The organism is Microbacterium sp. ZW T2_14, assembly GCF_044987405.1.
Lineage (GTDB): Bacteria > Actinomycetota > Actinomycetes > Actinomycetales > Microbacteriaceae > Microbacterium.
The window spans coordinates 1-57671 of sequence record NZ_JBJDRK010000020.1 but is presented as its reverse complement, the minus strand read 5'-3'; the positions used below and the strand labels follow the sequence as shown (position 1 = coordinate 57671).

At 69.6% G+C, this 57671-nt stretch carries 47 protein-coding genes (1 of these 47 running past the window's edge); 24 read left to right on the top strand and 23 right to left on the bottom strand.

Going from position 1 to position 57671, the window contains the following annotated elements; all coding sequences use genetic code 11:
• On the bottom strand, positions 1–626 hold the 5' portion of the coding sequence (locus tag ACI3KY_RS08930; RefSeq protein ID WP_404929822.1) for a MarR family winged helix-turn-helix transcriptional regulator. 289 nt of this gene lie to the left of the window's left edge; the window shows 626 of its 915 coding nt (coding positions 1–626); the start codon lies at positions 624–626; its stop codon lies off the left edge, out of view.
• A gap of 123 nt (positions 627–749) precedes the next feature.
• Between ACI3KY_RS08930 and ACI3KY_RS08925 the strand changes: the two genes are divergently transcribed.
• A complete protein-coding gene (locus ACI3KY_RS08925; protein ID WP_404929821.1) occupies positions 750–1421 on the top strand; it encodes a MarR family winged helix-turn-helix transcriptional regulator in 672 nt (223 codons plus the stop codon).
• 303 nt (positions 1422–1724) lie between these two features.
• Here ACI3KY_RS08925 and ACI3KY_RS08920 read toward each other — a convergent pair whose 3' ends face one another.
• From ACI3KY_RS08920 to ACI3KY_RS08880, 9 genes are all read right to left on the bottom strand, one after another.
• A complete protein-coding gene (locus tag ACI3KY_RS08920; RefSeq protein ID WP_404929820.1) occupies positions 1725–3746 on the bottom strand; it encodes a substrate-binding domain-containing protein in 2022 nt (673 codons plus the stop codon).
• A 120-nt stretch (positions 3747–3866) separates the two neighbouring features.
• Positions 3867–4436: a hypothetical protein gene (locus ACI3KY_RS08915; protein WP_404929819.1), complete on the bottom strand. Its 570-nt coding sequence runs from the start codon at positions 4434–4436 to the stop codon at positions 3867–3869.
• A 132-nt stretch (positions 4437–4568) separates the two neighbouring features.
• On the bottom strand, positions 4569–6044 hold the full coding sequence (locus ACI3KY_RS08910) for an MFS transporter (RefSeq protein ID WP_404929818.1): 1476 nt from the start codon (positions 6042–6044) through the stop codon (positions 4569–4571).
• A 220-nt stretch (positions 6045–6264) separates the two neighbouring features.
• Positions 6265–8730, bottom strand: coding sequence for a glycoside hydrolase family 28 protein (locus ACI3KY_RS08905; protein ID WP_404929817.1), 2466 nt, complete (start codon positions 8728–8730; stop codon positions 6265–6267).
• 38 nt (positions 8731–8768) lie between these two features.
• A complete protein-coding gene (locus ACI3KY_RS08900; RefSeq protein ID WP_404929816.1) occupies positions 8769–10349 on the bottom strand; it encodes a family 43 glycosylhydrolase in 1581 nt (526 codons plus the stop codon).
• A 74-nt stretch (positions 10350–10423) separates the two neighbouring features.
• The gene (locus ACI3KY_RS08895; RefSeq protein ID WP_404929815.1) at positions 10424–11749 is read right to left on the bottom strand and encodes an ABC transporter substrate-binding protein; all 1326 of its coding nucleotides are present in this window, start codon (positions 11747–11749) and stop codon (positions 10424–10426) included.
• Positions 11750–11831: 82 nt separating this feature from the next.
• On the bottom strand, positions 11832–12449 hold the full coding sequence (locus tag ACI3KY_RS08890; protein WP_404929814.1) for a hypothetical protein: 618 nt from the start codon (positions 12447–12449) through the stop codon (positions 11832–11834).
• A 3-nt stretch (positions 12450–12452) separates the two neighbouring features.
• Positions 12453–13355: a carbohydrate ABC transporter permease gene (locus ACI3KY_RS08885; RefSeq protein ID WP_404929813.1), complete on the bottom strand. Its 903-nt coding sequence runs from the start codon at positions 13353–13355 to the stop codon at positions 12453–12455.
• Positions 13355–14203 (bottom strand): carbohydrate ABC transporter permease, encoded by an 849-nt coding sequence (locus ACI3KY_RS08880; RefSeq protein WP_404929828.1) that lies wholly within the window; start codon positions 14201–14203, stop codon positions 13355–13357. The genes ACI3KY_RS08885 and ACI3KY_RS08880 overlap by 1 nt, the downstream gene beginning before the upstream one ends.
• Positions 14204–14540: 337 nt before the next feature.
• Between ACI3KY_RS08880 and ACI3KY_RS08875 the strand changes: the two genes are divergently transcribed.
• The 12 genes from ACI3KY_RS08875 (at position 14541) to ACI3KY_RS08820 (ending at position 29021) form a co-directional block, all read left to right on the top strand.
• Entirely contained in the window at positions 14541–15557 is a 1017-nt protein-coding gene (locus ACI3KY_RS08875) for a LacI family DNA-binding transcriptional regulator (RefSeq protein WP_404929812.1), read from the top strand.
• Positions 15554–16546, top strand: coding sequence for a LacI family DNA-binding transcriptional regulator (locus ACI3KY_RS08870; RefSeq protein WP_404929811.1), 993 nt, complete (start codon positions 15554–15556; stop codon positions 16544–16546). The genes ACI3KY_RS08875 and ACI3KY_RS08870 overlap by 4 nt, the downstream gene beginning before the upstream one ends.
• 109 nt (positions 16547–16655) lie before the next feature.
• Positions 16656–18239, top strand: a complete 1584-nt coding sequence (locus ACI3KY_RS08865; protein WP_404929810.1) for an MFS transporter — start codon at positions 16656–16658, stop codon at positions 18237–18239.
• A 201-nt stretch (positions 18240–18440) separates the two neighbouring features.
• Positions 18441–20309: a molecular chaperone DnaK gene (dnaK, locus tag ACI3KY_RS08860; RefSeq protein ID WP_404929809.1), complete on the top strand. Its 1869-nt coding sequence runs from the start codon at positions 18441–18443 to the stop codon at positions 20307–20309.
• Between the two features lie 2 nt (positions 20310–20311).
• Complete coding sequence (locus tag ACI3KY_RS08855; protein WP_404929808.1) at positions 20312–20935, top strand: nucleotide exchange factor GrpE; 624 nt, start codon at positions 20312–20314, stop codon at positions 20933–20935.
• Positions 20936–20949: 14 nt separating this feature from the next.
• Positions 20950–21945, top strand: coding sequence for a DnaJ C-terminal domain-containing protein (locus ACI3KY_RS08850; protein WP_404929807.1), 996 nt, complete (start codon positions 20950–20952; stop codon positions 21943–21945).
• A gap of 126 nt (positions 21946–22071) precedes the next feature.
• Positions 22072–22545 (top strand): heat shock protein transcriptional repressor HspR, encoded by a 474-nt coding sequence (locus ACI3KY_RS08845; RefSeq protein WP_404929806.1) that lies wholly within the window; start codon positions 22072–22074, stop codon positions 22543–22545.
• Between the two features lie 390 nt (positions 22546–22935).
• Positions 22936–24279, top strand: coding sequence for an extracellular solute-binding protein (locus ACI3KY_RS08840; protein WP_404929805.1), 1344 nt, complete (start codon positions 22936–22938; stop codon positions 24277–24279).
• 72 nt (positions 24280–24351) lie between these two features.
• A complete protein-coding gene (locus tag ACI3KY_RS08835; protein WP_404929804.1) occupies positions 24352–25308 on the top strand; it encodes a carbohydrate ABC transporter permease in 957 nt (318 codons plus the stop codon).
• Position 25309: 1 nt separating this feature from the next.
• Complete coding sequence (locus tag ACI3KY_RS08830) at positions 25310–26191, top strand: carbohydrate ABC transporter permease (RefSeq protein WP_404929803.1); 882 nt, start codon at positions 25310–25312, stop codon at positions 26189–26191.
• Between the two features lie 32 nt (positions 26192–26223).
• A complete protein-coding gene (locus tag ACI3KY_RS08825) occupies positions 26224–28278 on the top strand; it encodes a DUF4185 domain-containing protein (RefSeq protein WP_404929802.1) in 2055 nt (684 codons plus the stop codon).
• A 95-nt stretch (positions 28279–28373) separates the two neighbouring features.
• Entirely contained in the window at positions 28374–29021 is a 648-nt protein-coding gene (locus ACI3KY_RS08820; RefSeq protein ID WP_404929801.1) for a hypothetical protein, read from the top strand.
• Here ACI3KY_RS08820 and ACI3KY_RS08815 read toward each other — a convergent pair.
• The gene (locus ACI3KY_RS08815; RefSeq protein ID WP_404929800.1) at positions 29018–29839 is read right to left on the bottom strand and encodes an inositol monophosphatase family protein; all 822 of its coding nucleotides are present in this window, start codon (positions 29837–29839) and stop codon (positions 29018–29020) included. The genes ACI3KY_RS08820 and ACI3KY_RS08815 overlap by 4 nt on opposite strands.
• A 100-nt stretch (positions 29840–29939) precedes the next feature.
• Between ACI3KY_RS08815 and arr the strand changes: the two genes are divergently transcribed.
• Positions 29940–30350 (top strand): NAD(+)--rifampin ADP-ribosyltransferase, encoded by a 411-nt coding sequence (gene arr, locus ACI3KY_RS08810; RefSeq protein WP_404929799.1) that lies wholly within the window; start codon positions 29940–29942, stop codon positions 30348–30350.
• 17 nt (positions 30351–30367) lie between these two features.
• Here arr and ACI3KY_RS08805 read toward each other — a convergent pair whose 3' ends face one another.
• A complete protein-coding gene (locus ACI3KY_RS08805) occupies positions 30368–31510 on the bottom strand; it encodes a glycoside hydrolase family 172 protein (RefSeq protein ID WP_404929798.1) in 1143 nt (380 codons plus the stop codon).
• A 142-nt stretch (positions 31511–31652) separates the two neighbouring features.
• Here ACI3KY_RS08805 and ACI3KY_RS08800 point away from each other — a divergent pair, with 142 nt between their 5' ends.
• The 4 genes from ACI3KY_RS08800 (at position 31653) to ACI3KY_RS08785 (ending at position 38055) form a co-directional block, all read left to right on the top strand.
• Positions 31653–32642, top strand: a complete 990-nt coding sequence (locus tag ACI3KY_RS08800) for a LacI family DNA-binding transcriptional regulator (protein WP_404929797.1) — start codon at positions 31653–31655, stop codon at positions 32640–32642.
• Positions 32643–32771: 129 nt separating this feature from the next.
• The gene (locus ACI3KY_RS08795) at positions 32772–35399 is read left to right on the top strand and encodes a GH116 family glycosyl-hydrolase (protein WP_404929796.1); all 2628 of its coding nucleotides are present in this window, start codon (positions 32772–32774) and stop codon (positions 35397–35399) included.
• The gene (locus tag ACI3KY_RS08790) at positions 35396–37033 is read left to right on the top strand and encodes a fucose isomerase (protein WP_404929795.1); all 1638 of its coding nucleotides are present in this window, start codon (positions 35396–35398) and stop codon (positions 37031–37033) included. Before ACI3KY_RS08795 ends, ACI3KY_RS08790 begins: the two co-directional genes overlap by 4 nt.
• Positions 37034–37059: 26 nt before the next feature.
• Positions 37060–38055 (top strand): hypothetical protein, encoded by a 996-nt coding sequence (locus ACI3KY_RS08785; protein WP_404929794.1) that lies wholly within the window; start codon positions 37060–37062, stop codon positions 38053–38055.
• A 78-nt stretch (positions 38056–38133) separates the two neighbouring features.
• On the opposite strand, the gene ACI3KY_RS08780 is transcribed toward ACI3KY_RS08785, so the two are convergent.
• A complete protein-coding gene (locus ACI3KY_RS08780) occupies positions 38134–41460 on the bottom strand; it encodes a DUF5979 domain-containing protein (RefSeq protein ID WP_404929793.1) in 3327 nt (1108 codons plus the stop codon).
• Between the two features lie 128 nt (positions 41461–41588).
• Here ACI3KY_RS08780 and ACI3KY_RS08775 point away from each other — a divergent pair, with 128 nt between their 5' ends.
• Positions 41589–42005 carry an MmcQ/YjbR family DNA-binding protein gene (locus ACI3KY_RS08775; RefSeq protein WP_404929792.1) on the top strand — a complete coding sequence of 139 codons (417 nt, stop codon included), beginning with the start codon at positions 41589–41591 and terminating at the stop codon, positions 42003–42005.
• A gap of 3 nt (positions 42006–42008) precedes the next feature.
• Here the strand turns inward: ACI3KY_RS08775 and ACI3KY_RS08770 are convergent, their stop codons facing one another.
• On the bottom strand, positions 42009–43409 hold the full coding sequence (locus ACI3KY_RS08770; RefSeq protein ID WP_404929791.1) for a DUF2252 domain-containing protein: 1401 nt from the start codon (positions 43407–43409) through the stop codon (positions 42009–42011).
• A 150-nt stretch (positions 43410–43559) separates the two neighbouring features.
• Between ACI3KY_RS08770 and ACI3KY_RS08765 the strand changes: the two genes are divergently transcribed.
• The gene (locus ACI3KY_RS08765) at positions 43560–44654 is read left to right on the top strand and encodes an AI-2E family transporter (protein WP_404929790.1); all 1095 of its coding nucleotides are present in this window, start codon (positions 43560–43562) and stop codon (positions 44652–44654) included.
• 41 nt (positions 44655–44695) lie between these two features.
• Positions 44696–45862 (top strand): DUF998 domain-containing protein, encoded by a 1167-nt coding sequence (locus ACI3KY_RS08760; protein ID WP_404929789.1) that lies wholly within the window; start codon positions 44696–44698, stop codon positions 45860–45862.
• Here ACI3KY_RS08760 and ACI3KY_RS08755 read toward each other — a convergent pair.
• Positions 45851–47194, bottom strand: a complete 1344-nt coding sequence (locus ACI3KY_RS08755; protein WP_404929788.1) for an ion channel protein — start codon at positions 47192–47194, stop codon at positions 45851–45853. The two genes, ACI3KY_RS08760 and ACI3KY_RS08755, sit on opposite strands and share 12 nt — an antisense overlap.
• Positions 47195–47342: 148 nt before the next feature.
• Here ACI3KY_RS08755 and ACI3KY_RS08750 point away from each other — a divergent pair, with 148 nt between their 5' ends.
• Positions 47343–48278: a potassium channel family protein gene (locus ACI3KY_RS08750; protein ID WP_404929787.1), complete on the top strand. Its 936-nt coding sequence runs from the start codon at positions 47343–47345 to the stop codon at positions 48276–48278.
• A gap of 104 nt (positions 48279–48382) precedes the next feature.
• Here ACI3KY_RS08750 and ACI3KY_RS08745 read toward each other — a convergent pair whose 3' ends face one another.
• Genes ACI3KY_RS08745 through ACI3KY_RS08735 form a run of 3 tightly spaced genes read right to left on the bottom strand, consistent with a single transcriptional unit; the run spans position 48383 to position 49574 of the window.
• Positions 48383–48736, bottom strand: a complete 354-nt coding sequence (locus tag ACI3KY_RS08745) for an SHOCT domain-containing protein (RefSeq protein WP_404929786.1) — start codon at positions 48734–48736, stop codon at positions 48383–48385.
• 11 nt (positions 48737–48747) lie between these two features.
• Positions 48748–49164 carry a DUF6325 family protein gene (locus tag ACI3KY_RS08740; protein ID WP_194412377.1) on the bottom strand — a complete coding sequence of 139 codons (417 nt, stop codon included), beginning with the start codon at positions 49162–49164 and terminating at the stop codon, positions 48748–48750.
• Positions 49165–49187: 23 nt separating this feature from the next.
• A complete protein-coding gene (locus tag ACI3KY_RS08735; protein ID WP_404929785.1) occupies positions 49188–49574 on the bottom strand; it encodes an SHOCT domain-containing protein in 387 nt (128 codons plus the stop codon).
• A gap of 154 nt (positions 49575–49728) precedes the next feature.
• Between ACI3KY_RS08735 and ACI3KY_RS08730 the strand changes: the two genes are divergently transcribed.
• Entirely contained in the window at positions 49729–50856 is a 1128-nt protein-coding gene (locus ACI3KY_RS08730) for an AI-2E family transporter (protein WP_404929784.1), read from the top strand.
• 451 nt (positions 50857–51307) lie between these two features.
• Here the strand turns inward: ACI3KY_RS08730 and ACI3KY_RS08725 are convergent, their stop codons facing one another.
• Together ACI3KY_RS08725 and ACI3KY_RS08720 are read right to left on the bottom strand one after the other, a co-directional pair.
• Positions 51308–52273, bottom strand: a complete 966-nt coding sequence (locus ACI3KY_RS08725; protein ID WP_404929783.1) for a hypothetical protein — start codon at positions 52271–52273, stop codon at positions 51308–51310.
• A 243-nt stretch (positions 52274–52516) separates the two neighbouring features.
• Complete coding sequence (locus tag ACI3KY_RS08720) at positions 52517–54148, bottom strand: phospholipase D-like domain-containing protein (RefSeq protein WP_404929782.1); 1632 nt, start codon at positions 54146–54148, stop codon at positions 52517–52519.
• A gap of 177 nt (positions 54149–54325) precedes the next feature.
• On the opposite strand from ACI3KY_RS08720, the gene ACI3KY_RS08715 reads away from it, so the two are divergent.
• On the top strand, positions 54326–55258 hold the full coding sequence (locus tag ACI3KY_RS08715) for an HAD family hydrolase (RefSeq protein ID WP_404929781.1): 933 nt from the start codon (positions 54326–54328) through the stop codon (positions 55256–55258).
• 120 nt (positions 55259–55378) lie between these two features.
• Here the strand turns inward: ACI3KY_RS08715 and ACI3KY_RS08710 are convergent, their stop codons facing one another.
• The 3 genes from ACI3KY_RS08710 to ACI3KY_RS08700 form a co-directional block, all read right to left on the bottom strand.
• On the bottom strand, positions 55379–56050 hold the full coding sequence (locus tag ACI3KY_RS08710) for a GAP family protein (RefSeq protein ID WP_404929780.1): 672 nt from the start codon (positions 56048–56050) through the stop codon (positions 55379–55381).
• 75 nt (positions 56051–56125) lie between these two features.
• Positions 56126–56962 (bottom strand): LLM class F420-dependent oxidoreductase, encoded by an 837-nt coding sequence (locus ACI3KY_RS08705; protein ID WP_404929779.1) that lies wholly within the window; start codon positions 56960–56962, stop codon positions 56126–56128.
• Positions 56963–56975: 13 nt separating this feature from the next.
• Entirely contained in the window at positions 56976–57605 is a 630-nt protein-coding gene (locus ACI3KY_RS08700; protein WP_404929778.1) for a hypothetical protein, read from the bottom strand.
• Positions 57606–57671 lie beyond the last annotated feature (66 nt).

Below are 57671 nucleotides of genomic sequence, written 5' to 3'. Positions count from 1 at the left end.
TCATGCCCGTAGCCGTGGTTCTCGGGCTCGAACGGACGCGGACGCCCGCCGAATCCCGGCCCCCAGTTCGGCCGGAAGCCCGGACCGAAGCCGTGGCCACCGAACTCCGGGCCGAAGCCGCCCCGGCCGAAACCGGGCCGCCCGAACCCGCCGAAGCCGCGCTCGCGACCGGCGGTGCTCTCGTCCCAGCCCAGCTCGCGGGCGATCGCCTCGAGCGAGCTCGTCAGGGCCGCGTACGCCTCGGCGTCGCCGACGGCGTCGACCACGCGGGAGCGGAGGCCGTCGACGATCCCGCCGATGCGCTCCTTCTCGGCGCGCCCGAGGTCCGTCAGGGCCCACGTGCCGTCGCCGTGCTCGACGACCCAGCCGCGTTCCTCGAGCCCGCGCAGGCGCTTGCCCTTGCGTGCGAGGCGCTCCCGGAGCCCAGGGGCGTCGATGTCGCCCGAGAGCACGTTCAGCAGCATCCAGTCGCGGCGGCTGATGCCTTCGGCCTCGAGCGCCGTCGCGAACTCGCGTGTCAGCAGCCCGTCCACGGCACGCAGCCAGTAGCCGAGCGGCCGGGGGTCGGCGGGGCGGGGAGCCTCATTCTCGTTCTCGTTCTCTTCGTTGTCAGTGATGTCGTTCATGTGTGAAGTCCTTTGAGGGGAGGGGCGGCATGAGAAGCCGCCGCGTTTTACATGTCGAAGTGCATGTACATGCAGTGTGACATGTAGTTGGGATGCATGTCAAGTCACATGTAAGTTGGAGGCATGTCGTCCACCCCCGCCGACCCTTCCGACGCCATCGCCGCTGCTCTCGCCCGATTGCGCGGACGAAGGATGCCGCGTCCGCCGTGGGCCGACGGCTCCGGCCCGCACGGCGAAGGGCCGCACGCACACGGGCACGGCGGTCACGGTCACGGCGGCCCGCACTCCCACGACGCCGACGACGCCGAGGATCACGCGCACGGCGACGATCCGACCCACGGCTTCCCGGGGCGGCGCGGCGGTGGCGGCCCGTGGGGTCGAGGAGCAGTGCCCGGGTTCGGCGGGCCGGGGTTCGGCGGACCCGGGTTCGGGGGACCGCCCTGGGGTGGGGCCGCTCGCATCGGCGGACCGGCGCGCATGAGGCTGCTCGAGGCGCTGGCCGCGGCATCCCATCCGCTCTCGGTGGGCGAGATCGCAGAGGCTGTCGGCGTCGATCAGCCCCGGGCGTCGCGGCTCGTGCAGCAGGCGGTGCAGCTCGACCTGGTGCGGCGCGAGGCCGACCCCGACGACGCGCGCCGCACGCGCGTCGCACTGACGGATGCCGGAACCCGGCTCGTTCGCGGCTTCCGGGGCGAGCGGCGGGAGGCGATGGACGCCGCGCTCGCCGCCTTCACCGACGACGAGCGCGCCGAGCTCGCGCGCCTGCTGACGAAGCTCGCCGACTCCTGGCCGTAGAGGTCACGGGCGTCACCCGACCGGTCGTTGAGCGAGGGAGCCAGCGACCGAGACGAAACGCGCAGTGTGCGAGACGGTCCGGGCCGTTTCGTCTCGCTCGTTCCTCGCTCGCTCAACGACCGGGGCCGGGCGCGTGTCGTCCGTCCCGGTCCGGGCCCGTTTCGTCTCGCTCGTTCCTCGCTCGCTCAACGACCGGGGCCGGGCGCGTGTCGTCCGTCCCGGTCCGGGCCGTTTCGTCTCGCTCGTTCCTCGCTCGCTCAACCACCGGGACCGGGCCCGTTCGTCGCGTCCTCGCCCGCCGGGTCAGAAGCTGGTGACGAGGTCTCCGAGCACCGCCTGCAGCTTGGAGGGGTCGGTGGCGTCGTAGTAATGCGCGCCGGTCGCGCTCGAGATCGACTGCAGCGTCGCCACGTCGGCATCGGCACCGTAGGCCAGCGTGAAGATGAGCACCGGTGTCGCGTGGTGCATGTCCTTCAGGTTCGCCAGCATCTGGTCGGCGCCGATGGTCGGGGCGTTGGGGGTGTCGTTCTCACCGTCGCTGAGCAGCACGATGGCGTTGATGTGGTCGCTCGTCCACGACGCCGCCTGCTGTGAGGCGAACGTGTCGACCGCCTGATACAGCGGTGTGTCGCCCATCGAGGTGAGACCGCCGAGGGCGCCGAGGAACGCGTCGCGCGACGTGCCGATGTCGGAGACCGGCGACACGAGACCCGGCAGCATCGCGCCATCGGGACCCTGTGCGAAGGCGGCGAGGCCGACGTCGTCGCCCGTCGTGAAGTGCCCGAGCGCGGCCTCGATCGCCTTGCGCGCCTGCACCAGCTTGGTGTCGCCCGCCGGGATCGGCTCGTCCATCGAGCCCGAGACGTCGAGCAGGAACAGCACGTTCGCGCGCTTGCGCACCTCGGGGAACGAGGCCTGCACGGCGGTCACGACGTCTGCGGCGGGGAACGCCAGGGTGCCGCGCTGGGCGCCCTCGAGCTGGCCGACCTTCTCGACGCTCTCGTCGAGCGCGCCGTTGAGGTCGCGGTAGCCGGCGGCGCGCACGGCCGACTGGCCCTGCGCGGTGTGCGTGAAGCGGATGAAGTCGGCCGCGGCCTCCGACTCGACCGGATCGATCCACTCGCCCGTGAGGCGCATGACCGGGTTGTCGGCGGAGTAATAGCCGTCGGCGGGATAGATCGGCACCAGCTGCTCCGACGGCGGCTCGCCCTGCGTGCGCGTGATGCCGTCACGGCTCGTGATGCCGCGGTTGTAGTCCCACACCGACTTCTCGTCGACGATGACCGCCGAGAGGAAGTCTGCGGTGGAGCCGGATGCCTCGGCCTGGCGCGCGTGCCAGAGGAAGTGCTCGGGCGTGGCCATGTAGTGGCTGGTCGCCGTCTCGTTCCCGTGCACCTCCGCCTGCACCGAGGGATCCTGCACCTGGGCGGCGGTGAGGTCGGTCAGCGATCCTGCCGCCGTGCCGTACGACGCATACATGGCAGCCTCGCCCGAGGTCGCCATCAGCGGACTGGTCTTGCCGAGCTTGAACGCGCCCCATTCGGGGTGGCCGAGGCCGCTCCACAGGTCGGGGTCGCCGGCCGCCTCGAAGATCTCGCTCCACGTCGGCGCCTCGGCATCCCAGCCGATCGTCTCGGCGAGGTTCTCGGGCATCGCGATCACGACGTCGGAGGTCGCGACGCTCGTGCCCTCGGCGCGGAGGTTGGTGGCGCCCTGAGACTGCGCGACGTCGACCCACGTGGAGGAGTCCGGCAGCCACACGGTCGGCTTCTGGTCGGCGGGAAGGCTGGGGAACGCGGTCGCCACGACTCCGGCCGCGAGACCGGACTTCTCTTTCGCGGTCGTCACCGTCACGCACGATCCCGCGACGTTGCGGGGCTGGCTGTTGTAGGCGGCGGCCAGGCTCTCGACCATCTCGGAGTTCTCGAACGACGACAGGACGCTCACCGTCGCGCACGGCTGGGCGCCGGCAGTGGCGGCGGGCTCGTCCTGCGGGAACACGATCGGCTCGACGGTGGCAGGCGCTGCGGGCGCCGGCTCTTCTGCGGCCGGCGCCGGTTCGGCGAGGTTCGACACGATGGCGTACGACACGGTGCTGATCGAACCGACGAGCACGACGATGCCGACGACCGTCGTCCAGATGAGCATGGTGCGGCGCCGCTTTCGGCGGCGCTCACGCCGTTCGTCGATCGCCGACGGCTTCGTCGACGTGGCCGGAGAAGCGGCGGAGGCGGACGCGGTGGGCAAGGCGGCGGTCGGCTGTGGAGAGGACTGGCCGCGGCGGGGTCCGGGCGCGTCCTCGTCGCCGCGCGTCTGATCGCGCATGGGCATCCTCGAGGTCGATGCGGCCGTGAGGCCGGGCGGGGGGTCACCGGCCGGGTAGTCCGGTAAGGCTAGAGCCTAACCCGCGGGAGGTTGCGAGGCGAGGGTGAGGATGCCGGGAGATCACCGTGAAGCGCTGTTCAGCATCCCGATCAGCACCGCGGTCCACCACGCCGACTGGGAGACGACCGCGCTCCACACGCACCAGGCCTGCAGCCGGCCGGGCAGGGCGGTGAAGCGGACGCCGGCGGGGAGACGCGACAATTCGTCGGTCAGCCGTGTCATTCCGACGCCGTTCATGGCTGCGACGAGCACGGCGATCATCTTGATCGCCGTCAGCGGCTGGCCGAGGTCGGGCTGCAGGAAGGCGCCGGTGGCGACCAGTCCCGCGATGCCGAGCCACGCGAGCCCGCTCACGGTGCGCTCGACGCGCCGCAGATCGTCCAGACCGGCGCGGCGCAGCATCCAGAGCAGGCCGCTCACCTCGAGGAGCACCGCGGCGCCGAGTCCCACGATCACGGACGCCAGGTGGCCGAACAGCGCCGGCGCGTGCAGCCACTCCGGTGGGACGACGGTGGTGCCGATCCACAGCGAGATGAGCATCGCGAGCAGGACGCCCCAGTAGCCCAGCGCCCGGCGATGGCGCGCGATGCGCCGGCTCTCGGCGAGTCGTCGCGGGGTCGACGGGATCACGGTGCCTCTCGGGATTCGGCTGCAGCGCGGGAAAGCGCGACGGCCCCCCAGTCGCACCGGTGAAATCTCACCGAATGCGAGGGTATCGGATGCCGCGCCCCTTCGATCGCTCGCGCGGCCGTCGACGCCCGCTCAGCCCGAGGCGTCGGCGCGGTCGCGGGCGATGTCGGAGGGCTTCAGCTTCACCGGCAGCAGGAGGAGCAGTCCGACCAGCAGCACGATGACGATGCCCAGGATGCCGTAGTGGGTGGCGCCGAAGACGCCGATGAGCACCGACCAGAGCAGGGGAGACAGGAAGCTCATCACGCGGCCGGTGGTCGCATAGAGGCCGAACACCTCGCCCTGCATGCCGAGCGGCGTGACCCGCGCGAGCAGCGACCGACTCGATGCCTGCGCGGGACCGACGGCGGCGGAGAGGATGATCCCGCCGACCCAGAACACGGGCTTGCCGCCCTCACGGAAGAAGAAGACGAACAGCGCGCTCACGATGAGGACGGTGAGCGCCGTGATGATGACCGCACGCGCGCCGAACCGGTCGTCGAGGCGGCCGGCGATGATCGTCGATACGCCGGCCACGAGGTTGAGCGCGATGCCGAACGCGATGACCTCGGTCGCGCTGAACCCGAACGACACTGCGGCGAGCACGCCGCCGAAGGCGAATACGCCGGCCAGACCGTCGCGATAGACGGCGCTCGCGATGAGGAACCAGAAGGTCGGCCGGTGTTCACGGAAGAGCGCCACGATGTCGTGCACGAGCACGACGTAGCTCTCGAAGAATCCGACGCGCTTCCGGTCGGGGCTCGCCGGCGACTCGGGCACCAGAAAGACGAAGGGGAGCGCGAACAGCACCGTCCACACCGCCGCGCCCACGGCGATGAGGCGATATGCCAGGCCGTCCGACACATCGAGGCCGAACCAGTCGAAGGTGTTCAGCACGACCACGAGGGCGAGTGCGAGGATGCCGCCGATGTAGCCGAGGCCCCATCCCAGGCCGCTCACGCGGCCGATGGTCTTCGGGGTCGAAACCTGGACGAGCATCGCGTTGTAGTTGACACCTGCGATCTCGGAGGAGACCGAGCCGAGGGCCACAAGGATGGCGCCCAGCCAGAAGAACTGCGGCTCGGCGTAGACGAAGAAGAGCGCGAACTGCAACAGGGCCAGCACCGCGGTCGCACCGACCACCCAGCGCTTCTTGGTGCCCGCCGCGTCGGCGCGCTGACCCAGCACCGGGGCCAACAGGAGGATGAGGATGCCGGCCGCGAACGTCACCCAGCCGTACCACTCCGACAGGTCCGAGAGCGCGCCGCAGTATTCCGTCGCCGCGTCGGCGGCGCGCGAGCAGACCATCTCGCCGTCGGCGTTCTGCGCCGCGACGCCGGCCGGAAGGAACGAGTCCGAGACCAGGTACAGCGACACGAAGACGAAGGTGAGGATGACCGAGTTGAAGGGCTGGGTCGCCCAGTCCCACAGCGCCCAGGCGAACACCCGCCGACGCGGCACCGGGGTGTCGTCGAGGCCCGCGGTGTTGAGGGCGGCGGTCGACAGCACCGGATCGGCGGGCGCGGTGGGCTCGTCCGATCCGGGGGCGGGGGAGCTCATGTCGGTCATCGTGACGTCCTTCAGTGAACGGCGGGTGTCGCCGCCGCGGGCGTCACTTCGGCGTGGCGCGTGGCCACACTACTGGAGCCGACGGATGCCGGGGGCCGGACGCGCGAGGCAGGAGTGCGGGTTCTCGGCGACACACCGGCCGGCGGTTGTCGCCGGCCGGTGTGCACGCGAGTCGCCGGCGCCGAGCCCGCCGCCGGCGGGGCGACCGACCCGTCGGAGATCAGCCGTTCGGCACGGTCTCCGTCGTCGCAGCGACGACCTGGGGAACCTGCACCGACGTGCGGGCGACACCGTTCTGGAAGCGCAGCTCGATGTCGTGGCATCCCGGGGCCAGCGACGCCAGGAACGGCGCGCGCAGCGTGATCGCCGTGCCGATATTGGTGTGCTGCACGGGAGCGATCGAGATCGCGGCATCCGTCCCCGCCACCAGCGGCAGATTACTCGACTTCGGCCCGAACGCCGGGTACAGCGACGCGTCGACGGCCACGCCGTCGACCGCGATCTCGCCGACACGGGCGAGCACGTCCTCGGGCAGCGTGTTCACGTAGAACCGGCGGAACGAGGCATCCGTCACCAGTCGCAGCTCCTGCTGGTCCGTGGTGAGCACCGTGTCGCCGCCCGCGGTGACCGCGAAGTCGCGGTCGCCCTCGGGCGCGGCGGCGCCGTCGACGGTCACGTTCTTCAGACCCTTGCTGTCGGCCCACACGGCGTCACCCGACACCCCGTCGAAGGTCACGTTCTCGAACGAGCTGTCGGTCAGCTCGTCGATCAGGGGGATGCCGGTGTTCGTGAAGTGCACGTCGCGGAAGTGCAGGCGGTTCGACGCGATGAACGGGATGCCGGCGGCGGCGAGCTTCGCGTCGTCGTGGATGCCGTCGACCACGATGCCGCCGGTGCGGCTGCCGTCGACGGTGACCCTTGAGATGTCCCAGTCGTGGAACGAGGGCCAGCGCGTCTTCGTGTAGTCGCCCGGGTAGTGCGTCGTGAAGATGAACGGCGCACCGTCCATCTGGTAGCCGATGGTGAGCGGGTCGACCTGACCGTCGACGAGGTTGGTGAGGTCCTTCATCGCCATGTCGCGGACCGTCACGAACCGCACGCCGCCGCCCGAGCCGGGCTTGGACTTGGCGCGGATGCCGTCGCTCGTGCCGACGGCGATGTTGTCTTCGACGAGGACGTTGTCGATCCATGACGTGGTGCCGCTGCCGAACGCGATCGCACCGTGGCCTCGGGCGAGGTAGTTGTCGAAGATCCACGCTGATCCGGCGACGGCGCCGATCGGATCCTTCTGGTACTCGCTGATGTTGCCGGCGTTCAGCACGATGTTGTCATCGCCCGAGTTGATGACGTTGTTGAGCGCCGTGAACCCCTTGAAGCGGGCGACGTTGATCGAGTCGCCGTTGTTGCCGTTGAACGACTGCACGGTGATGCCGTTGACGATGTAGTTCGACAGGTACTTGAAGCCCGTCACCGAGTTCGCCGGGTTCTGCAGGCGCAGACCGCCCCCGATGTACATGTTGTCGATGTGCTCGCCTTCGATGAGGTTCGAGCGCTTCTTGTAGCAGTTCGAGTCGCCGGTCGGTCCGCCCGCCGCCACGCACTGCCGATACATCTCTCCGGCGAGCAGGCCGTTCTCGGCGATCGTGCGGAACGTGCTGGGCAGGGATTCCGCCAGCCCCAGCTGGTCGCCGTAGGCCACGTTGGGCGCGCCGTCGGTGCGGTGCTTCCAGCCCTGGCCGTCGATGGTGCCGGTGCCGATGATGCGGACGTTCTGCAGCCGCGCCTGGGACGTGCCCTCGACGTTGATGAGGTTGAGGAACTTCTCGGCGTTGACCATCGTGAACTGGGTGCCCTCCGGGACATACCCGGCGAGGTCGAGGGACGCCGTCAGCGTGCCGTCGACGCGGAGCGTGACCCCCGTCTTGAGGAACACGGCGGCAGAGATCACCCTCGCGTTGCGGGGGATCACGACCTCGGCCTGGCGCCCCGGGTTCGCCACGGCGAACGCCGACGCGTCGTCGATGGCCTGCTGCAGCGCGGTCGTCGAGACGAACGCGCCGCCGTCGGCGGCTGAGGCGACGGGAAGGATGCCGGCGTACCCGTCGTTCGCGACCTGGAACTTCTCCGGCCGCTCGTTCGGCATGGCGACGGTGCCCGTCGTATAGGCGTCTGGCAGCGCGACCTCGGTGCCGTCGGCGAGGACTCCCGCCACGCGGAACCGGTAGTCCCGCCCACGCTCCAGCCCCGAGATCAGCAGGTTGTGGGTGGTCGTCGGCTGGGCCGCGGCGTTGGACGGATCGGCGCGGAACACGTCGAACGCGTGCTGCGCCGGAGTGGCGGTCGAGCTTGCGAGCCCGACCCGCGAGAAGGCGCCGTATGCGGCATCCTGTCGCTTCTTGCCGGCGCGATAGACGGCGTAGTCGACGAACTGCTCGTACCCCGCGGGCTTGCCCCACACCAGGGTGAGGCCCAGGCCGTCGGAGGTGGAATCCTGGATGATCGACTGGTCGAGCACGACGGCGCCGGTCGGGGCGCGGTCGACGTTGACGGGGCTGGTCGCCTGCGGCTCGTCCTTCTGGGCGAGCGTCGCGGCGGACGCGACGCCGGCGGCGCCGAGTGTGCCGAGCGCGAGCGCGGCAACTGTGCACAGCGCGAGGGCGCCCGTGCGTATCGTGCGGAACTTCATCATTCCTCCGTACTTCGTGGGGATGGGGCAACACCGGGTCAGGCGGCGGGAGCCTCCTGAGCCGCGTCCTCGATGTCTCTCTCGACATCCAGAACGGTGCGCAGCGGCCGGAAGGCCGCGACGCCGCCGGCCGATCCGTCGCCCAGCGGGGCGGCGGCGAACAGGCCGATGTGGGTGCCGATCCAGCGGCCGGGCGTGAGCGCCACCGCTTCGGCGAGTTCGGTCCAGGTGCGCCCGTCGGTCGACCACGCGAGCCAGGCTCGCTCGGCGCCGTCGGTCCGCACGCGGAGGAGGAGCGTGCCGTCGATCGGGACGCCGGCCGTGAGCGCGCGCTCGGCGCCACCCGGCTCGGCGGAGGCGCGCATGACGGCACGGACGACCCCGCCCGCCCGTTCGACGCCGACCCACACATACTCGCGTCCGAGCAGCACGAGACCGGCGCGGCTTGCGTCGCCGGTGAGCGCTGTGGCGTCGACGGCCGTGCTGATGACGGCCGCCTGCCCCGGCATCCGCTGACTCAGCACGTGACCGAGCGTGCGCAGGTCGCCGGTGTCGTCGGCGACCGCGGTCAGCTGCAGCGCGCCGTCCCGAGGGCCAGAGGTCCAGTCCGCGCGCGGGTTCGCCTGCCACGTCCACGACGGTGACAGCGGTCCGGTGAAGTCGTCGTCGGCGTACGGCAGGCGCCGTTCCGGGCCGTCCTCGACCGCCCCTTCCGGCGAGGGATGCCGCACCACGGGCTGTCCGACGCCGTCCGGCCCCGGCACACCGATCTCGGGCCAGCCGTCGTCGCCCCACCGCATCGGCTGCAGGTGCACGACACGGCCGATCGGGCCGCGGTCCTGGAAGTGGAGGAACCAGTGCTCCCCGCCGGGGGTGTCGACCCACGCGCCCTGGTGCGGACCGTTGATCTCGGTGTCGCCCTGCGCGAGCACGATGCGGTGCTCGTACGGCCCGTACGGGTCGCGCGACCGGAACACCGTCTGCCACCCGGTCTCGACGCCGCCCGCAGGCGCGAAGATCCAGTACCAGCCGTCGCGCTGGTACAGCTTGGGGCCTTCGAGGGTCGAGAACCCGTCGAGGTCCTCGCCATCGATGACGACCCGCGGTCGCCCGACCACACGCGTCAGGTCGGCGGAGACCTCGACCACCGTCAGCCGGTTCTTGAAACCGGCGCGGCTCTTGGCCCAGCCATGCACGAGGTAGGCGCGTCCGTCGTCCGCCCACAGCGGGCAGGGGTCGATGAGGCCGCGACCCTCGATGAGCGCCCGCGGTGTGCTCCACGGCCCGCGCGGGTCAGTCGCGGTCATCACGAAGATGCCGTGGTCGGGGTCGGGATACACGATCACGAACCGGCCGTCGTGCTGCCGCAGGCTCGGCGCCCACACTCCTCCGCCGTGGCGCGGGAGCGCGAAGTGCGCGGTGGGCGGCACCGCGGGCAGGGCGTTCGCCACATGCTCCCAGTGCACGAGGTCGCTCGACCGCAGCACCGGCAGTCCCGGAGCGAGGTTGAAGCTCGACGCGATCATCCAGTACTCGTCGCCGACGCGGATCGCGTCAGGGTCGGAGTAGTCCGCGTCGATGACCGGGTTGCGGTACGTCGGAGCACGCCGAACGTCCATGGTGGCCTCCTGGGGCACGAGAAGAGGGGAGGGATGCCGCGGGCCGGGCCGCAGAGAGCGACCCGGCCGGCGTCTCACGAGATGTTGCTCTGGAAGGCCGCGAACATCTGCGCCGCGGCATCCTTCACCGTCACCTGACCGAAGATGACCTTGTCGTACATGCTCTTGAACTCGGTGAGGCTCTCGGAACCGCCCTCGGGTGCGACCGGCGGCGCGGGGACCACGGCGTCGGCCATGTCGGTCTCGAATTCGTACGTGGCCAGGTCGCCGCCCGTGAAGCCCGACGACAGGTCATCGAGGATCGCGGAGTTGGCGGGCATGCCGCGGGTGATGCCGAGGATCTCGCCGGCCTCCGGGTCGTTCAGGAAGAAGTCGATGAACTTGGCCGCCTCCTCCTGGTGCGTGCTCGTCTTGGCGACCGTGAGCAGCTGGGTCACGCCCTCGAACATGCCTGCGGCCTCGGCATCTTCGTCCGCGGGGAACGGTGCGAGCGCCACCTCTCCGAACGCCTGGAAGTACGCCGACGCGAGCGACACGTCGTTGAACTCGCCGAGGGCGACGCCCTTGACCAGCGGCGAGTTCGCCGTGGTGCGGTCGTTCGCCGTGGTGATCTCAGCCGGGGTGAGCACGCCGTCGGCCACCAGCCCGGTGGTGAAGTTCCAGAACTCCTCGAGGTCCTTCTGCGTGAAGTTCACCTCGCCGTCGTCGGTGTACAGGCTCTTGCCCCGCTGCAGCAGCCAGGCCTGGAACCAGGGCGCCTGGTCGCCGAAGTCGGCCGACAGGTACTTCGCGCCGCCCGAGGAGTCCTTGATCTCCTCACCGGCGTCGGCGAAGTCGTCCCACGTCCAGCCGAGCTCGGGGGCGTCCAGGCCGGCCGCCTCCCAGGCGGCCGGGTCGTAGAAGAAGGACTGCGTCGACCGGCCGGTCGGCATGCCGTAGATCTTGTCGCCCAGGGTGCCGGCCGCGAGCGCCGCCTCGGCGGTGTCGTCGGTGTGCAGCACCGCGTCGTCGCCCTTCGTGAATGGCGTCAGGTCGGCGATCACGCCACGCTGCTGGTACTCCTTGAAGTACTCCAGCTTCATCTGGAACACGTCCGGGGTGTTGCCGCCGGCGACCTGCGTCGCCATCTTCTCCCAGTAGTTCGCGTCGGGGGCGAAGCTCGTCTCGATCGTGACGTTCGGGTGCTTCTCCTCGTAGAGGTCGACGACCTTCTGGGTGGCGGCGGCGCGGTCGTCGTTGCCCCACCACTGGAAGGTGAGGGTGACGGGTGCGTCGGGGTCGGTAGACGGTCCGGCCGACGGGGAACTGCCGACACCGCACCCCGTCGCCAGCAGGGTGATGCTCGCGACCGCTCCTGCGGTGGCCAGGATCCGGCGGCGAATCCTCGATGATCCGTTCATGATTGCCTTTCGTTCGATGCCCTGGTGCGGGCGGGGTCTATGCCCGGAGGCCGGGCGGTGGCGGCGTTCGGGACGCCGTGGTTCAGGGGGTGTCGGCCGAGGCGCGGGACTCGGCGCGCGCGCGCACCGCAGCGGCCGCGACGCAGAGCGGTCCGCCCGCGGCGATCGCGATCGGAGGCACCCACGTCACGATCAGCGCTACGCCGACGACGGCGGTGGCCAGCAGCGCGGTTCCGGACAGATCGGTCGATGCCCGGGACACCGCCGCGCGCACCGCCTCGGACCACGCCACGCCGAAGCGCCATTCCGCCGCAGTGCGCAATGCCACGGTGGCGAGCACGATCGCCGAGATCGCGGCCGCGGCCGTCGCCGGCGCATCCAGGCCCGCCCGCACCGCGAAGAGATCGGCGGCCAGCACGCCGAGCACGAGCACGGGAACGAGGAATGATCCGACGAAGCCGGATGCCGCGGCATCCCGCCATGCCTTCCAGTAGGTGCGCCACCCGACCGTCGCGTCCTCGGTCTCGCGCAGCCGCGCGAGACGTGCGCCGGCGGCGATAGCGACGAACCACGTCACGACCGGGAGCGAGCCGAGGAGGACGAGCACGCCCAGCAGCAGCGCATCGGTGAACGCCACGAACCGCCCGCGATAGGTGCGGTGGGCGTCAGGACGGGCGATGGATCGCATCAAGCTCGACATGGCTCAGCCCTTCAGTCCGGAGGTCGCGACGCCCTCGACGAGGTAGCGCTGGAAGACGAGGAAGAACAGCAGCACCGGAAGGAGCGCGAGCACCGACATCGCGAACATCGCGCCGTACGAGGAGGTGCTGGACTGGTCGATGAACAGCCGCAGACCGAGCTGCACCGTGTAGGTGGCGGGGTTGTTCAAGAAGATGAGCTGTCCGAAGAAGTCGTTCCAGCTCCAGATGAACGAGAAGATCGCGGTCGTGATGAGCGCCGGCTGCAGCAGCGGCAGGATCACGGAGAAGAACGTCCGGTACGGGCCGGCGCCGTCCACGGTGGCGGCCTCGTCGAGCTCGCGGGGGATGCCGCGCACGAACTGCACGACGAGGAACACGAAGAACGCTTCGGTGCCGAGGAACTTGGGCAGCACGAGCGGCAGGAAGGTCCCGATGAGACCGAGCTGCTGGAAGATGATGTACTGCGGAATCAGGATCACGTGCATCGGCAGCATCAGCGTGACGATCATGAAGGCGAAGAACGGCCGCTGCAGCCGGAATCGCATGCGCGCGAGCGCGTAGCCGGCCAGCGTGCACGCGAACACGTTGCCGACGACCGACAGGACCGACAGGATCAGCGAGTTCGCGAGCAGCTGCCAGAAGGTGAGCGACCCGGCGCCCTCCAGCGCCTGCGTGTAGTTTCCCGGCGTCCATTCCTGCGGCCAGAACTGCGTCGTGGTGAAGATCTCGCCGCTCGACTTGAAGGACGCCGACACGAGCCAGGCGACCGGGTAGAGCAGCACGATCACCATCGCGATCAGGGCGACGTGCCAGACGGTGACCTTCAGCGAGCGGAGCCCCTGCGCGCGGCGCAGGCTCTCCCGATGAACGCGTGTGGTCGAGGTGGCGGGCAGTGTGTCGGTCATCACTTCTCCTCGGCGGTGTAGTGCACCCAGAAGCCGGCGGTGCGGAAGACGATGAGCGTGACGACGCCGATGGCGACCAGCAGCACCCAGGCGAGAGCCGACGCGTAGCCCATGTGGAAGAACGTGAAGCCCTCGCGGTAGAGGTACAGCGTGTAGAACAGCGTGGAATCGGCAGGACCGCCGCGGCCGCCGCTGATGATGAACGCCCCGGTGAACGACTGGAAGGCGTGGATGATCTCGAGCACCAGGTTGAAGAAGATGACCGGGGAGAGCATCGGCAGCGTGACGCTGACGAACTTGCGCCAGCGTCCGGCGCCGTCGATCGAGGCGGCCTCGTACAACTCGACCGGCACCTGCTTCAGCCCGGCGAGGAAGATCACCATGGGCGCACCGAACTGCCAGGCGGCGAGCAGCACGAGCACGTACAGGGCGTACTGCGGATTGTCGATCCAGCCGCCCGTCTCGATGCCCACCGAGCTCAGCCCGTTGTCGACCGGGCCTCCCGTGGAGAAGAGAGCCCGCCACACCAGGGCGATCGACACCGACGCGCCGAGCAGCGACGGCGCATAGAACGCCGACCGGTAGAACCCGAGACCGCGACGCGGGCGATTGAGGAGCAGCGCGACGCCCAGCGCCAGTGCCAGCTTCAGCGGCGCCGCCAGCAGCACGTAGCGGATCGTCACCCAGGCGGAGGTCCAGAACTCCGGTTCCTGGAACATCTGGGTGTAGTTGTCGAAGCCGATCCATTGCGGCGGACTGAACAGGTCGTAGTCGGTGAACGACAGGTACAGCGAGTACAGCATCGGGCCGATCATGAGCAGTGCGGCGCCCAGCATCCACGGCGTCATGAACACGTAGGCGGCGACGTTGCCCCGGCGGCGCGGGACGCGGGGGCCGCTCGCCTTCGGCGGCGTCGAGCCGGAAGCGGGTCCGGAGGCCGGCGGTGCGAGCGTCGTGGTCGCCACTGTGTTCTCCCCGTTGAGGTGCGATGCGTCGCGGTCGCCCGAGCCGGGTCGATCACGATGGAAAGGGTTGCATAGATTCCATCAGAATTGCAACCGCCTGCAACAAATTGGGTCGCCAGCCGCGAAAGTTCAACGGTTCCCAGCGGTCGGCGTGCAGGATACGATGTGGAAACGGTCGCCAGTCAAGGCACGAGTGAGTGGGAACACGCGAGGGGACGAGATGGCCATCACGATCCGCGATGTCGCGGCGCGTGCCGCGGTGTCACCCGCCACCGCCTCGCGCGCGTTGACGGGGACAGGATCGGTCGACCCCGCCACGGCGGCTCGCGTGCGCGACGCGGCGCGCGAGCTGGGCTACGAGCGCAACCCGTGGGCCAGCAGTCTGCGCGGCGGCACCACGCGCAAGCTCGCCATGATCGTGCCCGACCTGATGAACCCGTTCTTCGCCGAACTCGTGCGCAGCGCCCAGGCGTACGCGCACGAGCTCGGCTACCTTGTCCTGGTCGCCGAGACCGACGACGATGCCGGCGCCGAGCTGGAGCTGCTGCGATCCCTCTCGGACCGGGTCGACGGCAGCCTGATCTGCACGCCCCAGACTGCCGAGTCGGCACAGGGCCGCCTCGTGGACGAGGGGCCGGCGGTCTTCCTGCATCGCACCAGCACGCTCGTGCCGTACGTCATCAGCGATGTGGCGCTGGGGGTGCGACTCGCGGTCGAGAACCTGGTCGCGCTCGGACACCGTCGTATCGCCTACCTCGACGGACCGGCGGAGTCCTGGTCGGCGGGCCTGCGGCGCGTCGCCGTCGCCCAGGTGCGCGAGGAGTTCCCCGACATCGACATCGTGACCGTCGGGCAGGTGCGTGCACGGTTCGAGGGCGGCGTCGCGGGCGGCGATCTGGTGATCGCCAGCGGGGCGACGGCCGTGCTCGCGTACAACGACGTCGTCGCGCTCGGGCTCCTTCACCGGCTGGCCCGTCGCGGTCTGCGCGTGCCCGACGACATCAGCATCGTCGGCTTCGACGACGTGCCCGCCGCGGCGATGGCGTCCCCGGCTCTCACCACCGTCGCCCAGCCGCTCGCCGAGAGCGCCCGCGCCGGCGTCGACATGCTCCTCGCGCTCGCGCGGGGTTCGCAGCCGGTGGAGCGGGCGGTCGTGCTGCCGCCGACCCTCGTCGTGCGCGAGAGCACGGCGCCGCCGGCGGTCATGCTGCCACGGACCGGGACCGGCGTGGCATGACGTCGCGGACGAAGGCCGGGCGCGCCACGATCCACGACATCGCCGCCGACCTGGGCGTCTCGGTGTCGACGGTGTCACGCGCGCTGACGCCCGGCGGAACGGTCAGCCCGGAGACCCGGCGCCGCGTCGAGGAGGCTGCGGGGCGGCTGGACTATCGCACCAACCGTGCGGCGCGCAGCCTGTCGACCGGCCGCATGCACAGCATCGGCCTGATCGTGCCGGATCTTCGCGACCCTTTCTTCGCCGAGGTCGCCAAGGGTGCGCAGATGCGGGCCCGCAGCGTCGACCACACGGTGTACATCGCCGACACCGACCGCTCGGCGGAGCTCGAGTTCGAGGCGATCGACATGATGCGCCGCGATGTCGACGGGTTCCTGGTCTGCGCGCCGCTGGGCGACGACGACGCGCTGCGTGAGCACCTCCGCGGCACCGCGGCGGTCATGATCCATCGTGAGCTCGACGGCCTGCCGAGCGTCACCTCCGATCTGGCGAGCGGCATCGCCCAGGCGGTGCAGCACCTTCACGCGCTCGGACACCGTCGCATCGCCCACGTCGCCGGTCCGGACTCGTCATGGGGCGCGCGCCGGCGTCGCGCCGCGTTCGAGCGCGAAGTCGCCGACGACGACCGGGTGCTCCTCGGTCCGATCACGGATCCGTTCGAGGGCGGCGTCGCGACGGCCGACGCCCTGCTCGCGAGCGGTGCGACCGCCGTGGTCGCCTACAACGACCTGGTCGCGCTCGGTCTCGTCACGCGACTGCGTGCGCGGGGGGTGAGCGTTCCCGACGGCATGAGCGTGGTCGGATTCGACGGCCTCGACGTGGCGACCCTCGCGACTTCGCTCACGAGCGTCGCCGTGCCCCGTCAGGTGGCCGCCCGCTCGGCGGTGGATCTGCTGCTGCGGGCGCTCGATGAAGGCGGGGAACCGGCATCCGTGGTGCTGCCCACTCAGCTGATCGTGCGCGACTCCACTGCACCGCTCCTGCGCTGACGTCGACGTCGCCAGATGCGTCGCTGCGCCGGCTCGTTCCCGCTCGTTCTGCCGGGCGTCTTCGCATTCGGCGTAGCGCTCGAGGGGCGCTGGATGGTTTGCTTCGTCCATGACTGGGGACACCCCGCCCGCGCCGGCCTTCAACGGGCGCCTCGCCATCCTTCTCGCCATGGCGATGTTCGTGCTCGTCGTCGACACGTCGATCATGAACGTCTCCATCTCGGCGGTCGTCACCGAGCTCGACACGACGGCCAGCGGCGTGCAGGGGGCGATCGCCCTGGAGGCGCTCGTGTCGGCCGCGTTCATCCTGCTCGGCGGCAAGACCGGTGACCTCATCGGACGCAAGCTCGCCTACACCCTGGGTCTGCTCGGATACGCGGTCGGCGCAGTGGCGATGACGTTGGCCCAGAACCTGACCACCGTCATCATCTTCTGGGCGGTGATCGGCGGCATCGGCGCATCGCTCCTCCTGCCGTCGATGCAGTCGCTCATCCACGGCAACTTCGCCGGCGATCACCAGAAGCGCGTCTACGCGCTGGTCGGTGCCTCCGCCGCGATCGCGGCGGCGGTCGGCCCGCTGCTCGGTGGTTTCATCACGACCTTCTGGTCGTACCGGGTGGCGTTCGCCCTCGAGGCCCTCATCATCCTCGTCGTCCTCCTCGGTCTCGGTCTCGTGAAGGACGTGAAGTACCACGGAGACCGCTCGATCGACCTCGTCGGCGCCGGGCTGTCGGTCGTGGGCATGGGCGGTGTCGTGCTCGGAATCCTGGTCTGGCAGGAGGGCGGCGGCTACGTCGGGCTCCTCATCGGCCTCGGCATCGTCGCGCTCGGCGGACTCGCGTGGTGGCTCAACGCGCGCAAGAAGCGGGGCAAGCCCGTGCTGCTCGACCCGGCCCTGTTCTCGTCCAAGCCGTTCCGAACCGGGGTCAGCGGGCAGCTCCTCCAGCAGATCGCCCTCGGCGGCACGATGATCGTCCTTCCGCTCTATCTGCAGATGGTGCTCGAGTACAACGCGCTGCAGGCCGGCCTGTCGATCGCCCCGCTGTCGCTCAGCATGTTCGTGGTCGCGATCTGGGCCGGCCGGCGGGGCAAGGGGCGCCCCGCGAATCTCATCCTCGTGGGCTTCTCGCTCGCCCTCGTCGGCCTCGTGGCGATCGTGCCTCTCGTTCCGATCGCCGACTCGGGCTGGTACCTCGTGGTGCCGCTCATCATCGCCGGATCCGGGCTGGGACTGCTGGTCTCGCAGCTCAACAACTACACGCTGTCGCCGATCTCCGACGAGCGGGTCAGCGAGGCGGCCGGCGTCAACTCGGCCGCGGGTTCGTTCGGGCTCTCCTTCGGTCTCGCGTTCGCCGGCGCCATCATGCTCGCCACGCTCGCCACGGCGTTCACCGCGCTCTCCGATGCGAGCACGGTGCTCACCGCGGAGCAGCAGCAGCAGGTGTCCACGGTGCTGGAGGAGGACGCCGAGCTGATGTCGAACACCGGCCTCGAAGAGCTGCTCGCCGACGAGTCTCCGGAAGCCTCCGCCGAGGTCATCCGGATCAACACCGAGGCCCGCCACCTCGCGCTGCAGGTCGCGCTGCTGATCCCCATCCTCGCGGCCCTCCTGGGCGCGCTGAACGGCTTCCGCATGCGACGCCTGCCCGATCCGAAGCCGAACGAGGCGGCCGAGGGGACGATGATCGGCTGAGCCTTCGCGCTTCCCCGCGACCTCTGAACCGGCCAGCGGCTAACTTGAGCCGCTTCGTATCAAGTTTGATTTGACGGATGCCGCGCCCCGGGCGTATGGTTGAGCCATCGCGACTCAACCTCACGTTCGAGCCGCGAGCAGACTTCCCATCAACCCCGGGCGCCGGCATCCGTTCTGCGTCCATATGAAGGAGAGATACACATGGCACGTGCTGTTGGAATCGACCTCGGTACGACCAATTCGGTCGTGAGCGTCCTCGAGGGCGGCGAGCCGAAGGTCATCGCGAACGCCGAGGGCTTCCGCACCACCCCGTCGGTGGTCGCATTCACCAAGGACGGCGAGGTGCTCGTCGGCGAGACCGCCAAGCGCCAGGCCGTCACCAACGTCGACCGCACCGTCTCGTCGGTCAAGCGCCACATGGGCACCGACTGGGGCTTCGATGTCGACGGCAAGAAGTGGACGCCGCAGGAGATCTCGGCCCGCATCCTGCAGAAGCTCAAGCGCGATGCCGAGCAGTACCTCGGCGACACGGTGACGGATGCCGTCATCACGGTCCCCGCGTACTTCAACGACGCCGAGCGCCAGGCCACCAAGGAGGCCGGCGAGATCGCGGGTCTCAACGTCCTGCGCATCATCAACGAGCCCACCGCCGCCGCGCTGGCCTACGGCCTCGACAAGGGCAAGGAGGACGAGCTCATCCTCGTCTTCGACCTCGGTGGCGGCACCTTCGACGTCTCGCTCCTCGAGGTGGGCAAGGACGACGACTTCTCGACCATCCAGGTGCGCGCGACCGCCGGTGACAACCGCCTCGGCGGCGACGACTGGGACCAGCGTCTCGTCGACCACTTCATCAAGCAGTTCAAGGACACCACCGGTGTCGACGTCTCCGGCGACAAGATCGCGCTGCAGCGCCTCAAGGAGGCCGCGGAGCAGGCGAAGAAGGAGCTGTCGAGCTCGACCTCGACGTCGGTCAACCTCCCCTACCTGTCGCTCACCGACTCGGGCCCCGTCTCGCTGTCGGAGACCATCACGCGTGCGAAGTTCGAGGACCTCACCAAGGACCTGCTCGACCGCACCAAGAAGCCCTTCGAGGACGTCATCCGCGAAGCCGGCATCAAGGTCGGCGACATCGACCACGTCGTGCTCGTCGGCGGCTCGACCCGCATGCCTGCGGTGTCGGAGCTCGTCCAGCGCGAGGCCGGCAAGGAGCCCAACAAGGGCGTGAACCCGGATGAGGTCGTCGCCGTGGGCGCGGCCCTCCAGGCCGGTGTCCTCAAGGGCGAGCGCAAGGACGTCCTCCTCATCGACGTGACCCCCCTCAGCCTCGGTATCGAGACCAAGGGCGGCATCATGACGAAGCTCATCGAGCGCAACACCGCCATCCCGACCAAGCGCAGCGAGACCTTCACCACCGCCGATGACAACCAGCCGTCGGTCGCGATCCAGGTCTTCCAGGGCGAGCGCGAGTTCACCCGCGACAACAAGCCGCTGGGCACGTTCGAGCTGACCGGCATCGCGCCGGCTCCGCGCGGCATCCCGCAGGTCGAGGTCACCTTCGACATCGACGCCAACGGCATCGTCCACGTCTCCGCGAAGGACAAGGGCACCGGCAAGGAGCAGTCGATGACGATCACCGGCGGCTCGTCGCTGCCGAAGGACGACATCGAGCGCATGGTGCGCGAGGCCGAGGAGCACGCCGCCGAGGACAAGAAGCGCCGCGAGGCCGCCGAGGTGCGCAACCAGGCCGAGACCCTGTCGTACTCGATCGAGAAGCTCATCAAGGAGAACGACGACAAGCTTCCCGAGGACGTCAAGACCGAGGTCCAGGGTGACGTCGACGCGCTCAAGACGGCGCTGGCAGGCGACGACGACGAGGCCGTGAAGACCGCGTTCGACAAGCTCAACCAGAGCCAGGGCAAGCTCGGCGAGGCGATCTACGCCTCCGGCCAGGCCGCTCAGTCGGCTCCGGATGCCGCCGCCGGCGAGCCCGCTGACGCCCAGGGTGCGCCGAGCGCCGACGAGGACGTCGTCGACGCCGAGGTCATCGACGAAGACGAAGAGAAGAAGTAACCATGGCCGACAAGGACTTCGAGAACGAGGTCCCCGGTGGCGAGGACCCGGAAGCGCAGGCTTCCGGGTCCGACCCGCAGGAGGGCCAGGATGACAGCGCCGAGGCGCCCGCGGACGAAGCCGCCCAGAGCGATGAGCTCACGGTCGACGACATCCTCGGGTCGGCGCAGAACGCCGACGCCGCCGCGGAGGACGCCGTGCTCGCCGACCTCGAGTCGGCGCTGCTGAACGACCTCAAGCGACTGCAGGCGGAGTACGCCAACTACCGTCGTCGCACCGAGGAGCAGCGAGAGGTCGAGATCGAGCGCGCCCAGGGCGCGGTCGCCAAGGGCCTCCTCCCGGTGCTGGACGACCTCGACCGCGCGGAGAAGCACGGCGACCTCGAAGAGGGTTCCCCATTCGCCGCCATCGCCGAGAAGCTGCGTGGCGTCGCCGAGCGCATGGGCCTGTCGACCTACGGCGCCGCGGGCGAGGCTTTCGACCCGCAGCAGCACGAGGCGATCTTCCAGGTGCCGACGCCCGGCGCGACCGAGGCGACGATCCTGGAGGTCGTCGAGACCGGCTACCGCCTCGGCTCGGTGGAGCTGCGCCCGGCGAAGGTCGTCGTCGCGGTTCCCGCCGACTAGCCCGAAGGAGCACCATGGCCAGTCAGGACTGGTTCGACAAGGACTTCTACTCGGTGCTCGGCGTCTCCAAGGACGTCAGCGAGGCTGACCTCAAGAAGACGTACCGCAAGCTCGCGCGGAAGTACCACCCAGACTCCAATCAGGGTGACGCCGCCGCCGAGGCGAAGTTCAAGGAGGTCAGCGAGGCGTACTCGGTGCTCTCCGACGCGGAGCAGCGCAAGGAGTACGACCAGATCCGTGCGATGGGCTCGGGTGCTCGTTTCACCGCGGGTGGCCAGGGCGGAGCCGGCGGTTTCGAAGACGTCTTCTCGATGTTCAACCAGGGTCGCGGCGCGCGATACCAGAATGCCGAGGACTTCGACGACATCTTCGCCATGTTCAACCAGCAGCAGGGCGCGGGCTTCGGCTCCGGCCGGTTCGGGCAGTCGACGGGCGGCTTCCGGGGCTACGGGGGACCGACGCGCGGCGCCGACGTCACGGCGCGCACGACGATCGACTTCGTGACCGCCACCAAGGGCGAGACCATCACGCTGCAGGGTGAGGACGGCAAGCCCTTCAAGGTGAAGATCCCGGCAGGGGTGTCCGATGGACAGAAGATCCGGCTGCGCGGTCGCGGGCGCCCTTCGCCCGACGGCGGGGAGAACGGCGACATCGTCGTGCAGGTCGCGGTGCGGCCGCATCCGGTGTTCACACGCGACGGCCTCAACCTGCGCGTGACCGTGCCGGTGACGTTCACCGAGGCAGCGCTCGGCGCCACCATCGAGGTGCCGACGCTCGGCGGCGACCCGGTTCGGCTGCGCGTCGCGCCCGGCACGCCGTCCGGCCGCGTGCTGCGGGTGAAGGGTCGCGGCGTCGAGACCTCGAAGGGCACCGGCGATCTCTTGGCCGAGGTGCAGGTCGCTGTGCCGTCGCACCTGGACGACGCCGCGCGCGAGGCGCTCGAGCGCTTCCAGAGCCTCGAGCCGAAGGAGAACCCGCGCGCCGACATGATGGCGAAAGCGCGGGGCTAGACGAGATGACGGTCGTCGAGCGAGTGAGGAACGAGCGAGACGGAGCGCCTCGGGGCGGCGCGCGTCGTCGGTTCCGGGCCTTTCGCCTCGCACGCTCGCTCGACGACCGGAATCGGGGTGATCGACATGGTTGAGCCGCACGACATCGACGAGGACGCTCCGATCTTCGCGATCGCCGTCGCCGCGGAGCTGTCGGGCATGCACCCGCAGACGCTCCGCCAGTACGACCGGCTGGGCCTCGTCGTGCCCGCCCGCACCCAGGGCGGTTCGCGGCGCTACTCGCTGCGGCACGTCGAGCAGCTCCGCGAGGTCGCGCGGATGTCGGCGGACGGCATCGGGCTGCCCGCCATCGTGAGGATCCTCGAGCTCGAGAATCGCGTGCAGGAGCTGCACGGGCGCGTGCGCGACCTCGAAGACCGCATGCGCGCCGAGCTCGAGAAGCGGCCGGGCGCCCGGGTCTTCGCCGCCGGCTCGACCGGCAACGTCGTGACCCTGCGGCACGGCACCCGGGTGCGACGGGCCACGGAGGTCGTCGTCTGGCGCCCCCGCACGCCGATCGCGCCTACGCGCGAGGACCGCGAGCAGTCCGCGGACGACTGACGCCGTCGCGCGGGCGGCCTTCGAAGGCTTCGCGGCGAACGATGTGCGGAGTGAAATCGATATCGGATTCATCGCCTCGAGGTGAGTGCCCGTGACGGGCGGTTGTGAAATCGATACAACGACCTCGATTGGTGATCGAACGCCCGAGACCGTGATTTCACGCCCCCGACGCCCGAATCGGCGCATCCGGCGAGACGGAGGGTGGCATGTTCTCGCAGAATCAGCCCCCGCGCCCGTTGCGTGTGAAATCGATTTCGTCTAGCCTGACCCGAGACGAGATCAGTGGCGATCCGCGCAAGCCGGCGGCCACCGCTCGATCGGTCCGACCGGGCTCCCCTGACCGGCCACAGCTGCGACTCACCGAAGAGTCGTGTTCCTGAGGAGGGACGAATGCACAAGAGAAACAGCAGGCTCTTGCTGGCCGTGGCGGCCGCGGCAACCGCAGGTATGGCGCTCGCCGGCTGCAGCGCCGGCGGCGGCGACAACGGCGACGACGGCGTGGCGACGATCCAGTTCTGGCACCGCACCTTCACCCCGGTCGAGAACGACTGGTACGCCGGCATCGTGAAGCAGTTCAACGAATCCCAGGACGAGATCAAGGTGGTCGACACGGAGGTGCCGGCCGATGCCTGGGACCAGAAGATGAAGTCGGCGCAGGCGGCGGGGAAGGCCCCCGACATCTACACCTTCTCCGCCAGCATCACGGATGCCGTCAACGCCGGGCAGCTCCACGAGCTCAACGACCTCGTTCCTCAGGACAAGCTCGACGAGATCATCGAGCCGGCGCAGCCCATCTCGCAGCTCGACGGCAAGTACTACGCGTATCCGCTCCTGCTGGAGCCGCAGACGGTGCTGTTCTGGAACAAGGACCTGCTGTCGGCGGCCGGGCTGGATCCGGAGACCGGTCCGACCACGTGGGACGAGCTGTTCGACATGTGCGCGGCGATCAAGCCGACCCTGGCGGACGGGCAGTACTGCATCTCGCCGGCGAGCGACGCCGTGACCTTCGCGTGGTCGTCCGTCGGTCAGCAGTACAACTTCGCCGGTCACACCGCGCTCAACGAGGATTGGACCGCGCCCGACATCGACGACGACGGCTACCGGCAGCTCATGGAGAACTACAAGACGCTGTGGGACGAGGGATACATGGCCCAGCAGGCGCTCGACGTCTACGTCGGAGGTAAGGACTTCGGCGAGGAGAAGGTCGCCTTCAAGGTGTCGGGATCGTGGATGATGTCGGAGATCGGCTCCGACTACGCGGATGTGCTGCCCAAGACGGGGATCGGCGCGTTCCCGAACTCAGCCGACGCCGACGGTCGCGGTGCGACGACGCTCGGCAACTTCCGCTGGGTCATCGACGCCAAGTCCAAGAACGCGCAGGCGGCGGCCGACTTCCTCACGTGGGCGCTCGCGGGCGACCCCGAGCTTCTCGTCCCGTTCTTCGTGGACACGCAGTTCACCAAGGTGCCGGTGCGCGAGTCGGTGCAGGAGGCGGTCTCGGCCGACGAGGCCAGCGCGGCCGCACCGTGGTCGTCGATCGTGATGAACGACATCGTGCCGAGCGCGATCCCCGAGCCCACCTACCCCTGGGACGTGTCTCTCGCCGTCGGCACCGCGATGGAGTCGGTGATGAAGGGCGCGGCCTCGCCGGACGACGCCATCAAGACGGCGGAGGATGCCATCAACACGGTGATCCAGCGCGACGATCTGCCCAGCAAGGCGCCGACGTCCTAGCGAAGGATCGGATCCGGGGGTCGATGCCATCGACCCCCGGACCTGTGCCCCGGCCCACAGCGAGGTGAGGAAATGACCGCGACGCAGACGATGATGACCGAGACGGAGACGATGGTGCTCCCCGGTCGCCGGCACGACAAGCACCGTCACAACAGATTCCGGTACCGCGACGGAAGGATCGCCTACCTGCTCATCCTTCCGGCGCTGGTCCTCCTCGGGATCTTCGTGGTCTGGCCGGCGGTCTACGCCGGATACCTCTCGTTCCAGGACTGGAGCTTCTACAAGGACCCCGAGTTCGTCGGATGGCGCAACTACACCAACGTCCTGAGCGACCCGCTGTTCTGGGAGTCGATCGGCCGCGGGTTCGTCTTCGTGGCGATGACGGTGCCGCCGATGCTGATCCTCGCGTTCTTCTTCTCGAGCCTCGTCGTCAGCGTGTCGCGCTGGTTCGCGGGCCTGCTGAAGGTGAGCATCTACATCCCGACGATCATCTCGGCGGTCATCACCTCGATCATCTTCGTGCTGATCTACAACTACTCGGGCGGCATCCTCAACGCGATGCTCGGCGGGTTCGGCATCGACCCCATCGCCTGGATCGGCGACCCGGCGTGGGCGCTGCTGGCCATCGCGATCCCCGCCATCTGGCTGGGGATCGGCCTCACCTCGCTGATCATGGTGGCGGCGATGATCGACATCCCGACCGAGTACTACGAGGCGGCGGCGATGGAGGGCGCCGACTGGTGGGAGAAGACGCGGTACATCACGCTGCCGCAGATGAAGAACGTCTTCCTGTACCTGCTCATCACCGGGTTCGTCGCTGCGATCCAGCAGTTCGAGCTGCCGCTCGTCATGACGGGCGGCGGGCCGCTCAACTCGACGACCCTGCCGAACCTGTTCATCTTCAACCACTTCCGCAACGACATCAACGTCGGCTACTCGATCGCGGCGGCGCTGCTGCTGTTCGTGGTGCTGGGCACGGTGTCGGCGCTGGTGTTCCGTTTCGTCAATTCCGAGAGGCTGGTGGACTGACGTGGCCGCCGTTCAGCAAGCCGCCGTCGCGGCGCCGGTCGTCCAGCGGCGTCCGCACCGAGACCTGACGTGGTGGTTCTACGCGATCGGCAAGGCGATCGTCGGGATCGTCTTCGTCGCCGCCGCGCTGTTCCCCCTGGCCTGGATGGTGATCGCCGGCTTCAAGTCGAAGACCGAAGTGATCGAGACGCCCTTCCAGTTCTTCCCCGAGGTGTGGCGCTGGGAGAACTACGCCCAGATCCTCGCCGATCCCACGTTCACCCGCACGATGCTGTGGACCTTCCTCGGCGCCGTGCTGTTCACACTGCTCGCTCTCACGGTCAACTCGCTCGCGGCGTACGCGTTCGCCCGGCTGGACTTCCGGTTCAAGCGGACTCTCTGGGTCGTCGTCATCACCACGATGTTCATCCCCGGCATGACCATCCTCCTCACGAGCTTCATCGTCGTGACCAACCTTCAGATGCTCGACACCCTGGCGGTGCTCGTGATCCCGGGTGCCGCCAGCGCCGGGATGATCTTCTTCATCCGGCAGTTCTACCTGAGCATCCCGTCCAGTCTCGAAGAGGCCGCCATGCTCGACGGCTGCGGGCGGATGCGGATCTTCACGAAGCTGTTCCTGCCGCTGTCGAAGCCCCCATTCGTGGTGATGGGCATCACCGCCTTCCTCGCGTACTGGAATTCCTACGTGTGGCCGATCATGACGATCACCACGCCCGACCAGTTCGTGGTGCAGCAGTACCTGGCGACCTTCCGCTCGGAGCGCAGCACCGAGCTCGGGCTGCTCATCGCAGGATCGGTCCTCGCCGCGGCGCCGGTGATCATCCTGTTCCTCGTTTTCCAGCGCCAGATCATCGGCAACATCAAGATGGCCGGTCTCAAGTAGGCCGACCGCATCTGTGGAAAGGGGTCGCGAAGATGCGACGACTACGAACGAACACCGCCGTCATCGCCGCCGCCGGCACGCTGGTCATCGGGCTCGTCGCCTCTGGCGGTGCGACGGCGGCTCAAGCCCCGGCACCATCGCCGATGGACGAGATCGCCGCGGCGTCGGCCTTCGCCGATCACTCGCCGGCCGTGGTCATCGGCAAGATGACAGGTCCGAAGTCGACGAGCGCGACCGACACCGCCTGGCGGGTGACGGGCACCGATCTCGGGATCATGTGGGACAACGGCCAGGGCCAGATCCTCACCGCGTTCGGCGACACGTTCGGCGACTGGACCGGACCCGGCGGAGGCGGCGGCGACTGGCGCTCCAACGTGCTGCTGCGCAGCTCCGACACCGACCTCTCCGACGGCATGACCTTCGATTCGGCGGTCGAGGACGCCCCCGGCCACGCCGGCGAGCTGATCCCGTCGCTGAAGATCAACGGTCAGGAGATCACCACGATCCCCACCGCGGGCATCGCCGTCGGGTCGCGGCAGTATCTGGCGTTCATGTCGGTACGGCAGTGGGGCGCGCCCGGTGCGTGGGACACGAACTACAGCCGCATCGCCTATTCGGACGACAACGGCGAGACATGGAACTCGACGGACGGCCCGCAGTGGACGAACACGCCTGACGGACAGCATCCGTTCCAGATGGTCGCCTTCGAGCGCCACGACGGCTATGTCTACATGTTCGGCACGCCCAACGGCCGCTTCGGCGCCGCGCACGTCGCGCGGGTGCCCGAGACGCAGCTGCTCGACAAATCGGCCTACTCGTACTGGAACGGGTCGACATGGGTGCTCGGCGACGACACCGCCGCCGTCGCGATCGTGCCGCCGAACGTCGCAGAGCTGTCGGTGCAGTACAGCGAGCACACCGGCGGCTGGCTCATGACGTACCTCGACGAGAACCTCGATCTCGTGCTGCGCACCTCGCCCTCGCCCGAGGGCCCGTGGAGCGATCGGCAGCGACTCGCGAGCTTCGCCGACTTCCCGGGACTCTACGGCGGCTACATGCATCCGTGGTCGGAGGACGGCGACCTCTACTTCTCGCTGTCGCAGTGGGAGCCGTACAACACCTACCTGCTGCGCGCCGAGATCGATGAGAACGGCACCGTCGTGAACCCGAACCTGATCCAGGACCCCGGTTTCGAGCGCGCGGTCGACGGCTCGATGCCTGCGCCGTGGGCCTGCACGGGCAACTGCGGCATCGACATCAACCACACGTGGGCCTACGGCGGCACGAAGCAGGCGTGGATGCGCTTCAACGCCGGCTGGATCGATGTGCACCAGGACGTCGCGGTCGAGCCGAACACCACCTACACCCTCACCGGTTTCGTGGTGACCGGCGGCACGCCCGCCCAGGGAGCCCTCGGCGTCCGTGAGCTCGGCGCCGGCGGAGCGACCATCGGCGAGACCGCGTTCGATGCGGTCGGCGCGTACACGCGGTACTCGGTGACCTTCCACAGCGGCGATCGCACACAGGTGCAGGCGTTCGTCGGCACGCATCTGAACGGCGACCGCTGGGTGCAGTTCGACGACCTCTCGCTCGTGAAGGCGAAAGAGCAGCTGCCGGGGCTCTCGGTCTCCGTGAGCTCCGACCCCGCTGCCGGGACGAAGGTCGTGCGTGACGACGTCGTGACCTACACGGTCACCGCGTCGACCGACAGCGCCACCGCCGAGGGCGTCGCGCTCGCCGTGGACCTCGCGGGACTCGTCGATGATGCGACGTTGGATGCCGCGTCCCTGGCGTCGTCGATCGGCACCCCGGTGCTCGACGGGACGACGCTGCGGTGGGTGGGTGACATCCCGGCGGGTGAGACGCTCGAGCTGTCGTTCGCAGCCATGGTCCGCCGAGACGCGTCGCGCGCCGATTCGCAGTTGGTGGTGACGACGACGGCGAGCGGCGACCGTGCGATCCTCACCTCGTGCGACGGTTGCGCGCTGACGCTCACCGCCGTCCACTACGACCCGCGTCCGCCGCGGCCGGAGTTCCCAGACAAGCCCGGCAAGCCCGACAAGCCCGGGAAGCCGGGCAAGCCCTAGCGTCGTGATGTCGCGCCCGCCGTCCGATTCCTTCGGGATGGGTGGCGGGCGCGATCCGGGGCGCCGGGTGGAAGCGGCGGGGAGGAGTACGAGGGATGCTGCTGTCGTTGACGGGCGCCAGTGGGGCCGGCAAGTCGACCGCGCTCGATGCCGTGAAAGCCGTCGACTGGCCGAGCCGCCTCGATTGCGTCGAGTTCGATTCCATCGGGGTGCCTGCGGACGCCGACACTGCGTGGCGGCATGCCGCCATCGAGCACTGGGTGCAACGGGCCGTGGCCGGGCAACGAGCCGGCCATCATCTGCTGCTGTGTGGCCAGGTGCCCATGGGTGAACTGTTGGCTGCACCCTCGGCGGATCAGCTCGACGGGATCGCCGTCTGCGTGCTCCACTGCTCACCAGAGGTGCGTCGTGCTCGATTGAGAGCGCGTGGTGAGCCCGAGCACACGCTCGTCCACCACGTCAGGTTCGGCGAGTGGTTCCACCGCCACACCCTGGATCCCACACACAGCCCAGAGGTGATCCGCACCGAGAGCTCAACGGCGATGCAATGGGAGCGGTGGGCTGCCTGGACGAAGGGCGATCCCCGGTGGGATGCGCGCATCATCGACACGGATCCCTTGACTGCGGAGGAAGTGGCCCGGGAGGTCGAGACCTGGGCCCGCCGTGTATTGGCCGACCGTCCGAACCTGCGCTTCGCACGAGATCTCGACGAAGCTGGTTGCGGCACCGGGATCGGGGGCTAGCCGCCCGCGTGCAGGCGGTCCAGCAGGAAGGCGTGCGTCCCGGCGTCCGCAGCGGCGATCAGACCGTGGTGGCCCGTGTGCAGCTCGCCGCCGGCGAGGTTGGTGACGACCGCGCCCGCCGCCCGGCACAGCGCGATCCCGGCCGTCCAGTGCACACTGCCCCGCAGGTCGCCCGCGGTGACGTAGCCGGCCTGCTGGCCGGTCGCGACCCACGCGAGAGCCAGCGTGGTCGACAGGAAGCGGGGGCTGAACCGGGCGCGGAAGACTTCGTCCGACAGCAGGCGGATGCCGCTGTCATCCGGATAGCTCGACTCCAGGTTCACCGTGACCAGCCGGGACGACGACGTCGGTTGCAGGCGGCGGTCGACGCCGGTATCGGGGGCGGTCGTCTCGGGACGGTGCCAGGCGGCCGCGCCGTCCGTCCAGAACACGTCGCCGGCGGCGGGATCGGCGACCGCCGCGGCGGCGGTGACGTCATCGACGTCCAACGCGACGTTCACGGCGAACAGAGGCACGCCGGCAGCGAAGTTGAGGGTGCCGCAGATCGGATCGACCAGCCACCGGCGGCGCCCGTCGCCGCTGGATCCGAGCTCCTCGCCGACGATCGCATCGCCCGGCCGCAGCTCGGCGAGCACGTCACGGATGGCGCGCTCCGTCTCGACGTCGGCTTCCGTGGTGAAGTCCAGACCTCGATCGGCGGTACGCCGGCTTCCGGTGGCGTAGCGCGCCCGCGCAACGGCGGCGCCGGCCGACGCCGCGCGCACCGCCACCTCGGCGTCGGCAGTGGGATCAGCAGCGGTCGCTCGAGGGTGCACCATGCTGCCAGTCAATCAGCCCGCGAGCCGGTCCTTCCGCACGGCGGTCCGGCGATCTCGGCACGGGTTCCGTTCACGGATGCCGGGCGCCTAGGCTGTCGCGGTGAGCGACGCACTGGACGAAGGGCCGTTCTACCACGGCACGAAGGCCGACCTCCAGGTCGGCGACCTGCTGACGCCGGGCTTCCGGTCGAACTACCGGCCCGAAGTGATCATGAACCACATCTATTTCACCGCTCTGCGCGATGGTGCGGGGCTGGCGGCTGAGCTTGCGGCCGGAGACGGCCAGCCGCGCGTCTACGCCGTCGAGCCGACCGGGCCGTTCGAGAACGATCCGAACGTGACCGATAAGAAGTTCCCCGGCAACCCCACGCGCTCGTACCGGAGCGACGCGGCGCTTCGGGTCGTCGGTGAGGTCACGGACTGGACGAGGCTGACGCCCGAGGCGCTGCAGACCTGGCACGAGCGTCTCGCTGCGCTTCGCGCGGACGAGCGCGGCCAGATCATCAACTGACGCCGGCGCGCGCCGTCTCAGTCCTGTGGTGCGCGCGGCGGCGTCGCACCGATGTCGGGCACCGGCGCGGTGCCTAGGTGCACCTCCAGGTCGTCGGCGGTCGGCGTGCGGGGCCGGCGAGCAGTGGGCCGGTCGAGATAGAACATCGCGGTCGAGGCGATGTCGTCGCGCAGCGGAAGGTATCGCCACCCGCTGCGCCACCCGAGCGCCTGGATGTCGACCTTGGGGATGCCGCGCGAGAAGTGGATCGGATCCGGCAGGTGCCAGCGGTACATGCCGAAGCGCTGCTGGCTGACGTAGAGGCCGTCAGGGCGGATCACCTGCGGCATGCCGAGGTAGGGCGTGGAGAACTCCGTGTAGCCCTTGCCGGGGATGTCGAAGTTCCAGGCGCCGCCGAAGTAGTCCTCGGTGCCGGTGCCGCAGATCGTCGGGTAGTCGGTGTCGTCGTCGAGGTAGAACTTCATCTCGCCCTCACCCCACCAGCCGTTGGAGTTGACGCCCCACGCGATATAGGTGCCGACGTACTGGCCCTGGCCCTCGATGCCCTCCAGGATCGTGTGGGGGACGAGCTCCTCCAGCGGGTTCGACCGGCGCCACTGCGCGTGGAAGTACCCGTCGGCCGAGTAGTCGCCGCCGATCTCGTAGGTGACCTGGTAGTACACGCGGACGTCGACGACCGACGTGTTCTCGACAGTGAGTCGTGCGCCGTCGCGGAAAGGCATGGGCCAGTAGGAGTTGAAGCCGCCGTGAGGGTTGGCAGCGATCGTCGCTGAGTTCACCTGGGCGAACGCGCCCCAGCCGTTGCAGAAGAAGTCGCCGTACGGCACCTCGACGGCCGGTTCCTCGGCGCCGTCCCAGTAGGCGCGCAGCAGGAGCGTGCGCCAGTTGTCGGTGTGCGTCGTGATCCAGATGTGGGTGATCCGGCCGGGACCGTCGATGTTCGCGAGGTCGAAGGTCTCGCCGGCCCTGATGTCGACGCTGGGGGAGATCTTCCATCCCGGACCGAGGTCGCGGGCGCAGGTCGCTCCCGTGCCCTCGGTCGCGCGACCGCCCCCGCCGGCGGAGCCGTCGAAGTTCTCGGGCGAGATGGACCGCGTCTGCACCGACCGCAGCGAGGCGATCGACGTGAGGGCGGAGGAGGGGGACTGGGGTGCGTTCATCGGTCGGCACGTCCTCGTGTCGGTGCGCCCGAGGGGGCGCGATGGTGCGATCGGATGGCGGATATTCTGGAATCGATTTCAACACTGTATGGTGGGCACACCGGCATGTCAACGCGGGTCGGTGCAGGGGAAGCGGGGTGCCGTGGCCACCATCTACGAGGTCGCCAAGCTCGCCGGCGTGTCGCCGGCGACGGTCTCCCGCGTCTTCAACGGCATGGGGGTGTCGGACGAGAAGACGCTCGCGGTGCGCGACGCGGCCCGCCAGCTGAAGTTCACACCGAATCGCACGGCGCGTACGCTCCGCAGGCAGGCGTCCGAGGTGATCGCCCTGGTGATCCCCGACATCGAGAACCCCTACTTCACCGAGATGGCGCGCGGAGTGGAGGATGTCGCCTCCCAGGCCGGCTACTCGGTGGTGCTGTGCAACACCGACGCACAGATGGAGAAGGAGGCCATCTACCTCCAGATCGCGATCTCCGAGCACATGGCCGGCGTGATCCTGGCGGCGGCATCCGATCACACGAATCTCGACGAGCTCATGGCCACCGGCCGCCCGGTCGTGGCCGTCGACCGGGGGACGGGCTACGACATCGACGGTGTGGTCATGGCGAACCGCACCGCCGGGCAGGCGGCCACCGAGAATCTGGTGCAGGCCGGCTACCGGCGGATCGCCTGCATCACCGGCCCGCAGCACATCGAGACCGCGTATGAGCGCGCGCAGGGTTGGCGCGCCGTCCTGGCGCGCCACTTCCCCGACGCCGATCCCGACGAGCTGCTGAGGTACTCCACGTTCCGCGTCGACGGGGGGCGCGAGGTCATGGAGGAGCTGCTCGCTCTTCCGGATCCGCCGGACGCCGTGGTCGCGGGCAACAACCTGCTCGGGGTCGGTGCCATCCAGGTGCTGACCGAGCACGGACTCACCCCGCCCAAGATCGGCGTCGCCGTCGTCGGCTCGCTGCCCTTCACGACCCTCACCCCGACCGCCGTCACCGTCGTGCGACTGCCGGCGAGGCACATGGGAGTGACGGCGGCGAAGATGCTGCTCGAGCGCATCAACGGCGATGACCAGCCCGCGCGCACCGTCGTGCTGCGCAACGAGGTCCAACCGGCGCGCGCGTCCGTGCGCGGCTGACGAGAGAGCTCGGTTTCACGTCAAAGGCGATTTCGATCGGTTGATCATGAAATCGATTTCGTCTACAGTGGACGCGTTCGCACGACCTATGCGACGCCTGACCACACTGCCGTGATCGAGGAGGATCCGATGACCGGCCGATCCGAGAAGCGCCGCCGCGCTCGGGGGATCCCGCACACCGCGGAACGCGCCGCGTTCCCGCTCGGCGGCGTCGGCACCGGCAACGTCTCGATCGGCGCCCGGGGCGAGCTTCGCGACTGGGAGCTCGAGAACCTGCCCGACAAGGGCCGCGTGAATCCGTACTCGTTCTTCGCCATCCACGCCGCGCCTGAGAACGCCGAGCCGGTCACGCGCGTCCTGGAAGCCCGGCTCACCGGTCGCCGCGATCTCGATGCGGGCTACCCGTTCGAGCGGCAGGCCGGTCTTCCTCGCCTGCGGTCGGCGACCATGCACGGCGAATACCCGGTCGTCGACATCGACTTCGAGGATGACGTGCTCCCCGTCGACGTGACGCTGCGCGCATTCACCCCGCTGGTGCCGCTCGACCCCGACGCCTCCGGCATCCCGGCGGCCGTGCTGCGCTACCGCGTCGCGAATCCCAGCTCCGGCCGCGTGCGGGTCACCGTCGTCGGCAGCGTCAGCCACACGGCCGGGCGGGGGGACGGCCCCTTCGGACTGCGCGCGCGGCAGACGGTGCAGTGGCGGGACGAGGGCGGCATCCGGGGACTGGACTTCGGCATCGAGCTTCCTGCGGACGACCTCGGCTACGGCACCATGAGTCTCACCACGAAGGATGCCGCCACCACGGCCAAGCCGCAGTGGGTCACCGGGTTCTGGCCCGACGGTCCTCGGCTGTTCTGGAACGACCTCTCTGCGGACGGGCTTCTCGATCCGGAGCCCCGTCTCACGCTCGAGGATCGGCCGCGCGGACTGTTCGCAGACTCGGCTTCCCGCGAGGAGCTGGACGACGCCGACGAGCAGGACGACCCCCAGCGGCCGGGGCCCATGAGCGAGGGCGAGCTCTTCGAACTGCTGCCACGACTGCGCACGGGATCCCTGGGCATCGTGCATGAGCTCGCCCCGGGCGAAGTGCGCGACTTCGAGTTCGTGCTCTCCTGGAGCTTTCCGAACCGTCACCGGTCGTGGCGCGGGCACATCGTCGCCGACGGCCGCGCCGACGCGGGACTCGTGCGCAACCGATACGCGACATTGTGGCCCGACGCGTGGGCTGCGGCATCCCATCTGCATCGTGAGCTGCCGGCACTCGAGGCGACCACACTGGCGTTCGTCGAGGCCCTCTATGGCGGCAGCCTGGACCCGGTCGTCGCCGAGGCGGTGGGCGCGAACATCGCTGCGGTCCGGTCGACGACCGCCTTCGTCGTCGAGTCGCCGAATCCCGAACTCGGGGACGGCCCGGTGTTCGCCGCGTGGGAGGGCTCGTTCGATCACGGCGGCTCGTGCGAGGGCACCTGCACCCATGTGTGGTCGTACGCGCAGACGGTGGCGTGGCTCTTCCCGTCGCTCGAGCGCAGTGCTCGCAGAGTCGAGTTCCTGCTCGAGACCGACGAGGACGGCGCGCAGAAGTTCCGCAGCAATCGGCTCTTCGGCGGCCCGGCGTGGTTCATGGGTCCGGCGGTCGACGGGCAGCTCGGCACGTTCCTGAGGCTGCATCGCGAGTGGCGGTTCTCGGGTGACGACGATTTCCTCATCGAGCTCTGGCCGGCCGCGGTGCGCACGCTCGAGCACGCGATCCACCGGTGGGACCGCGACGGCGACGGCCTGCTCGACGGTGAGCTGCACAACACCTACGACATCGAGTTCTTCGGGCTCGACCCGCTCGCCAACGGCATGTTCGCGGCGGCACTGCGCGCCGGTGCGCGCATGGCCGCGCACCTGGGTGACAGCGAGCGCGCAGCCGACTGGCTCGACCGCGCCGACCGCGTCGCGGCGGGCATGGACGAGCGACTGTGGAACGGCGAGTACTACCGGCAGGTGATCGACGATGTCGACGCCCATCGCTACCAGTACGGCGACGGCGTGCTGTCGGACCAGCTCCTCGGCCAGTTCCACGCGTGGATCAACGGCCTCGGCGACCTGCTGCCTCGCGACCGGCTGCGGAGCGCCCTCGGTGCGATCGTGACGCACAACCACCGGTCCGACCTCACCGCGCAGGAGAGCACGCAGCGGGTGTACGCCCTCAACGAGGAGGGTGGGCTGCTGCTGGCCTCGTGGCCGCGCGGCGGCAGGCCGGCCATTCCTTTCGTCTACTCCGACGAGGTCTGGACCGGGGTCGAGCACCAGGTCGCGGCATCCCTCGTCTATGCCGGGTTGGGGGACGAGGCTCTCGAGGTCGAACGCACGCTTCGTGCCCGCTACGGCGGAGCGACGCGCAATCCCTGGAACGAGATCGAGTGCGGCAACCACTACGCGCGCTCCCTCGCATCGTGGGCGCTGCTGCTCGCCTTCAGCGGCGTGCAGTGGGATGCGCCCACGCGCACGCTCTCGTTCGACCCGGCCGGCGACGGCGCCTTTCGCAGCCTCTTCACCACGGGCGGCGCGTGGGGTCGTGTCGAGATCGACGACAGCGAGATCACACTCCGCGTCGACGGCGGCACGCTCAGCCTCGATCGCCTGGTGCTCCGCGGTCAGCCCGTCCCTCTGGCCGACCGCCGGCCTCTCACCCTTTCGGCCGGCGACAGCGTCACCGCCCTGTCGGCCGTCGCTCTCGAATCCCCCTCACCACAGGAGACCCCATGACCGGCTACCGCCTCCCCGCCGTCCGCGAGCGCCACATGGCACCGCCGAAGACGGCCTACCTCGTCGCCTCGGGCGATCTGCGCGAGTCGGCGAACGCCGCCGGCTGGCCGACGCAGGTCGCGCTCGAAGCCGGCGTGACGGGTGTTCTCAACGAGCTCGGCTGGCAGGTGATCCGCGCCAACGACGTCGATCCCGAGACCGGCCACGGGTTCATCTCGAGTCAGCGCATGGGCCTGGAGGTCTTCCAGGGCATTCCCGCCGATGCGCCGCTCATCGTGGCCGAGGCGGTGTGGCAGTACTCCCATCACGTGCTCGCGGGTCTGCGCACGCACGAAGGGCCGATCCTCACCGTCGCGAACTTCGCCGGCGACTGGCCGGGGCTGGTGGGCCTCCTCGGTCTCAACGCCGGCATGACGAAGATGGGCAAGGAGTACGCCTCCATCTGGTCGGTCGACTTCACCGACGAGTGGTTCAAAGCCGGGATCAAGGAGTGGACCGAGACCGGGCGGATCACACACGATGCATCCCATGTGCGCGCGCTTCCCGAGCTTCCTGCGACGCCCGAAGTCGAGCTCGGCCGTGCGCTCGGCGATCAGCTGCTCGCCGAGAAGGCCATCATCGGCGTGTTCGACGAGGGCTGCATGGGCATGTACAACGCGATCTTCGACGACGAGCTGCTGAACCGCACGGGCATCTACAAAGAGCGTCTGTCGCAGTCTGCGCTGTATGCCGAGATGCTGACCGTGACGGATGCCGAGGCCGACGCCGCTCGCGACTGGCTGACCGATCGCGGCATGACGTTCCGCTTCGGCACCGACGAGGCGACCGAGCTCACCGAGACGCAGGTGCGCTGGCAGATGAAGATGTACGTCGCGGCGCTGCGGATCGCGGACGATTTCGGACTGGACGCCGTCGGCATCCAGTACCAGCAGGGTCTCAAGGATCTGGTGCCGGCATCGGATCTCGCGGAGGGGGTCCTCAATTCGACCGAGCGCCCGCCGGTGCTCTCGCGCGACGGCTCACGGGAGCTCTTCGCGGGCCGCGCTCTCCCGCACTTCAACGAGGCCGACGAGGGCGTCGCGGTCGATGCGCTCGTCACCGACCGTGTGTGGACGGCGATGGGGCTCGTGCCCGACAACACCCTGCACGACGTGCGCTGGGGCGAGGACTTCGACGGCCGCTTCGTGTGGGTCTACGAGATCTCGGGCTCGGTGCCCGCGTCCCACCTCGGCGGTTGGGACAAGGCGGAGGGGTGGCGCCAGGGACCCGTCTTCTTCCCCGCCGGTGGGTCGACGATCAACGGCGTCTCCCGGCCGGGTGAGGTCGTGATCTCGCGGGTGTTCATCGCCGAGGGCATCCTGCAGGCCGACATCTTCCGCGGCACCGTGGTCGAGCTGCCGGACGAGGAGACGCAGCAGCGCAAGGAGGCGACCAATCCCGAGTGGCCCATCGCCCATGTCGTGCTGCACGACGTCACGCGCGATCAGTTCATGGCCCGCCACAAGGCCAACCACGCGCAGCTCGTGTACGCCCCCGATGCCGAGACCGCCGATCGCGCGCTCATGGCGAAGGCCGCGATGCTCGACCGCATGGGCATCAAGGTGAACCTGGTGGGCCGCGTCAACGGGTTCTGACCAGTCAGGCACAGGGAAGGGGACGGATGCCGCGCGACAGCGAAGGCCGCGAATGGACCGAGGCCGCCGCCGACGAGCGATGGCTGCGCCCGTCGCCGATCGCCGGAGACCGTGAGCCGCGGTGGGGGCATCCCGACGGCATCCAACTCGGACTTCACCCGCTGCCGGGGCCGCGCGGTCTGCTGCGGCTGTACACGCCGTACCTCGGCCACCCGCGCGACCGGCTGCTCAACTTCATCGCCGTCGAGCCGGTGCCGGCCGGCAGCAGGGACCGCGGCTTCTCCGAGCTCGAGCACAGCCGACTCGACGACGCGGCCGGATTGCGCATCTGGTCGACCGACGATGCGGACGACGCCAGGCCGCGGGATCCGCGTCAGCCCTCGCGCGGGCTCGTCCGGGTCGAAGGCGGGGTCGAGACCCTCACCGTCGACCTGTGCGTCGAGCCGTTCGCGAATGGCGCGAACGTGCGGGTGCAGGCGGTCTTCCGGGCCGATCGGCCGCACGAGATCTCGCTCGCCGCCTTCCGGCAGCCGGGGTCGGCCGAACTCGAGGCCTGCATCCTGACCGCCACCATGGGCAACTGGGCGCGACTGCGGACGCTGCGCCTGGCCGCTGAGGAGGTCACCGCCGGCGCACTGTGGCCGGACTACACCGACGTGCATTTCGCCGAGCACGCGCGCTTCGGCGTGGGTCGGCTCGCGCGCGACGGGCACGCCGTCACCGTGTCGGCGCGCCCTGATGAGCCGGAGCCCCATCTCGCCCGGCACGCACCGGGCACGAAGGACCACTGGCGCTACGTGGGCCGGCCGGCCGTGCAGTCCTGGCGTGCCGACCATCCAGACCCGGCGCTCGTGGCGCAGGTCAACGGCCGCTACACGTACTGGATGAGTGAGGCCGCCATTCCCGGCGGCATCGCGTTCGAGAACTTCGAGATCGTCGAGCCCTTCCGTGAGGGACGAGTGCTGACGTTCTCGGCGGAGCCGCTCACGCCGGCGAACGCTGCCCGCGCGCACGCGGGCTGATCGCCGCGCGACCGCGGAGAGGACGAATCACGTCCCCTCCGCGGCACTCGGATGCCGATCGTCAGCCTGTCACAAGCGTCACGCGCGCCGCGTGCGTCGTGTCGCGAGCAGCCCGCCCAGGGCGATCAGCACGACCGCGCCGAGAGGCACGAGCGGTGAGATCGCGCCGCCGCCGGTGGCCGGAAGCGGCCGGGTGGTCGCCGTGTTCGTGAGCGTCAGCTCGGCGACCTTCGGGTCGCGCGAGATCGACATGGGCAGCAGCGTGCGTCCGTTCGGCTCGGGCACGAGGGTCTCGCCGTCGACGGTCCACACCGGCTCACCCCAGTCGACGCCGGGGATCGCCGGCAACGGCACCTCTTGGACTTCGAGGATCGTTCCGACCGGGAAGTACGGCGACAGCACCGGGACGTTCGGTGTCAGCTCGACGCGCGTCTGAGGTTCGGCGTCACGCCACCAGTCGAAGGGGAACGTGGTGCCCGCGGGAACAGCGGACGAGCCGTTTCCGTCGACGACCTTCGTCACGGCGAAGCGCGTGAGCGCGACCACCGAGTTGGTCACCTCGAGCACGGGCGTCTCGCCCAGGCCGATCTCGACGAAGCTCGACGGGCTCCATGTCGTCTGACTCCACTCGTACCCGGGCGGGAGGGCTGGTGCCTCGGGATCTTCCTCGATCAGGTTCACGATCGTGCCGATCGGGAATCGGATCGGGTTGCCGGCGTCATCGACGGGGCCGGCGGGCGTGCCGTCGGCAGGAAGCACGAAGCGACCCGCCGTCGGCATCTGCCCCGGGGTGTGAGCAACGTAGTCGACCATGAACGAGTCGACGAGCAGCTGGTCGGCGTCGATGCCGGCGAGATCCTTCTGCACGAGGAACGTGCCGCGGAGCAGGGAGGCGTCGTTGGTGAGCGTCGAGTGGACGATGGCCTGGTCGTCCTGGCCGATCACCAGCCGTGCGAGATCGAACCGCGCCTGGAGCCACGAGACATGGCGCAATGCGGGTGGGGGCTCCTCGGTGTAGGTGACGACGGTGCCGTAGGGGAAGGTCATCACGGCGCCGGTGTCATCGACGGGGCTGACGGGCGTGCCGTCGCCGGGCACCCGCAGGACGCCGCTCTCGGTCTCGCCGGTCGGCGTGACCGCCGCCCATCGCACGGTGAACTCGAGGCCTGCGGGCACGAGCTCGGCCGGAATCCCCTCGAACGCCTTCGAGATCGTGAAGGTCCCCTCGCGGAGGGCGTTCGTCACCGTGATCGAGATGTCTCCGGTCTCGGGCAGCGGGATCTCGACGATCGCCGTCTCGAGCGGTCCCGCACCCTCGAAGTTCTCGGGCGTGAAGTGGCTCACCACGCCGTCGACCGTGACATCGATGACGGGGAGCTCCCAGGCGGCCGGGTCGACCGGAGTGCCGTTCAGGGTGGGGAGGAGCTCGGCCAGTTCCAGGTCCTCGGCGTCGGGGTCGACGTCGAGGGGCTGGGGGTCTCCGACGGGCAGGGGCATGGTCGCGCGGGTGCCGGGACCATTGTTGTAGCTCACCGCATAGCCGAAGGCGGGATCGGCGGCCGCGCCGGTCGCCGCCTTCACGATCGTGATCGTGCGCTCGGCCTCTACGGGTGTCACCGTGTTCGTGAGCTCGACGGCCACGGTGTCGGTGTCCCCGATGACGAAGGTCTGGCCGGGATTCCACCCGGCGGTGCCCCACTCATACCCCGCGGGAGGGTCGATCCCCTCCAGGTTCTCGGTGAGGATGATGCGCGTGCCGACCGGGAACTGCTCACCGACGGCGATCACGGTGCCGTCGAAGGGGACGTCCAGGTCACCCTCGTCGAGCAGTGCTCCGCCGAACCACGCGGCCCAATGCACGGGCACGGTCTCTGCTGACGGAGGGCCGGGCTCGCCGTCGGAGAGGTCGACGACGGACTTCGTGACGCTGAAGGTGCCCGTGACCGGCGTCGCGGAGTTGGTGACGACCACGTCGGCGGTGCCGGTGCCGATCGTGAGCGGATTCGGGGCGATGGATGCCTCGCCCCACTGCCACCCCGGAACGCTCTCGGGCTCGATCTCGTCGAAGGTGACGACGGTGCCGATCGGGAACTGCTCCCCGGCCGCTATGGGCGAGCCGTCCGCCGGCACCTCGAGCGTGCCGACCGAGGCAGTGCCGTCGGGATCGACCGCGCGATAGTTTACGGTGAACGTCGTGCCTTCGGGGAGATCGGCCGCTTCGATGCCCGACAGCTGCTTGCGCACCGCGAATGTGCCGCTGTCGGCGGCGCAGGAGATCTCGCTCGAGAAGAGGAACGAGTGGACCTCGCCGCCCTGCAGGATCACGTTGCGACCGACCACTTGACCGTCGAGAGGCGCGGCGTTCACCGTCACCGACGCCTCGGGCGCGTAGATCGAGCCGTCGATGCGCGCCTCCGCCGCGGTCACGGTGACGTCGCCCGTCAGCTGCGACAGGTCCCACAGCATGTACGGCGAGAAGTCTCCCTGGGGGTCGGCTCGAGCACCGATGACCTCGGTGGTGCCGGCGGGCACCCGGATGACGAGCGGATTGGAGACGCCCGGCGTGGGGCCGGGGGAGAACTGGATGAGGGCCGCGCCCGCGATGTCCGCGTAGTCGACGATGTTGGGCTGATCCCGGCTCAACGGGGTGAGGACGATGCGGCTGCCGGCATCCTCCGCCACCTCGACCGGGTAGCCGATGTCGCCCACCGGGTCGGCGATGTCGTCGAGACAGCTGCTCGCCTCTTCCCACGAGGCATCCCGGTTCGCCTCGACGTAGTCGGCCACGGCGGTGGCGGAGGTGTTCGCGGTGTAGATGCTGTTGTCACCGGCGGGGCCCACTGGGGGAGCGGCATGGTCCGGATACTTCTGGTGGGTCGCGTCGATCAGCGGCGTCTGATCGACGTTGGACGAGTTCTGGTTCAGGCGCAGCCAGTCGGCGCGGGTGAACGCCTGCCACCCGCCATCGCGCTGCACCATCTTGAGGTCGCCCCACAGCGATGGTTCGCTCGTGCCCTCACTCGTGATCGCGAGGATGCCCGTGCTCGCGGTGCTGTACTTGCCGACGAGGAAGCGCGTGGGATCGCCGTCGACCGTCGGCAGGTCGTAGTCACCGGTTCCCGCCGACACATGGATGATCGTGTACTGGCTCGCGCTGGGAGCGACGGTCGCGGTGCCGCCCACCGCGATGCTGCCCTCCGTCTCCTGGTTCTGCAGGAGTGCGTCCTCGCGTGCGTACACCGTGAATCCGCCCGCGATCGCGAAGGGGTTGACCGACTCGGGGTAGGCAGCCGCGGCGGGTGGCGCCGCGATCGTTCCGCCGACGACGGCTCCGGTGACGGCGAGCAGTGCCGCGGTCACCCCCGCGACGAGACGGCGGACGAGGGGGCGCACGGTCCGTGGCATCTGGCGAGCCTCCTCCCCCGCAGCGCGACGGAAGGCGCTCGTCCGGGTACTCAGAGGCTACCGCGCATCGTCGAACCGGACACCTGTGGAGTATCGATCGGGGCGACGATCGGGCGCATGATGGGGGCATGGCGACTCTCGACGACGTCCGCGCCATCGCGCTCGATCTCCCGGGCGTGATCGAGCAGGCGGACGGGCACCGTGGTGGAGCGAGCTGGCGCACGCCCGCGGGGGCGTTCGTGTGGCAGCGCGGTCCCAGTGGCCGGGACCTCGAGCAGCTCGCGGCGCTGGGGCGGGAATGGCCGCCCGGCGGAGTGGTGGGGGTCCGCACCGACGGGCAGCAGGTGAAGCAGGCGCTGCTCGAGACCTACCCCGACGTCTTCTTCACGATCCCGCACTTCGACGGGTACCCGGCGGTGCTCGTGCGTCTCGACGCGATCGATCCGGCACTGCTGCGCGAGGTCGTGACGGACGCCTGGCTCTTGAAGGTCACCAAGCGCGTCGCCGGCGAGTGGCTGGCCTCGCACCCCTCGGCAACCGGATAGCGGTCAGCCGGCGGCGGGGTCGACGTTGCGGTGGCGGCGGAAGAGCTCCCAGTCCGCGTGCGACAGGCGGGCATAGGCGTACGACCACTCGAGGATCGCCTCGCCGACGACGCGTCCGCGACCGACGTACCCGGCCACCGCGGATGCATCGGGCGACTGACCGTGGGCACGCGCCAGCGTGGCGGCGCAGGCGACGGCATACCAGCGGAAAGACGCATCGTCGAGCGTGTCCATGTCGAACCCGCCCTTCTTGTCGTGGAACTGCCGGACGTAGAAGTCCCGCTGGGCACCCTCGGGCGTCCGCCGGACGTGGCCGAGGAAGGGGTCTGAGACGGCCTGAAGGATCCGCTGCATCGCCACGACGCGTCCACCCTCGCCGTGCTCCTCGATGTAGCGGGCCACGGCCGGCGGCTGCTCGACGCCGCCGTGCTCGACCAGGACGCTCTGGCCCGCTTCCTTGCCCTGCAGCAGCAGAACGCCTTCGTCACCGTCCTGCATCGACATCAGGAAGCATCGCGTGCCGACGCTGCCGACGCCCACCACACGCATCGCCAGGTCCGACAGCGAGTACTTCTGCAGCAGCGCGCGGATGTCGACACTGATGGAGTCCCGGAACTGGTCCAGCACCCGGAGCACGCGATCCTCCATGATCGCCCCGACATGCGTCATCGTCGGCGGGGATTCGACGAAGACCACCCGGCCGTCATCCGTCATCGTCGTGAGCTTGCGGGCGGCCCGTTTGCCGGTGCGCTTCTCGGCCTCGTGCACGGCACCGTCGATGACGTCCCGCGTCTCGTCGTCGACGGCCCGCGCCGCGGCAAGCGCATCGAACCGGTCGTAGTAGCGCTTGAGCGGGCTTCGCTTCGCACCCGCCCGGAGCGATCGTGCGTACGTGCGGACGGCCTCGAGCCCGGCATCCCGGATGACGGCGTCGTCGCGGGAGGTGGACTGGCCGGCGATCACGATGCTCGCCACCAGCCGCTTGACGTCCCATTCCCAGGGGGCCCACGCGGACTCGTCGAAATCATTGAGGTCGAAGACGAGGGTGCGCTGTGGCGACGCGTACAGGCCGAAGTTCGAGACGTGTGCGTCACCGCACGATCCCACGAGGAGGTCCGTCCCGGGCGAGCGTGCCAGGTCGGCCGCCATCAGAGCGGCGGTGCCTCGATAGAACGCGAACGGGCTCGCCGCCATGCGTTCGGTGCGGATGGGCACGAGCTCGGGGACGCGCACCTCGTCCTGGCGGTCCAGGATCCCCATGGGATCGCGATCGCCCGCCGGAAGGTCGGCCAGAGATTCGCGCGGCGACCGCTCGCGCGCGGCCCGCCCGTCGTCGAAGTGCTGCTGGAGCGATCGCGGAGCAGCCCAGCTCTGCGCGATGGGACTCGAATCCGTCAGTGACATGGCCTCAGTGTGGCACTGGCGGTCGGTCGGCGACAGCGTCCGGCTGACAGGACCGCGTCGCACGCCTCACGCCGTGGAGGGTCGAGACCCGCCGTAGCCGACAGCGTGGCTTTCCACGCCGCCGTGCCGGAAAGTCGGTACCCTGACCGCGTGACCCGCCCCGTGCCAGCGCCTCCGCCTCCCGCTCTGTCACCGGGCATCCGCGTCCTCGTCGTGCTGGCGACGACCGTGGTGGTGCTGGCGGGCGTGTACTTCGCTCGGAGCCTCATCGGTCCGCTGGCACTCGCGGTCGTGCTCGTCGTGATCTGCGAGCCGGTGCGCCGTCCGCTCGAACGCCGCGGCTGGCCCCGCTGGACGGGCACCACCGCGGTCATCGTCGTCGCGTATCTCATCCTCGTGGTGATGGGGCTCCTGCTGTGGGTGGCGGGGGTGCAGTTCGCCCGCCTCGTCGCCGACTACCTCGACCAGTTGCGGGGAAGCGTCGACGGCTTCGTGGCATGGCTGCAGTCCGCAGGGCTCGATCAGGAGGCGACGGATGCCGCGGCATCCGTCCTCGACCCTTCGGCGATCGCGCGGCTCGTCACCAGCGTCGGCGGCACGGTCATCGGCGTCGCGACCGCCCTCTTCTTCGTCGTGTCGTACATCATCTTCATGGCCGCGGACGCCGCCCGATACCGCGATGCCGAGCGCGTGTTCGGCGCCCCGCGGCGTCCGGTGCTGGCCCGGATCGGACGCCTGAACACCGGCATCCGTCGTTATTACGTGGTGAATGCCTCGTTCGGGGCGGTCGTGGCGATCATCGACGGTCTCGCGCTGTGGGCGCTCGGGGTGCCGGCGCCGATCGTGTGGGCCGTGCTCGCGTTCGTCACGAACTTCGTTCCCAACATCGGCTTCGTGCTCGGACTCATCCCGCCGGCCGTGCTCGCCTTCGTGGTGGGCGGATGGCCGATGCTGCTCGCCGTGATCGCGATCTACTGCGTCGTCAACGTGGTGCTCCAGGTGCTCGTGCAGCCGAAGTTCGTCAGCGACGCCGTCGACCTCAGCCTCACGCTGAGCTTCTTCTCGGTCATCTTCTGGACGTTCGTGATCGGGCCGCTCGGCGCGATCCTGTCGATCCCGCTGACGCTCTTCGTCCGCGCCCTGGTGCTGGAGGGCGACCCGGGATCGCTGTGGCTGCGGTGGTTGTCGGGCGATCGCACGGCGACCCCCGCCTCGGCGGCGCGCGACCCGCTGTCCCCGTCTTGACCCGACGCCCGATACCGACCGCACCACTCACGGAGGCAGCCATGACCCAGACCTCGCTCGATCTGCCTTCGCCCGACGGGCCGCCGCCGGAGCCGGCGCCCGCACCGGCCCGGCAGCGCGTCTTCGACCGGTTCAGCGAGCGCTCCCTCGAGTCGCTCGCGCTCGCCGCAGGTGCGGGCTCGTTCGTCCTCGTGGCGCTCGCCGCCCTGGTCGCGTTCCAGTTCCAGGCGGCGCCGATCTCCGGACCCGGCTCGGTGGGGCAGTTCGCAGCCATCGGGGCAGGCATCGTGGCGTTCCTCGCGGTGATCGGCGGACGCACCCTCGTCCACCGGCAGGGCGTGCACCGGCGTCTGAAACCGCTGGACTACGTGGACGTCGCGGCACTGGCGTTCGCACACGCCGTGATCGCGCTCCTCGGCTGGACGCTGCTGGCCGTGATCCTCGAGGATGCGTTCATCGGAGCCGAGGTGTTCCCTCTGGCGGTGCTGATCCTCGCGGGCGCCACCTCGGCCATGACGGCGTATCTCGCGTTCTACTCGGCGACGCACATGGATCTGCAGCTGCTGGCCGTCGTGCTCGCGGCGTTCCTCGTCTTCGGCGTCCTCGCCAGCATGCTGACCGCCAGCGACCCGAACTGGTGGAAAGACAATCTCAGCGCTCTCGGCATGTCGTCCAACGTCTCGGCGTTCGCCTTCAACATCACGATCATCGTCGCGGGCTTCCTCGTGACCACCCTGGCGAGGTACTCCACGCGCGGCATCCCCACGTCCCACCCGCACGGCATCGCCCGAGTGCGGATCACGCTCATCGTGGTCGGTGTGTTCCTCGGGATGGTCGGCCTCTTCCCTGTCGACCGCTTCTTCGCGCTCCACACCAGCGTCGCCTCTGGAATGGTGGTCGCCTTCGCCGTGCTCGTGATCGCGCTGCCGCGCTGGATCCCGTCGATGCCGCGGGCCTTCGTCGCCCTCGGGTGGCTGTTCCTCGCGGTGACCCTGCTGCTCGCAGTGTTCTTCTTCATCGGCTACTACACGCTGACGGCGGTCGAGCTCGTCGCCGGCATCCTGGTCTTCACCTGGATCGTGCTGTTCATCCGCAACGCCGCCGCCCTGGTGCAGGACGCGCGTCAGGACGCGCCTCAGCAGGCTGAGCGGGCTCCGGGCCAGGGAGGGGACGCCTCCGGGCGCTCGCAGGCGACGTCAGTGGGCTGAGCCGGCGCGCGCCCACGGGAGGGGCGCCTCCGGGCGTTCGCGGGCGAGATCGGCGGGGGTGATCAGCATCTCGCGCGCCCACGTGACGACGAGCCAGGCGGGCAGCACGATGATGCAGAGCATCGGCAGCACGGTCACGTCGCCGACCATCGCGACGGCCACGAAGAGCGCCACCCAGCCGTCGCGGGCGATCGCGAGGACGAGGCCGAGCACTCCGCAGGCGACCGCGAGCGACAGCGGCAGGCCGGGAAGCAGCGCGGCGCCGAGGAGGCCTGCCGCGACCCCGAGGAACACCGCCGGGAAGATCCGGCCGCCGCGGAACCCGGCTGATGCCGCGACAACGAGTGCCGCCATCTTCACGAGCAGCATCACGGACAGCTGGGCGGGTGAATACGCGCCGGGGTCGGCGAGCAGCTCGCCGCTCTGCTCGAGACCCTTGAACAGCGTGATCGGCCCGCCGATCATGCCGAGGAGCCCCAGCACCACACCCCCGAGGGTGATGTAGAGCAGCGGATGCCGGAGCGCGTGGAATGCGCGATGCACCAGCGGGAAGAGGTAGATGCCCACGAGCCCGAACGCCGCTGCCGCGCACGCGACGATGGCGCCGACGAGCAGGTCGAAGGCCTGCGGCGACCCGTAGGGCGGGAGCGGCGCCGTCGCGCCGAACCCGCCGCCGAGGAGGTACGTCGTCACCGAGCCGGCCCCGGCCGCAACGAGAGGCAGGAACAGCTTGTCCCACAGCGAGCCGCCCATCTTGAACTCGCCGACCATGCCGGTGAAGACGAGCGCCGCGGCGACCGGCGTGCCGAACAGGGCGCCGACCGTCGCCGAGATCGCGAGCGCGCCCACGAGCTGGGGCGGCACCGCCTTGGCGATGCGCGCGACCAGCGCGATCGCCAGCGAGACGTTGACCGCGATGATCGGGTTCTCGGGACCGAGGCTCACGCCCCCGGCGAGACTGAGCAGCACGACGACGAAGAGGCCCGGCAGCACCCCCAGCGGCAGCGGGGCCGCGGCGAGCTCCGTGGTCGCCGAGTCGGGGCCGGCATGGCCGGGAACGAGCCAGACCACGAGTCCGACGGCGATGCCGGTGGCCGTCAGCACGGTGAAGATCCACCAGGGAGAGTCGGGGGCGATGCCGAGCGCCTGGGGCGTGATCGTCCACAGCACCCCGTCGAGCTGACCCGCGATGAGATCGAGCAGTCGGAGCGACAGAGCGGACAGCACGCCGATGAGGATGGCGGGGATCGACAGCAGCGCCAGCCGGCGGACGGTGAGCTGAGGTCCCGGGGGAGTGGCCGGTGCGGGCGAGGCGGCGGTGGGGCCGGGCATGGGCACACGATATCGGTCGGCGCGCTCGTCCGGCGACCGCCGCGGTGCGAGCCGACCGCGGCGGGTGCACTGTCCCCCTCGCGCATTGCGCACAGCCTCGGGCGCGCCGGTGCGGCCGGGCGGCGGCATCCGGGGGCACAATTCGCATGTGGAGGAGTCCGCCTGGCACAAGCGCACCGCGCTGCCGCTCATCATCGCGTCGTTCGCCTATCTGGTCGCCTACTCATGGCGCGTGATCGCCGACCTGCAGGGGCCGGGCCGCGTGATCGCGTCGACGGTGGTGCTGGTGACGTGGGCCATGTTCATCGCCGATTACCTCGTGCGCCTGTCGCTCGCCAAGCACCGGCTCCACTGGTTCCGCCACCACCTGGCAGCGCTGACTTTCGCGCTGATCCCGGTCCTGCGTCTGGTGCGGCTGCTGCAGTTCCTGACCAAGCTCCCCGGGATGAGGACGACGGCGGGCGGGGTGCTGCGCACGCAGATCCTCGTGTACGGCGCCGGAGCCTCGATCATCCTCACCTACATCGCGTCGCTCGCCGTGCTCGAAGCCGAGCGCCACTCGCCCGACGCGAACATCACGACGTTCGGCATCGCGCTCTGGTGGTCGTGCGTGACGGTCACCACGACGGGATACGGCGACTACACGCCGATGACGGATGCCGGCCGCCTCGTCGCGGTGGGCCTCATGCTCGGCGGGGTGGCACTGGCCGGCGTGATCACCGCGACGCTGGCCTCGTGGGTCCTGGAGCGCGCCTCACGCGAGCATGACGACCAGGAGCCGGCGACCCGGGCCCAGGTGCGACTGCTGATGGAGAAGATCGAGGCGCTCACCGCGCAGAACGCGCGCGGCGGGACGGGCGAGCACGGTGGGACGGGCGAGCACGACGGGGCCGGCAACCACGGCGGGGCCGGCGACCACGGGGGTGCGGGTACGCACGGTGGCGCGGGCGAGCACGGTGGCGCCGGCGAGCACGGTGGCGCGGGCGCAGGCGGGGCCCGCGGAGGAGGACCGTCGGGCGAGCGGCCCTCGGGCGAAGGGCACGGCGCGCTCGGCGACGGCGGCGACGAACGTCCCGGCGGCTGAGGGCGCGGCTGCTGACGGGAGCGGCGTCTGACGGCCGGGACCGAGCGGAGACGGACTGAGGGCCGCGTCCGGATGGACGCGGCCCTCATCGTGCGAAGCGGCTGTCAGGACAGCAGCTTGGCCTTCGCGGCGGCGAACTCCTCGTCCGAGAGGATGCCTTGCGCGTGCAGCTGCGCGAGCTGCGTGATCTTCGCCATCATGTCGTCGGCGGCAGGAGCCGGCGCGGCGGCGGGCGCCGGTGCGGCAGCCTGCGCGTTCGCCACGGCCTGTGCGGCGGCGGCATCCATCGCGGCCTGCTGCTGCTGGGCCTCGTACGCCTGCTGCTCCTGGGCGCCGTACGCCTTCTCCTGCTGACGGCGCTGCATGCCGCCCGACACCGCGGTGGCGGTGCCGGCAACGACGGCGGTACGAGCGGCGAGGCCGATCAGCCCGGGGCGTCCCATTCTTCTCAGTGGCATGTCTTGCTCCTTCAGTCGGCGTTCTCGGAGAGGAACGCGTTCACGATCGGTGCGGGGATGCCCTCCCGCGCGATGACGGCACCGCCGGCGTCGTAGAGCGCCGACGCGAACGCCTTCGCCCACAGCAGCTCGATCACGAGGATCGCCGCCGACGAACCGGCCTCGAGGTTCTCGGCCAGGAACAGGATGTCGTCCTGTCCTGCGAGACCCGCGAGGTCGAGCGATGGCGCGCCGTCGTCGACCGTGTCGGAGAGCTCGAGGATCTCGAGCTCGCCCTCCGGCGATCGCCGCGCGAAGACGAGGTCCAGCACGTTGACCGTGCCCGAGGCGACGAGGTCGTCGATGGCCTGGAGCACCGCCGGCCCCGGGCGGTCGCCCTCGAAGGCGATCGCGTAGAACTCGATGGGGCCGTAGTCGAAGGTCGTCATGTCTTCTCCCTCTCCGGTGGCGGTCAGCCCGCCAGCGCCTTTGCCTTCAGTCCGTCGAACTCGGCCTGGGTGATGGCACCCGAGTCGAGGAGCGTCTTCGCCTTGGCGATGTCGTCGGCGGCGCTCGCTCCCGAGCCCGCGGTCTGGCGGATGTACGCGTCCTGCGCCGAGCGCAGCTCCTGTGCCTGCGCGATCGAGCGCTTCTGCATCCCGTTCCCGCGTGCGATCAGGTACACCAGTGCGGTGAGGAAGGGCACGAAGATCAGGAAGAGGATCCAGACGGCCTTGAGCCATCCGCTGAGCTTGTCGTCGCGGAAGAGGTCGCCGATGATCGAGAAGATCACCATCAGGTACGCGACGAACACGAAGATCCAGAACATCCAGGCGATGAAATCCCAGAAGCCGCCCATGGATACCAGCTTTCTCGACGGTCTCGACCGTCGTTGTGAAGTTGTCGCACCGCGTCCCTCGCGGTGCTCTGGTCGGGAGACTACCGCCAAACACGCCGGAGAGACATGACGCAAAGTGGATGATTTCGTGGCGGGTAGACGGCATCATGTTCCCATGACGGACGCACCCGAGGGACTCGACTCAGACGTGCTCCCTGCGGTCGTCCCAGAGCGCCCGCGTCGCTTCTCCAACGTGCTCGCCGCGCTGGAGCATCCACTGGGCACCGGCTTCCTCGTGACGATCGGCGTGCTTGCCGCCCTCGTCCTCGGATCGGCGATCGGCTCGATCTCGACGATCCTCGTCTACATCGTGCTGGCGATGTTCCTCGCACTCGGGCTCGACCCGATCGTGCGGATGCTCGAGCGCCACAGGGTCAAGCGCGGCGCCGGGATCGCCATCGTGTTCTGCGGCTTCGCGCTCGTGGCGGTCGCGTTCTTCGTCTTCGTGCTGCCGCCCGTCATCGCCCAGATCGTGCAGCTGGTGGAGGCCATCCCCGAGGGGATCGAGAACATCCCGCAGTCGGACTGGTTCGCGCAACTCACGCCCGACGCGCAGGCGGCGATCGTCGCGGGCATGGGTCAGCTCGCGGACTGGATCTCGACCCCGTCGACCATCGCGATGCTCGGCGGGGGTGTGCTGGCGGTGGGCGTGGGCTTCGTGGCCGGGATCTCGGCGAGCTTCATCGTGATCGCGCTCACCCTGTACTTCCTCGCCTCGCTCTCGGCGGCCAAGCAGGCCCTCTACGCCCTTGCGCCGGCGCACAGCCGCGTTCGCCTGGCGAACCTCACCGAGCGCATCACGGGCTCCGTGGGCAGCGCGCTGATCGGGTCGGTGATCCTCTCGTCGCTCAACGCCGGCGCCGTCTTCATCCTGCATCTGGCGATCGGGCTGCCCTTCCCCGCGCTCATGGCCGTCATCGCGTTCGTGATCACGCTCATCCCGCTGTTCGGGTCGGTGATCTTCTGGATCTTCGCCTCGATCGTGGCGCTGTTCAGCAGTCCGACGCAGGCCCTCATCTTCTTCGTCGCCTACCTGATCTACATCCAGCTCGAGTCGTACGTCATCAGCCCCCGTGTCATGAACAAGGCGATCGCGATCCCCGCCGCCCTGGTGCTGATCGGAGCCCTGGCCGGCGGGGCGCTCGCGGGAATCGTCGGCGTCCTGGTGGCGCTGCCGGTGATGGCGTCGATCCTGCTGATCATCCGCGAGGTCGTCGTCCCCCGCCAGAACCTCAAGGTCTGACACGAGGGGACTCGGATGCCGCGGCCCCGCGGCATCCGTCCCCTTCAGGCGCGTGTCCGTCGCGCGGTTGCCCGTCGGATTCGGCGAGACAGGGGATTCTTCGCGAGACGCAGGGCGTCGCCCCCGGTCTCGGCGAGAATCCCCGGTTTCGCCGCGCGGAACCCGGGTCTCCTGGGGCTGCAGTGTCCGGCCGCCGCCGGATTCGGCGAGACAAGGGATTTCTCGCGAAACGCAGGGCGTCGCCCCCGGTCTCGGCGAGAATCCCCGGTCTCGCCGCGCGGAACCCGGGCTCGGCGTGACTGACCCCGGCCCCGGCCCCGGCATCCGCGGATCCCGGTCGCATGCCAGCCCCGCGTCGCTCGCGTCTGAGCGCAGCGGCGCCGTCGCCTGTCGACTCGCCGGTGGCGGGACGGCGACGGGAGGTTGCTACAGGTCAGAACCGACGGGAGCGCTACGACGATGCCGTGGGCCTCGCGAACGACCGGGGGTTCCGCCCCAGAGTGCTCAGCAACCGCGGCTCTCGAGGGTGCAGCGGCGTCAGACCGGCGTCGCGCAGCTTGTCGTCGAGCTGCGCGAACCTGATCGTGTCACCCCAGTCCCAGCGGGCGAAGCCGCCCTCGTGCCGCCGCAGGCGGTCTTCGCGCTTCTTCTCGCGAACGAAGTGGGCTTTCATGGCTGCGGGGTCGTGGGCGTCATACTTTCCGTATCCGTCCGACTCGCCGATGATCCGCAGGCGACGCCAGTAGAAGTCCGAACGGTCGATCACGCCTTCGTACGAGAACTCGCGCTGCAGTTCCGGCTGTTCGTAGCCCAGCCACTCGATGACCGCCCTGCTCACCGATTCGCCCGGCGATTCGGACTGCTCGGTCGCACGCGCCTGCACCCAGTCGAGTTGTCGAACACCCCGCCGATTCGACTGGGAACGACCGCGTTCACTCACGTCGAGCGCGACGCCGTCCGCCTGGAGGAGGCGGGCGGCCGCATCCACGACCGCCAGCGCGAGGGCCGGTGGAAGCACACGAGCCAGATCCACCGCCGTATCCGCGACGGACGTGACTCTCAGGCCGCCGACATCCGCCATCTCGCGGGCATCCGCGTGACCGTGCACGATCACATCCCCTTCGCACCACGACCTGCCGCCCGCGCTCAGCACGTGGATGTGCGACGGCTCACCGAAGATCGGAAGCCCTTGCAGCACCGCTGCCGACTCCAGGCAGAACACCGGCGTCTTCCACGTGCGGGCGACGGCGAGCACGCGCACGCGGTATCGCTCCCAGGGTTTCAGCTCGGCCCAGACATCTGCGGCGATGTAAACGCCCGCACGGATGCGGTGCAGTCGGCTGTCGCGATCCCGTCGCACGGCGTGAAGCGGCAACCCTCCGTGCAAGAGCAGCGTGGCGGGAAGTTCGGCGGTCATGTCCCGAGCCTGCGCCCCCGATCGCCCAGCAGGCTGCTGATCGCGGCCGGATGTGGACGAACATGCCCCTCGCAGGCGGCTCACACCTCTGTGGAGGACACGAGCAAACATCGAGCCAAGGGAGTCTTGCCGAGACAGGGGACGTCGCTCTCGGTTTCGGCGAGAATCCCTTGTTTCGACGAGAAGCTGCGGCGCTAGGGAGGGGGAACGGATGCCGCGGGCCCGCGGCATCCGTCCCGCTCGCTAGTTCAGGGCGGAGGTGAGACGCATGAGGCCGTCGAGGAAGGTGGCCTTGGCGGGCTCGCGCCGCCACTCCTCGAGCGTGAGCTCGCGGCCCGCGGCGCGATACCCCTGCTCGACCTCGCGCATGCCGGCGACGAACGATGCGCCGCGGACCATCAGCGACACCTCGCTGTTGAGGCTGAACGAGCGGATGTCCATGTTGCTCGAGCCGATGACGGCGATGTCGTCGTCGATCGAGAAGTGCTTCGAGTGCAGGATGAACGGCGCGGGATAGAGGAAGATGCGCACGCCCGCCTCGAGCAGCGCGGTGTAGTACGAGCGCTGCGCGTGCCAGACCATGAACTGGTCGCCGATCTCGGAGACGAACAGCTGCACCTCCAGCCCCCGCTGACACGCACTCGTGATCGCGTAGACCATCGCCTCGTCGGGCACGAAGTAGGGGCTCGTCAGGATGACCTTCTCGGTCGCGCCGTAGATGAGCGAGAGGAACAGGCGCAGATTGTTCTCGGTGTCGTAGCCGGGCCCGCTCGGCACCACCTGGCACAGCAGCCCGTCGGCCGCGGGCGCCGCGGTCGCGCCGGCCGCAGCGGCAGCCACCGGGCTTCCACCGGCAGCCGCCGCGCTCCCACCGGCAGCCGCCGCCGCAGCCACCGGGCTCCCACCGGCAGCCGCCGCGCTCCCACCTGCAACCGCCGTCGTCGTCGCACCAGCGGCCGAAGCCGCCGCCTCGATCGCGGCGGGGGAGAGGTGCTCCGTCGCCGACAGGTCGTCGCCGGTCTCGATGAGCCAGTCCGACAGGAACACGGCGTTGACCGATGCGACCACGGGGCCGGTCAGGCGCGTCATGAGCTCCTGCCACTTCAGGCCGCGCTTGATGTTCTTCTCGGAGTCGTAATCACGCGAGACGAGGTTCTGCGAGCCCATGAAGCCGGTGCGGCCGTCGACGACGACGATCTTGCGGTGGTTGCGCAGGTCGGGGCGCTGGTACTTGCCTTTGAAGGGCATCACCGGCAGCATCCAGGCCCACGTCACTCCGATGCGGTCGAGCTCGGCGAGCGTCGCCTTGCAATTGCCGAGGCGTCGCGTCGACACGTAGTCGGCGAGCAGCCGCACCGTGACACCGCGGGCGACCGCGCGCTCCATGGCGGCGAAGAAGCCGCGCGTCGTGTCGTCCCACGCGACGATGAAGAACTCCACGTGCACGAAGCGTTCCGCCGTGTCGATCTCGGCCGCCATCGCGTCGATCGAAGCCTGGTAGTCGCCGTACAGCGAGGCGCTGTTGCCCCACGAGGCAGGGAGGGCGGTCAGAGCCTCGTTCTGCTGCACGACACGCTGGAACCACCGCGGCCAATCGGCTGCCGTCTGCTCGAGCCCGTTCGCCTGCACCCTGTCGCGGATGATCGCATCGATGCGTGCCTGCTCGGCCCGCCGCTTCGCCGGAAGGCGCACGCTGCCGATCACGAGGTACAGCACCACGCCCACGCCGGGCAGGACCACGATCAGCAGGATCCACGCCATCGCGGCCGTGGGCTTGCGCCCGCGCGGGATCACGATCAGGGCGGTGATGACGATCGCGGCGTGTACGAGAGCGGCGAGGGACCAGGAAAGGTTGGCGAGGAAAGTGGAGTCCACGGGCTAAGTGTGCACTGCCATCGGTCCTGGCACGTAGTGCTGCACGCATGAAAGAGAGGACGGATGCCGCGCCTGAGGCATTCCTCCAGGCGCTGGTCGCACAGCTCCGCGACGGGAAGCCCGACGGCATCGGTCGGCGCCGCGACCCGGAGCGGGTCCGCCGCTAGAGTCGCGTCCATGACCGACCTGCTGCCGTCGTGGCGTGACACCGCGACCCGCACCGCGATCCTCGACTTCATCGCCGCCGTCACCGACGAGGGCGGCCCGGACTTCGTCGCGGCGGAGGCCCGCGTCGCGGTGTTCGACAACGACGGCACGCTGTGGACCGAGAAGCCGATGCCCACGCAGCTCGTCTACCTGCTGCAGCAGTGGAAGGCCGCCGCCGACGCCGATCCGTCGCTCGCCGAGCGCCAGCCGTACCAGGCGGCGGTGACCGGCGACCTGGCGTGGCTCTCCTCCGCCATCGACAAGCACTACGCCGGAGACGACTCGGATCTGGCGGTGCTCATCGCCGCGGTGACGGCGAGTTCCGGCGGTGCGAGCGTCGACGAGTACGCGGCATCCGTCACCGCCTTCTATCGGGATGCCCGCCACCTCACCCTCGGTGCGCCGTACGCCCAGGTCGTGTATCAGCCGATGGTCGAGCTCATCCGGCTGCTCGAGGCGAACGGCTTCACGACGTACATCGTCTCGGGTGGCGAGCGGGACTTCATGCGCCCGATGACCGAGGCGTATTACGGCATCCCGGCCGAGCGTGTCGTCGGCACGGCCATGGGGCTCACCTACGACGCGGAGGCGAACGTCGTGCGCTACGCCCCCAAGCTCGACTTCTTCGACGACGGGCCCGAGAAGCCGGTGCGCATCTGGACGCGGGTGGGACGGCGACCGGTCCTCGCGGGCGGCAACTCGAACGGCGACATCCCGATGCTGCGGTTCGCGCAGGGGAGCCCGCGCAGCCTGGCACTGCTCGTCCACCACGACGACGAGTCCGGCCGCGGCGATGCGCCCTATGACGGTGGCGCGGAGAAGGCGCTGGCTGAGGCATCCGACCACGGCTTCACCGTCGTGAGCGTCCGCGACGACTGGTCGCAGGTGTTCCCGCAGGCGTAGGCGCGTTTCGTCCCGCTCGTTCCTCGCTCGCCCAGCGAACCGGAACGGTCGATCGTGTCGGTCGCCACGGTCCGGCGTCTCCGCCGCAGCGGAAGCCGACGTGCACCAGCCGGTCCGGGGTCAGAAGCTCCCGATGCCCTTGCCGATGATCGCGACGCCGATGACGAGCAGCAGCACGGCCATGATGACCGCGTTCTCCTTCGCGAGCCAGCCCCGCAGCGCGTCGAGCGGGCCTCGCAGCTTGTCGGCGGCGAAGAGGTAGCCGACGACGGGGATGAGGACGGTGGATGCCGCGATCACCGTGAACACCGCGATCACGACGACGATCGAGCCCCCGTCGAGCCCTGCCGCGCCGATGGTCACGCCCGCGCTGGCGGCGAGGAGCAGGTTCTTCGGGTTGACCGCCGACAGCAGGAAGCCGAGACCCAGGGCCTTGGGGAACGTGATCGTGTCGATCGCCTGCATCCACTTCGGCAGAGCCGGCTCCGCTCCGGCTCTCGGTCGTCCGCGCCACTGGCGCAGCGCGAGCAGCAGCAGCAGAACGCCCAGGACGAGCTGGATGACGCCCTTGATCGGCTGCGACGCGTCATCCTCCCCCTCGGGAAGGACCGACGACAGGAGCGTGAAGACCGTCACCGCGACGACGATGCCGAGCACCCAGCCGAGCAGGAATCCGGTGCCCGTCACGCGCGCCTTGGGCGACAGCAGCATCAGGATCGCCGCGATGATGGGGATCGGGCTGATCGCCACACCGAGGGCGAGCGTGAGGATGTCTCCGATGACGGCGCCCATGGACTGCCTCCTGAGGGTGTGCTCTCGCGAGCGTGCTGCGGGTACGGACCTCGCTACCGTACCGGCCCCCCGCCCTCAGGCGCCGTTGATCCGATCGCGCCACTCCAGCAGGGGCGCCAGAGGCGAGAGGTCGTAGTCGGGGCCGTCGATCGCCGGGATGATCAGGCGGAAGCCCAGGTCGTAGAGGCGGGGAGCGGCATCCGTCTCCAGAAGCGGGCCGAAGCCGCGGATCGTGTATCCCGTCGACAGCTCGATCTCGCCAGGATCGCGACCTTCGCGTTCGCACCACTCGTGGAGCACCCCGATCTTGCGCGGCACGTCGTCGAGCCTGGTGAACGTGTGCCAGATGTCGGCGTGCTGCGCGACCATCCGCAGCGTCTTGCGCTCGCCCTGACCGCCGATGAGGATCGGGATCCGCCGGGTCGGTGCGGGAATGAGGTGCTCCCACCGCGAGCGGATGCGCGGCAGATCATCGGCGAGGGCGTCGAGGCGGGATCCGACGGTGCCGAACTCATAGCCGTACTCGTCGTAGTCGGGCTGCGCCCAGCCCGACCCCGTGCCGAAGATGAGCCGGCCGGTACCGGTCGCACGAGCGCTGATGTGGTCGACCGTGCGGGCCATATCGGCCTGAAGATCGGCGTTGCGATACGAGTTGCAGTTGACGAGCGGACCGAACTCGACGCGCTCCGTCTGCTCGGCCATCGCGGCGAGCAGCGTCCACGCTTCGAAGTGCTCGGCCTCCATCGGCTCGGTCAGCGGGAAGAAGTGATCCCAGTTGAAGATCACGTCGACGCCGAGATCCTCCGCCCGCAGCACCGCATCGCGGTAGGCGGTATACGACGCATGCTGCGGCGCGAGCTGCACGCCGATCCGCAGCGGGCGATGGGAGGCGGGATGCCGGGGCTCTGTCATGACGCGGAACTCCTCACTTCTTCGGCTCGATGCGCAGCACCTCGGGCGATTCGCCGACCGACAGGTCGTCGACGATCCGCAGCGTGCGCGCGAGGTCGTCGACGCTGCCGATGACGGTGCCGAAGCGCCCGCGGTCGGAGCACACCGCCGTCACGGTCACGAAGTGCGTGCCGGTGTCCCACGTGTACGTCGCGAACGGCGGGGTGCGGGGGTCGGGCGGCAGTGAGAGCTCGAGCTTCTCACCGACGCCGAGATACGGGTTGCGGAACGACTCGGTGTCGTCGTACTCCATCGGCATCATCGCGCGCGCGGCCCGCAGGTCGTTCGTCGCCTGCTGCACCTGCGCCATCACGACGACGAGCTCCGCGTCGGCCTTCCACACCCACACCAGCACGCGGCCGGCAGCCTTGCGCATCAGGAACGGCGCGGCCTGGCTCATCGCCCAGGCCGCGACGCCGCCTCCCGGGCGTCGACCGGCGGTCGACGAGTCCGGCTCTGCGCCCGCGGGGCCGCGCATGGCGGCACCGGCCTGGCCCAGCAGCATCCGTATCGCCGCCTTGCGGTGTCGGCGGCCGCGGAAGCCGAGCGATTCGGTCACGGGAACCCAGAGGTTGGGGTCGGCATCGGCCTGCAAGCGGGGCATGCGACCAGGGTACGTGCCGTGCCCGGCGCGTTTCTGGAGAGCCCCCGGGAAGCCTCGGGTACAGTG

Excerpts from the sequence above, each read along its gene's own strand:
- dnaK (WP_404929809.1), top strand. The coding sequence starts at position 18,441 with ATGGCACGTGCTGTTGGAATCGACCTCGGTACGACCAATTCGGTCGTG.
- ACI3KY_RS08735 (WP_404929785.1), bottom strand. The coding sequence starts at position 49,574 with ATGGGCGGCTTCTGGGATTTCATCGCCTGGATGTTCTGGATCTTCGTG.
- ACI3KY_RS08775 (WP_404929792.1), top strand. The coding sequence starts at position 41,589 with ATGGCGACTCTCGACGACGTCCGCGCCATCGCGCTCGATCTCCCGGGC.
- ACI3KY_RS08770 (WP_404929791.1), bottom strand. The coding sequence starts at position 43,409 with ATGTCACTGACGGATTCGAGTCCCATCGCGCAGAGCTGGGCTGCTCCG.
- ACI3KY_RS08905 (WP_404929817.1), bottom strand. The coding sequence starts at position 8,730 with ATGAAGTTCCGCACGATACGCACGGGCGCCCTCGCGCTGTGCACAGTT.
- ACI3KY_RS08710 (WP_404929780.1), bottom strand. The coding sequence starts at position 56,050 with ATGGGCGCCGTCATCGGAGACATCCTCACGCTCGCCCTCGGTGTGGCG.
- ACI3KY_RS08760 (WP_404929789.1), top strand. The coding sequence starts at position 44,696 with ATGACCCAGACCTCGCTCGATCTGCCTTCGCCCGACGGGCCGCCGCCG.
- ACI3KY_RS08805 (WP_404929798.1), bottom strand. The coding sequence starts at position 31,510 with ATGAACGCACCCCAGTCCCCCTCCTCCGCCCTCACGTCGATCGCCTCG.
- ACI3KY_RS08820 (WP_404929801.1), top strand. The coding sequence starts at position 28,374 with ATGCTGCTGTCGTTGACGGGCGCCAGTGGGGCCGGCAAGTCGACCGCG.
- ACI3KY_RS08895 (WP_404929815.1), bottom strand. The coding sequence starts at position 11,749 with ATGAACGGATCATCGAGGATTCGCCGCCGGATCCTGGCCACCGCAGGA.
- ACI3KY_RS08755 (WP_404929788.1), bottom strand. The coding sequence starts at position 47,194 with ATGCCCGGCCCCACCGCCGCCTCGCCCGCACCGGCCACTCCCCCGGGA.
- ACI3KY_RS08700 (WP_404929778.1), bottom strand. The coding sequence starts at position 57,605 with ATGCCCCGCTTGCAGGCCGATGCCGACCCCAACCTCTGGGTTCCCGTG.
- ACI3KY_RS08885 (WP_404929813.1), bottom strand. The coding sequence starts at position 13,355 with ATGACCGACACACTGCCCGCCACCTCGACCACACGCGTTCATCGGGAG.
- ACI3KY_RS08715 (WP_404929781.1), top strand. The coding sequence starts at position 54,326 with ATGACCGACCTGCTGCCGTCGTGGCGTGACACCGCGACCCGCACCGCG.
- ACI3KY_RS08925 (WP_404929821.1), top strand. The coding sequence starts at position 750 with ATGTCGTCCACCCCCGCCGACCCTTCCGACGCCATCGCCGCTGCTCTC.
- ACI3KY_RS08840 (WP_404929805.1), top strand. The coding sequence starts at position 22,936 with ATGCACAAGAGAAACAGCAGGCTCTTGCTGGCCGTGGCGGCCGCGGCA.
- ACI3KY_RS08825 (WP_404929802.1), top strand. The coding sequence starts at position 26,224 with ATGCGACGACTACGAACGAACACCGCCGTCATCGCCGCCGCCGGCACG.
- ACI3KY_RS08865 (WP_404929810.1), top strand. The coding sequence starts at position 16,656 with ATGACTGGGGACACCCCGCCCGCGCCGGCCTTCAACGGGCGCCTCGCC.
- ACI3KY_RS08855 (WP_404929808.1), top strand. The coding sequence starts at position 20,312 with ATGGCCGACAAGGACTTCGAGAACGAGGTCCCCGGTGGCGAGGACCCG.
- ACI3KY_RS08910 (WP_404929818.1), bottom strand. The coding sequence starts at position 6,044 with ATGACCGACATGAGCTCCCCCGCCCCCGGATCGGACGAGCCCACCGCG.
- ACI3KY_RS08740 (WP_194412377.1), bottom strand. The coding sequence starts at position 49,164 with ATGACGACCTTCGACTACGGCCCCATCGAGTTCTACGCGATCGCCTTC.
- ACI3KY_RS08705 (WP_404929779.1), bottom strand. The coding sequence starts at position 56,962 with ATGACAGAGCCCCGGCATCCCGCCTCCCATCGCCCGCTGCGGATCGGC.
- ACI3KY_RS08725 (WP_404929783.1), bottom strand. The coding sequence starts at position 52,273 with ATGACCGCCGAACTTCCCGCCACGCTGCTCTTGCACGGAGGGTTGCCG.
- ACI3KY_RS08745 (WP_404929786.1), bottom strand. The coding sequence starts at position 48,736 with ATGCCACTGAGAAGAATGGGACGCCCCGGGCTGATCGGCCTCGCCGCT.
- ACI3KY_RS08845 (WP_404929806.1), top strand. The coding sequence starts at position 22,072 with ATGGTTGAGCCGCACGACATCGACGAGGACGCTCCGATCTTCGCGATC.
- ACI3KY_RS08790 (WP_404929795.1), top strand. The coding sequence starts at position 35,396 with ATGACCGGCTACCGCCTCCCCGCCGTCCGCGAGCGCCACATGGCACCG.
- ACI3KY_RS08795 (WP_404929796.1), top strand. The coding sequence starts at position 32,772 with ATGACCGGCCGATCCGAGAAGCGCCGCCGCGCTCGGGGGATCCCGCAC.
- ACI3KY_RS08730 (WP_404929784.1), top strand. The coding sequence starts at position 49,729 with ATGACGGACGCACCCGAGGGACTCGACTCAGACGTGCTCCCTGCGGTC.
- ACI3KY_RS08785 (WP_404929794.1), top strand. The coding sequence starts at position 37,060 with ATGCCGCGCGACAGCGAAGGCCGCGAATGGACCGAGGCCGCCGCCGAC.
- ACI3KY_RS08900 (WP_404929816.1), bottom strand. The coding sequence starts at position 10,349 with ATGGACGTTCGGCGTGCTCCGACGTACCGCAACCCGGTCATCGACGCG.
- ACI3KY_RS08875 (WP_404929812.1), top strand. The coding sequence starts at position 14,541 with ATGGCCATCACGATCCGCGATGTCGCGGCGCGTGCCGCGGTGTCACCC.
- ACI3KY_RS08870 (WP_404929811.1), top strand. The coding sequence starts at position 15,554 with ATGACGTCGCGGACGAAGGCCGGGCGCGCCACGATCCACGACATCGCC.
- ACI3KY_RS08850 (WP_404929807.1), top strand. The coding sequence starts at position 20,950 with ATGGCCAGTCAGGACTGGTTCGACAAGGACTTCTACTCGGTGCTCGGC.
- ACI3KY_RS08780 (WP_404929793.1), bottom strand. The coding sequence starts at position 41,460 with ATGCCACGGACCGTGCGCCCCCTCGTCCGCCGTCTCGTCGCGGGGGTG.
- ACI3KY_RS08890 (WP_404929814.1), bottom strand. The coding sequence starts at position 12,449 with ATGTCGAGCTTGATGCGATCCATCGCCCGTCCTGACGCCCACCGCACC.
- ACI3KY_RS08920 (WP_404929820.1), bottom strand. The coding sequence starts at position 3,746 with ATGCGCGATCAGACGCGCGGCGACGAGGACGCGCCCGGACCCCGCCGC.
- ACI3KY_RS08835 (WP_404929804.1), top strand. The coding sequence starts at position 24,352 with ATGACCGCGACGCAGACGATGATGACCGAGACGGAGACGATGGTGCTC.
- ACI3KY_RS08880 (WP_404929828.1), bottom strand. The coding sequence starts at position 14,203 with ATGACGCCGTGGATGCTGGGCGCCGCACTGCTCATGATCGGCCCGATG.
- ACI3KY_RS08815 (WP_404929800.1), bottom strand. The coding sequence starts at position 29,839 with ATGGTGCACCCTCGAGCGACCGCTGCTGATCCCACTGCCGACGCCGAG.